Genomic DNA, 57671 nt, shown 5'->3' on the forward strand with positions numbered 1-57671 from the left:
TATAGTTGGAAGGGTTAAAACTTCCGCCTGTAGCCGCAGAAGGCACGACTGAACCTATATAAGTTCCCACTGCAGCATTGGCTGCTGCACCGGTACCATAAGCAATGCTTACCGAGCCAATGGTCTCGCTATTTTGTAACCCTGGACTGGTGAACGCCGCCGACCCAGTGCCGCCTGCAATTGCAGTGCCATATGTTTTACTCGTATTATTTGCAGTTATTGTTAATGGGGCAGGTGTTACAGTACTAGTTGGAATAGGTACGTTAACACTGAAAAACCAAGGGAAAGGAACATCCCAAGTATACGTAGTTATGTTAATATTTCCTGAATGTGTACCGGCTGAAGCTGTGGCCGAAAGTCTTACATAAATAGTAGTGGTGGGCACAGTTGGTACAAATAGCCAGCCACCTAATGTTACAGGATTTGGATTGGAAAAAAAGTTAACATTGTCAGTACTGACCTCGAAACCTGGTGGAGCAAGAATCTTTATTACATCTAACAAATCATTGCCTGATACAGTAAAAGACGAACTTGCTGAAGGAGTGCCATAAACGGTAGTTAAAGCAGAAATACTTCCGGTAATGGTAATGGGCGAAGCCATTGAGTTGTTATTGCTTTTCGCAGTTGCACTACCGGAAAATGATTTAGCAAACACAACTGAAGGTGCCAGAAAAATGATGACAAATAATACCGCACGTAAATATTTTACCATACAGGCCTCCCTATTTTATCATACTATACTTCATGTTTGGACAATAGCTTTCCCTGAGTGAATATTTTCATATATCCACCCTAATAATTTTAACAAAATGAAGGCAAACCTGAAATGCGGCGATATGCGATTTTCAGCAGTAGATGCCTAGTAGATTGCCATCAACATCACCTTGTACGTGCTTACTTAAGTTTTGGTTTCCTTAAAATGATTGTTTGTGTTATAATTTTATAGCTTAAAGCTTTCTGGTAAATAACGTAAATAATAGTTAATATTATTAACCGTTAAGGAGGTGTTAATCCGCAATAGGGCCAATGGCCAATATCAAATTTATATATTGACTATAGAAATCAGGTTTAACGCGTTTACTAATCCTAGTCCTTAGTTAATCATTAGTTAATCAAAAGACACATAATATGTGCAAGAATCTTTAGAGTATCAGGAAAAAGCCATACGCGACTATTGTATCCGCAATCAAGTTGAACTATTTGCTGTTTTATGGATAACGGGAAAAGTAGCATGAAAAACTAAGTTAATCGAAAGATGCAACATCAGAAAAGATAGGTATCACAACTGTAAAAGAGATGGTTTCTAAAACTGTGAACACACTTTCAAAATTAGATATGTTATATCAAAATAGTATGGTTAAAGCCAAGCAGTATTTATTAAATGCGATTTACGGGGATAAACTGTGCTATGATGATCAAGGACTTCGAACCGGCCTTATTAAGAGGTTGCGAATATAATCCCATTGATTAATAGTGAATTATGGTGGAAAAAAAATGGGAGAAATCGCAAGCCATTGCAATTCTCCCATTCAGTACTCAGAGCGGGAATCGAACCCGCACTCCTTTAACGGGAACAGGATTTTAAGTCCTGCGTGTCTACCAGTTCCACCATCTGAGCAGCGGGTTAAAAGCTTCTGCTAAATGTAAATCATTTGAGCAGATGTTTAGACCTTTTAACAATAAATCCCTTCTTGTGAAAGGGATTTGAGCGAAAGACGAGATTCGAACTCGCGACCCCGACCTTGGCAAGGTCGTGCTCTACCAACTGAGCTACTTTCGCGTTACCAAGTGAATTAGTTTCGCATTGGTTATTTCCGTTTGCTATAACATTACTGCTTTTCGCTTGCGGAGTGCAAATATAGACAGAATTGAACATTCTGCAAGAAAATTATGCTTTTTTTTTTGAAGCTTTCTATAAGTCGCTGTTTTTCAAAACGTCAGCTATAAGATCATTTTCATATCCGCGGCTTATAGCGTATTGATGTAGTTTGTATTTGCGTTTGTATGCGTCTTTTTCAAGTAAGATATTACTTTTTTTTGCTAAAACTTGTTCAAGTGTTTTTAAATAAACATCGCCATCAATAAGCAACATAGCCTTTTTTATTAGCACATCAGGCACTTTTTTAAACTTTAACCCTTGCTTTATTTTTATTTTACCCCAGGCTTTTTGCCTGAATTTGCCTAGTGCATAAGCTTTTGCAAAGCGTTCCTCGTTTAAAAAACCGGCAGTAATTAATTGCGAGATTATATTTTCTACCGCTTCTGTCCATAATCCCCATTCATATATTTTATCCCTTACCTCTTGTTGTGAGCGTTCCTGGTAAGCGCAATAATGTTCTGCTTTTGCAAGGGCAACTTTTTCGTCAGTGATTTTTTGTTTTTTAGGGATATCCATTAAAACCAAAGTTGTTAAAAATTCTTCTATTGACAGAAATATAAGCAAATTAGTGCCATTATGCTAAGCAACCAATATCTCATAAAAGAAGTTAAGCAAATTATCAGTGCCGAGGGTGATATCATAACCGAAGATATCATCAGCGTATTGTTAACAGATAGCCGCCGCATTAATTCTGCTGCCGAAGGTTTGTTTTTTGCTTTAAGCGGCAGACGTAACGGCCACGAATTTATTGCTGAGGCTTATGCTGCGGGTGTAAGAAACTTTGTAGTGAAACAAGGCCCGGAAATTAAACTCCCTGATGCTAACTTTTTAATTGTAATAGATGTACTTGTTGCTTTACAAACACTTGCTAGCCACCATCGCGAAAAATTTAATTTGGATGTGATTGGTATAACAGGCAGCAATGGCAAAACCATTGTTAAAGAATGGCTATACCAGTTAATGACGACCGATAAAAGCATCGTACGTAATCCTAAAAGTTATAACTCGCAAATTGGTGTGCCACTCTCTGTTTGGCAGATTAGTGACAGGAATAACCTGGGTATATTTGAGGCCGGCATATCCCTGCCGGGCGAAATGAATAGGCTGGAAGCTATTATAAAACCAACCATAGGCGTATTAACCCATTTGGGCCCCGCGCATGATGAAGGGTTTGAAAGTGAGCAGGAAAAAGTATTAGAAAAACTAAAACTGTTTAAAAACTGCCGACTGCTAATTCATAACTACGATCAGTTGGTTGATTATAAAGAGAATATATCGGCCTTAAACCGTTTTACCTGGAGCAGGAACTTTGAGCAGGCAGATCTATATGTTTTTAGCGAAACGGTCATCAAAAAAAATTACTACCTGCGTGCCAAATTTAAAGACGAGGAAATAGAATGCCTGATACCTTTTCTTGACCAGGCATCGGTAGAAAATGCGATAGTTTGCTGGGCTACAATGTTGGCTTTAGATTATTCGCCCGATGAAACCGATAAACGTTTAGAGCATCTAAACCCGGTTAGCATGCGTTTAGAGCTTAAAACAGGCATTAATGATTGTTCTGTTATTGACGATTCTTACAACTCGGATATTCAATCGTTAGAGATCGCTCTTAATTTTCTGAACCAGCAAAATCAGCAGCAAAAAAAGACGTTGGTGTTGTCGGATATATTTCAGTCGGGTTTACAGGAAAATGTTTTATATAAACAAGTAGCCGAATTGATAAAATCAAAAAAGGTAGACAAATTTATAGGGGTAGGCGAGGCGCTGTTAAGTCATCAGCAATATTTTGAAGTGCCCGAGCAGTTTTTTTATACAGATACAACCGAGCTGCTTAACCATTTACTAAACCTGAATTTTAAAGGTGAAACTATCCTGATTAAAGGTTCGCGTAGTTTTGAATTTGAGCGGGTTAGCAGGGCCCTGGTGCAAAAAACACACGAAACGGTGATGGAGATAAACCTCAACGCCATGCTGAACAACCTGAACTATTATAAATCAAAACTACGTCCTGGAGTAAAGCTGATGGCCATGGTTAAAGCCTTTAGCTATGGTAGCGGCACGTTCGAGCTGGCCAATATGCTGCAGTATAATAAGGTTGATTATTTGGCTGTAGCTTATACGGATGAGGGTGTTTCTTTACGGCAGGCAGGTATAAATATGCCGATAATGGTATTAAATGCAGAGCAATCTGCATTTGATAAGCTAATGGAGTATAAACTGGAGCCGGTGATCTATAGCTTCGGACTGTTTGACGACTTTATTAAATATGTGCAACAAAATGATATTTTAAATTACCCGGTACACTTAAAAATAGATACCGGCATGCACCGATTAGGATTTGAGCCTTTTGATATTGATCTGCTTTGCGATCTGCTGGATGACGATAAGTATGTGCGAGTTTTATCCATGTTCTCGCACTTAGCGGCTAGCGAGGCCCCGGAGCATGATGATTTTACTACTATTCAGATCAAAAGATTTGAGGAAGCTACTGAAAAGATAGAGCAATGTTTGGGCTATAGCGTTATTAAGCATTTATCAAATACATCAGGCATAACCCGGTGGCCGTCCGCGCAATTTGATATGGTAAGGTTGGGTATTGGTTTATACGGAATAGATGCCGCTGTACCTGCTACAGATAGTGCCTTACAACCCATTACCAGTTTAAAAACAAGTATATCGCAGGTTAAAAAAATTGTAGCCGGGGATACGGTAGGCTATGGCAGGAATGGTGTAATGACCAAAGATGGACAGATTGCTACCGTTCGTATTGGCTATGCTGACGGATATTTACGTGCATTTGGTAACGGTGTAGGTAGTATGCTGGTTAACGGCGTTGTAGTGCCTACAATAGGCAATGTATCTATGGATATGTGCATGATAGATGTAACCGGGGTTGAGGTTAAAGAAGGGGATGAGGTGATTGTATTTAACGAGCAGCATCGGATAGAAGAATTGGCAACCCAAATAGGCACTATACCTTATGAAATATTAACTAATATTTCTCAACGTGTAAAACGGGTTTATTTTTACGAGTAAATTTTATTATCGGTTTATTAGTAACAATAGAATTACTTCAGGATTGGACTATATATTTGGATACTCACGTTATGTATTATTATTTAAATTAATCTGGATGAAAAATATAATTTCCATAAGCTGTAGTTTGTTTTTGTTTTTAATCTGTAGTAGTTTAATTGTTCCGGCAAGAAAGACCACCAATGTATATGTTTCTGATTTTGAAAACGTATTAGGTACGTCACTTGAGCTAAAGGTTTTTGCATCATCGCAACAACAAGCTGATGTTGCCGAAAAAGCAGCAATGGCCAAGATCGTTCAAATGAATAAAATATTAAGCGGTTATGATACATCAAGCGAGTTTAGTAAATGGTTAAAAAGTGAAAAAAAAGTCATCAAAATATCTCCGGAACTATTTGAAGTGCTTAGCCTTTTTGATAAATGGCGTGTACAAAGTAACGGCGCGCTGGACGCATCGGCTGAAGTGGTGGGTAAATTATGGAAAGATGCTGCTAAACAAAACCGCAATCCAACCGAACAGGAAATAGCTGATGCGGTAGCCATAGTTAAAAAGACGCACTGGGTATTAAACAAAACCAATTCAACAGCATTGCGCTTAGATGATGCGCCATTGATGCTTAATTCATTTGCAAAAAGTTATGTTATAAACAAAGCCTGTGATGTTGCGCTAGCCCAGGCAGGCATAGCTGCCGTAGTAATGAATATAGGCGGCGATATAGTTGTAAAGGGTGCACATACTGAACAAATACAGGTTAGCGATCCTAAAGCTGATGCCGAGAACGATGCCCCTATATCTAAGTTAATAATTAACAATAAGGCTGTAGCTACCAGTGGCAACTATCGTCGTGGCGAATTGGTAAATGGCCAATGGCGCTCGCACATTGTTGATCCGCGTAGCGGGATGCCCGCTGATAAAATTATAAGTGCAACGGTTGTGGCAGATAATGCTACCGATGCCGGTGCCCTGGCTACCGCATTTAATGTGCTTACACCTGATGAAAGTAAAGAGCTGGCAACAAGAGTTCCGCATGCGGAGTTTTTGCTGATAACCAGCGATGGTAAAAGAGTAGAAAGCCGAGGGTGGAAGGCTTTGGAAATACCTGTAGTGATGCAACCTGAAAAGGTTAAAACTGCTGTAGTTGATAATTCATGGGATCCAAACTATGAGTTAGTTATAAAATTGGAATTGCGTGAGATAGAAGAGTTTAGAGTACATAGCCCTTATGTAGCCGTGTGGGTTATTGATAAGGATAAAAAACCTGTACGTAACATTGCGCTATGGTATCGTAAACCTAAATATTTGCATGATATGGATACCTGGTATGATACCTACTATTCGAAGTTGGCAAACGGTGATGCAAACATCAGTTCGACAACCAGCGCCACCAGGCCCGCGGGAAGATATACTTTGAAGTGGGATGGTAAAAATGATAAAGGCGAATTGGTAAAATTGGGTAATTATACCCTAATGATTGAAGTTGCTCGCGAACACGGCACCCACCAACTAATGAGCCAGGATATTAACTTTAGCAAACAGGTTAAACCGATGACCCTGCGCGGTAATACAGAGGTGACTGCTGTAGGGCTAGACCTTGTAAAAAAAAGTAATTAAGATGGTGACAAAAAACTCATCGTTCCCTAATAAAGCGAATAAACAGCCTAAACAGTTATGGAAGAAACGAACGGCTTCGATTTCGCGCTGGTTACACATATACTTATCAATGGTGAGTTTTGTAATAGTGCTGTTTTTTGCGGTTACGGGGTTCACTCTCAATCATGCCGAATGGTTAGGAGGCAAGGAAAGTAAAAAGAAAATAACTGGGCAATTGCCATTAAAATGGGTGAAAGTAAAAGACACCGCAGCTATAGCAAAATTAGAGATTGTACAATTATTAAAAAGCAAACACAATATTAAAGGCGAGATAAGCGATTTTATAATTGACGATGATCAATGTTCGTTGTCTTTTAAAGGCCCCGGCTATAGCGCTGATGCCTTTGTTGATCGTGGTACGGGAGATTATAAAATAACCGAAACCAGACTAGGTTTAGTAGCCGTAATTAATGACTTGCATAAGGGACGCGATACAGGTAAAAAATGGTCGTATGTTATTGATATAGCGGCTATATTTATGAGTTTGTTGTCATTGACGGGTTTGATTATGATCTGTTTTATGAAAAAGAAACGGGTAAATGGCTTTATAACTTTCGGCGCTGGTGCCTTAATATGTTACCTTATCTACTTTTTCCTGGTACCTTAATTTGCGTTAGTATAAAAAATTAGTTAAATTATATCGGTTGCCGCTTTACTGGCATATATTTGTACCAGAGATATAATTCAAATGAAAAATATAGTCAGGGCTTTATTAAATTACTTTTTTAAAGGCTTAATTGTGGTAGTGCCAATTGGCGCAGCTGCTTTTTTAATATTTTGGGCAGTTTCTAGTGTTGATAGCGCGTTAAATTTAAGTGATGTTTTCTGGACAGATAGCCATGGCAAACCCATGCATATACCCGGCCTGGGGATACTGAATGTTTTGCTGATCATTATGATTGCCGGTATACTGGTAACAAATGTAATTACCGACCCGATAAAACGCTGGTTTAAACGTTGGGTAAACAGGTTGCCGTTTTTTAACTTTCTCTATTCATCAATAAAAGATCTTACAGAAGCTTTTGTTGGCGATGAGAAGAAGTTTAACGAAGCGGTAATTGTTGAGGTTAATGAATTTGGTTTGAAAAAAATAGGTTTCCTGGTACAAAAGGATCTATCCAAACTTAATTTGCCTGGCGAGGTGGCTGTTTATTTTCCATATTCCTACTCATTTGCCGGGCAGGTTATTATTATAGCCGCCGATAAAGTAAAACCTATTGACAGAAATGCAGCCGATATGATGAAGTTTGTAATATCAGGCGGTGTTAGTGGCCTTGACTGATTTTACTTTTTTTAACCGGATTTCTAAAACTCTTTATAGCCAGGAAGGTACTTATAATCATCAGTATTGCTGCCAGTAAAAATGGCGCGCCCGGAAAGTATATGCCCGTTTGTTTATTAGTGTAATGAGAAAACAGGAAGGAAAATATAGCCGGACCTATAATTACACTTAGGCTATTAAGTATCGTTATAGCGCCTTGTAGTTCGCCTTGTTCATTTTTGGCTACTTTTTTGGTAGCAAAGCCCTGTAATGCCGGGCCAGAGATACCCCCAAGGCAATAAGGCACCATAAATAAGTATACCATCCACCCCTGGCTAACAAATGCAATAAGTATTAGCCCAATAGCATAAAATATTATGCCTGCGATTATATTTTTTTGCTGACCAAACTTAGGAATGGTGTAACGTATTAAACCAGCCTGTATGGTAAATAACAACACACCAATAAAGAGTGCCAGCAAACTTACGCTATGCATCGACCAGTTGAATTTTTCATACAGAAAGAATGATAGCATATATTCAACAGCTTTTTGAGCCGTGTAAACTAATAATATGGCACCTATAAGCCCGGCTAACCCACTGTGTTTGGTAAATACCCGTATTAAAGACCCCAGCGGATTGGCCCTTTTCCATTCAAATTTACGGCGATGCTCAGGTCTAAGCGACTCAGGTAATACAAACAAACCGTACATGCCATTTAAAAAGGCAAAGCCTGCCGCAGCCATAAACGGGAATTTAATATCAATTTCGCCTAAATAACCGCCTAATCCAACACCCAGGATTAAGCCGATGCCAGATGCGGCCCCAATCAAACCAAAATTAGCATCGCGTTTATGGCCGGTACTTATGTCTGCAATGTAAGCAGTTGCGGTAGCTGTACTTGCGCCTGTAACACCAGCTATAAAGCGGCCAACAAACAACCATGCTATTGATGGTGCGAAAGCCATAAACATATAATCAATACTGAAACCAAATAATGATATTAATAATACCGGCCTGCGGCCAAACCTATCACTCAAGCTACCCATAATGGATGCAAAAACCAATTGCATGGAAGCATATATTAGTGTAAGCCAGCCATTATATTTGGATGCTGTGCTAATGTCAAAATGCCCCATTGTTTGCAACAGTTTAGGCATCACCGGTAAAATTATACCCAAGCCAAGTACATCAATAAATATGGTGATAAAAATAAACCCTAACGCGGCCGACCGCTTTGATTTGGTAACTGTTTTAGTGATTTTAGAAATAGGGGAAAGCTTATCAGCCATATATTAAATGTAAACCTTGCAGTGAGTATAACCCAGAAAATTAGTTTGTGTTTCTTTTAAAACTTCTTACGGCTAAAATGGCGCTTAACAACATTAAAACCGCTCCAATTGCAAATGGTGCACCCGGAAACTGAAAAAACGAATTAGGTGTAGTGAAATAATAAAAGGATTCTGTCATTAACAAGGGGCCAAATATAGAGCTCAGGCTCATTAACCCTGTTAAACCACCCTGAAGGTTGCCTTGTTCGTTAGCAGGTACGCTGGTACTCATGTATCCCTGTAACGCAGGCCCTGCAATTCCACCCAAACAATAAGGCACCAAAAAAGCAAACATCATCCAGCCTTTGCTGGCAAACGCAAAAAGAATAAGGCCAATTGCATATAATAATAACCCTACCCATATACTGCGTTCTTGTCCTAATTTCGGCAGTATTATTCGGATCAAACCTCCTTGGACTATAGCAATCATCAGCCCAACAAATCCAAGCGAGTAACCTACCCAAGCCTCGTTCCAGTGAAACTTAGACATTGTATAAAATGTCCATACGGTTTGCACCGCTTGAGCTGCAAAATATATAAGGAATAAAGAAAATGCCAGGCCGACAACAGATTTGTATTTTTTAAGTTGAAATACAGAAGTAAAGGGATTAATTTTTTTAAAATCAAGCGGCCTGCGATTTTCCGGTGATAAAGATTCGGGTAGAATAAAATAACCATAAGCTGCATTAATCAGCGCTAAAGCCGCCGCCGCGATAAATGGGTAATGCACATCGTATTTGCCTAATACCCCACCTATTACGGGCCCAATAATAAACCCTAAACCAAAGGCAACCCCCACCATTCCGAAATTAGCCGCGCGTTTCTCTGGTGTACTAATATCTGCTATATAAGCTGTTGCTGTTGTAAAACTAGCGCCGGTAATTCCGGCAACAATACGCCCGACAAATAACCAACCTATAGTTGGCGCAAATGCCGAGAATGCATAATCAATACTAAATCCTAGTAACGAGCAAAGCAATACCGGCCTGCGGCCAAATTTATCACTTAAATTACCTATTAAAGGAGCAAATGCAAATTGCATGGTAGCATAAGCTGCGGTTAGCCAACCTGCATAACTTGATGCCTGGCTGATATCGCCTTTAATTAAATGTTCAATTAGCTTGGGTATAACTGGTATTATAATCCCTAGTCCAATTATATCAATTAATAACGTCGCAAATATAAAACCTAATGCAGCTTGCTTTTTTGATTTAGCAGGTTGTTTCATCTAGAAATTCGGTTTCAATACGTATTTATCATAGAAACGGAAGATATGCTCAGTAGCTTCTTCGGCAGTATCAACCAGGCGATATAGATTCAGATCGTCCGGGTGGATGTTATGTTCCTGGTTAAGCATTTTATCAACTACCCAGTTAAACAGGCCGCCCCAATATTCAACACCCACAAACACAATTGGGAAACGGGCAATTTTACCGGTTTGTATCAGGGTTATCGCCTCGAACGATTCATCTAAAGTTCCAAAGCCACCCGGTAGTACAATAAAGCCCTGCGAATATTTCATAAACATTACCTTGCGAATAAAGAAATAGTCAAACTCCAGTACTTTATCTCTGTCGATATATCTATTGTGAAATTGCTCAAAGGGTAATTCAATATTTAAGCCTACCGATTTACCACCGGCCTCGTAAGCGCCTTTGTTAGCTGCCTCCATAATACCCGGCCCACCACCTGATATTACGCCATAGCCGCGCTCTGTAAGCAGGCGCGCTGTATCTTCGGCCAGTTTATAGTAAGGATTATCATTTTTTGTACGTGCTGATCCAAATATAGATACACATGGGCCAATTTTGGCCAGTTTCTCAAAGCCATCGACAAACTCGGCCATTATTTTAAATATCTGCCAGGAATCGGTTACTTTAATTTCTTGCCAGTTTTTGTTTTCAAACGCTTGTCTTATTTTTTCTTCTCCGGTCATATCAAAATTATTATCAGTTCAATTACTCACCCGGTCATCGCTTCGCTCGACCACCCTCTCTTCCGCAAGCGGTAAAGAGGGTTTATTTTCTTTTATTTTTAGCCCTCTTTCCGCCGAAGGCGAAGAGAGGGTCGCCCAGCGAAGCGTTGGCGGGGTGAGTAACAGCGCCAAATGCTTCGCCAGGTATATGTTAATGAACTACTGCCGCTTTTGTTTTAGCTGATGAGCTAAGCAGCAAGCCTGCAAAGGTAATAATTCCGTTGAGCAGGATGAGTTCGTTATCAAAAGTATAACCAAATAACTTAGCCGAGTTTGCACTAAGGTAATAACATATAGCCGGCGATATAAGGCAAATAAAGGGTACCAACTTATCTTTAACCTGCCTGCCGCTCATAAATAACCCAAACGAGTACAACCCCAGCAGCGGCCCGTAAGTGTACGAAGCTACTTTAAAAATGGCACTCACCACCGCGTCATTATTAATAGAGTTAAATATTATAATGGTTAAGAACAGGAACCCGGAAAAAGCCACATGCACATAATGCCGTGTGTTAATCATTTTTTTGCTGTTGATATCCTTGCCTTTGTTGAAGTTTAAAAAGTCTACACAAAATGAGGTGGTCAAGGCTGTTAATGCAGAATCTGTTGTGGCAAATGTTGCCGCAGTTAGCCCCAGCATAAACACTATGGCGGGCACTACACCCAAATATTTTAAGGCGATGGTAGGGTAGAGGTAATCGGTTTTGGGTACTGTGATGCCATAACGTGTGGCATACATGTACAGCAAAGCGCCCACACTTAAAAAGAAAATATTGATAACCACAAATACAGCCGTAAAGCTGAACATGTTTTTTTGCGCTTCGCGGATGTTTTTAAGGCTAAGGTTTTTTTGCATCAGGTCCTGATCAAGCCCTGTCATACCTATAGTAATAAACATACCACCAATAAACTGCTTGCTGAAGTGGAAGTGACTGGTAAGGAAATCATTAAAGAAAAACACTTTGGAGTAGCTGCTGGTTTTAATGGCATCCACCGCCTCGAAAATATTAAAGTTCATGGCGCGGCAAATAAAGAATATCGACAGAAAAACCGATGAAACCAGGAATAAAGTTTGCAAACTGTCTGTTATAATAATAGTCTTTAACCCACCCTTAAAGGTATAAGCCCATATTAATAGCAGGCATATCAACACCGTAACCGCGAAAGGCACGCCGTAACTATCAAAAATAAACTTCTGTAATACAATAACCACCAGGTACAACCTAAACGATGAGCCAATTACCCGGCTTATTAAAAATATGCCGGCTGCTGTTTTATAACTCCAGGTACCTAACGCGTGCTCAATATAGCTGTAAATCGAGGTCAGCTTCATTCGGTAATACAATGGCAACAATACGGTGGCTATAATGATAAACCCCGCCGCATTACCCAACACAAATTGAAAATAGGCAAACTCATCGCCACTTGGCGCGCCAACTTTGCCGGGTACTGATATAAAAGTTACACCACTTAACGCTGTGCCTATCATCCCAAAGGCAACTAAATACCATTTGGAGTTTCTATTGGCTACAAAGAAGGTGTCGTTATCGGATGATTTACGGGAGGTCAGCCACGATATTACCAGTAATACTAAAAAATAACCAACTATAAATGAGAGTAATATTCCAGGAGACATATGCGTTTGTTTAGACAACTGTCATTTCGAACGAGGTACGAGGATAAATCTTGTACACTTTATATGTAGTACAAGATTTCTCACTATCGTTCGAATGACAGTCTTAATATTCCTGCACACAAGTTATGTATAGTACTTCATTAAACAAAAAAACTTTCTGACTTCTAATAAATCTTTCGGACTTACGGTCTTTCCGACTTGCGGACTATTAACTATCTTCGCTTAATGAATTTCTCTTCTAAATTATTAGAAAACGCTGTTGCCGAGTTTGCAAAGTTACCGGGAGTAGGGCAAAAAACTGCTTTGCGATTGGTATTGCATCTGCTTAATCAGGATAAAGAAGATGTTCAGAAGTTTAGCGCTACTATAACTAAACTGCGTAACGAAATTCAGTTCTGCAAAACTTGCCATAATATTTCAGACCAACCTGTTTGCGAGATATGTGCATCACACAAGCGCGACCATAGCCTGATTTGCGTTGTTGAAGATACCCGCGATGTAATGGCTATTGAAAACACCAGTCAATACAACGGTGTGTACCATGTTTTAGGTGGATTGATATCGCCAATGGATGGCATTGGCCCATCAGACTTGCAGGTTGATACACTGGTTGAACGCTTAAATGGTGAAGAAGTAAAAGAAGTTATTTTCGCGTTAAGCGCCACAATGGAAGGAGATACCACAATTTTCTATCTGCATAAAAGATTAAAACAATTTAATATAAGTATCTCAACAATAGCTCGTGGCATAGCCTTTGGAGGAGAATTGGAGTACGTAGATGAGATTACACTAGGTCGGTCCATCACTACACGTGTTCCGTATGAAAATTCTTTATCCAGGTAAGTATGAAACTATCGGTAATAATTGTTAATCACAACCATTGTGATCTGCTAAAAATTGCACTAAATTCTTTAATTAAAGCTACAAAAAGCTTTGATTATGAGTTAATTATAGTCGACAATGCATCAACCGATAATTCAGTTGAAATGCTGGCCGCGGAATATCCTGATCTGCGTTTACTTACGAACGCAGTTGACGAAGGTGTTGCAAAAGGCAGCAACCAGGGGATAGAAGTGTCCAGAGGCGAGTATGTTTTACTAGTCAATGCGGATACTATTTGCGGCAAAGAGACTTTGGACAAAGTAATTGATTTTATGGATGTCCACGTAGATGCCAGCGGACTAGGGGTAAGAATGTTAGGCCCGCAAGGTAGTTTCTTACCAGAGTCAAATCGCGGCTTAACAAAACCATGGATGGCTTTTTTTAAGCTGATAGGCTTTGGTAAAAATCTGCCTAAAACACGTCTGTCAAATCGTAACCATAAGGTGTGGGTAGAAGAGTTTCAAACATCAGAGATAGATATACTTGCAGATGGTTTTATGTTGATACGCCGTTCTGTTTTAAACGAAGTTGGTTTGTTGGATGAGCGCTTTGTACAATACGGCCATAATATTGATCTCTCTTATAGGATGAGGCTGCATGGGTTTAAAAATTACTACTTCCCCAAAACCTATATTATCAACTTTAAAAGCCAAAATCAGCCAAAATTTAGCTGGCATTATATAAAGAGTTTTTATGGCGCTATGCTTATATTCGCTGCCAAGTACCTGTTTAAATTGCCTGAAATAAAAATAGAAGGCATGCAACTGTACCCGGCAAAATATGAAGTTGAACAATAAGATAATAATTATAACTGGTGCGTCATCGGGCATCGGCAAATCATTAGCAGAAGAATTTGCACGACGCGGCGCTAGCCTGGTTTTAGCTGCTCGTCAATATGTTACCCTATGCGAAATAGCACAATCCCTGCAAGATCAATATCAAATTAAAGCCGTAGCTGTACAATGCGATGTAGCTATAGAAAGCGATTGTGAGCATTTAATACAGCAGGCCCTGACAACTTTCGGTAAAATCGACATACTAGTAAACAACGCAGGTATATCTATGCGTGCGCTGTTTAAAGACGCTGATGTACAAGTCTTAAAAACACTGATGGATGTTAATTTTTGGGGGACGGTTTATTGTACCAAATATGCATTGCCCGAGATATTAAAAACACAAGGATCTGTAGTAGGGGTGTCGTCCATTGCCGGCTACAAAGGTTTACCGGGACGGACAGGCTATTCGGCATCAAAATTTGCGATGAATGGTTTCCTGGATGCTTTACGGGTGGAGAATTTAAAAACCGGTGTACATGTAATGACCGCCTGCCCGGGATTTACCGCGTCAAATATTCGCAATACAGCCTTAAATAAAGACGGTAATCAACAAGGCGAAAGCACACTGCACGAAGAAAAAATGATGACATCAGACGAAGTAGCCAAAATTATAGCTGATGGCGTCGAAAACCGTTCACGCACTTTAATTTTGACAGGACAAGGAAAGCTCACCGTGTTTTTAAGCAAGCTAATACCGGGTGTGCTGGATAAGTTGGTTTATAACGTTTTTGCAAAAGAGAAGGACGCATTGTTGAAATAGATTTCATGGATCATTGTTAATGATACTATTAACAATGGACTATCAACCATCAACTAATTCATAATCATCAATCTTATCCAAATTTAAAACAATGCGCCCTTCTTCGTCACGGTCAAAAGTCGGTTTAAACTTGGCTCCCCAAACAATCTCATCATACATGTAGGAAGTGCGCGAATGTACCGTTTGCGAAAATGTATCATCAAAAGCTTTTAACAATACAGCAAAACTAGCTTCGCCGTTTGCCATTTCTTCGGGCGTTATGTCTTTTAACGGACTGTCATTATCAAGCGAATGCACAACGGTCCAGCTAAGCGTTAATATGCTTACCCGTTTTCTTTCTAGTTCTAATGATAAAAACCGGCGAATTTTTTTGCCGTCAACGTCTTCGTTATACGAGAATATGACCTCCATCTGTAGGTCTATCAACGTATTTCTACGCAGATTGGTAAGCCTGAACATCAATCCTTTACCATTGTCACGATAAGGGGCAACCAGCAAATGCTCACTATATTTTATTTTTGCTGATGGCCTTGAAAAGCGTCCGTACAATAAACCGGTTGCTAATGCGAAGGCCAATAATCCCATCATGGACTCGAATGCCGCTACACTATTAGCTGCCATACCATGCGGACTTATATGACCATAACCTACCGTTGATATTGTTTGGGCCGAAAAGAAAAACGCATCCATAAAGCGATAAAAAAAGGTATTTCCAACCGCGCCATTTAAGGTTCCTGGACCTAAAGACACATATATAAACGCGAAAATTATATTAGCCGTTAAATATCCGGACAATACCAATAGCCAAAATTTAGCCCAACTCATGGTAATTAGGGTGTGGTAATTATTGGAAGTGTTAAAAATAGATAATCCTTTACGCTTTACATTTATAGACCCATCGCGGTTTACCAGGCGTTGGCTCCTTATTACTGCTTGCGTGCCGAAACCGAGGTCATCTTCTGGGTTGAATTTTCTTTTAGGTAGTATGGCCATGTTAGTGAGTTGTTGCTTGAGTTTATGGTTGAAAAAGTTTAATTTGATACTGAAATTGACTATTCATATAATCAACTCAATCAACTAATGTAACTTAACCACGTAAAAATATCATTCTGCTTGCTTTTAGGAAAAACTATTTCCATATTTGTCTCATAATGATAATTAAAAGTTTAAATAATAATTGGTGGTGGCTTAACGATTAAAATCGTAAGGCAAACTCCTGTTATTATAAAAATATATTTAAAGGGTTGCCGTAAGGTAACCCTTTTTTGTTAACAACGTTTAATGGCCTTTTTAATTTAAACATCCCTTTTAAGGGTATATATGAAACAAATACTTAACCATCTTTTTGAAAATAAAACACTTACCCGCGAGCAGGCAAAAGATATTTTAACGCTGATATCGCAGGGTATGTATAATAACTCGCAAATGGCTGCTTTTATGACAGCCTATTGTATGCGCACCATAACAGTTACCGAATTAGAAGGGTTTAGGGATGCAATGCAAGAGCTATGTTTAGCCGTTGATTTAGGCACAAATGATCTGATAGACCTATGCGGTACCGGTGGTGATGGTAAGGATACATTTAATATTTCAACGCTGGCATCGCTTGTTGTTGCCGGTGCTGGTTATAAAGTTGCTAAACATGGTAACTATGGTGTGTCATCAAGTTGCGGGTCATCAAACGTGATGGAATACTTGGGCTATAAGTTCACCAATAATATTGACGAGTTGAAACAAACTATTGATAGGGCAAATATTTGCTTTCTGCATGCGCCGTTATTTCACCCGGCAATGAAAATAGTTGCTCCAATACGCAAGGAACTGGGGATTAAAACATTTTTTAATATGCTGGGGCCAATGATCAATCCTTCAAAGCCTAAAAATCAATTAGTTGGAGTTTATAACTTAGAGTTGGCACGTATGTACGCTTATCTTTACCAGCGGTCTGACAAAAAATATACTATTTTAAATGCACTTGAGGGGTATGACGAAATTTCATTAACCTGCGATTTTAAAACTTTTACACCCGATGGAGAGAAGATAAATACATTAAAAGATTTGGGTTTTGAACGTTTAGACCCATCGGCAATAGTAGGGGGTAGTACGGTGAGCGAATCGGCAGCTATATTTATGCAGGTGCTTACCGGCGATGCTACATCTGCACAAAATAATGTGGTTTTGGCTAACGCGGCTTTGGCAATTAAAACCATCAATCCGCAAAATAGCTTTGCCGATTGTTTTTATGAAGCTGAGAAATCTTTACTCAGCAAAAAAGCATTAACAAGTTTTAAAACTTTGATCGGCAATTAAAATGAAGATAAAGGTTTGCGGGTTAAAATATCCCGACAATATAAAAGCTGTAGCAGATCTGGCTCCCGATTATGTGGGCTTTATTTACTATGGCCGTTCGCCACGCTTTGTGGACGATATTGCTGCCGATACTTTAGCAAATGTACCTGCGTCTATTTATAAAACCGCGGTTTTTGTTGATGAAGACCGGCAGACAATAAGCAAGCTTATTACCCAATATGGCTTTGATGCTATACAATTGCATGGTAATGAAAGTGCCGATTTTGCAAACTCATTTAAAGGTAAAGTGCAGGTTATTAAAGCCTTTGGTTTAAACGAGGATTTCGACTTTAGCCGGTTAAATGCTTACACCAACAAAGTAGATTATTTTCTGTTCGATACCAAGACAGACATATACGGCGGCTCGGGAAAAACATTTAACTGGGATGTTTTAGAAAAATATAAGCTAAACGTGCCATTTTTTTTAAGCGGAGGTTTAAGTTTGGATAATTTAGAGCAGGTTGCTAAAATTACACACCCACAATTTTATGGAGTGGATCTGAATAGTAGGTTCGAGACCACACCGGGATTAAAAGATATAGAAAAATTAAAGCAGGCTTTTAGCTTGATAAAACAACATACTACGCATGAAATACGGAGTTAACGAGCAAGGATATTATGGCGATTTTGGCGGCGCATACGTGCCCGAAATGTTATATCCTAATGTTGAAGAATTAAGGCAGCAATATTTAAAGATAATTGAAGAACCTGATTTTAAAGCCGAGTTTGATCAGCTTTTAAAAGATTATGTAGGCAGGCCGTCTCCACTGTATTATGCCAAAAGATATTCGGAAAAATATGGCGCTAATATATTCTTAAAGCGCGAGGATCTTAACCATACCGGCTCACACAAAATTAATAATGCCATAGGACAGATCCTATTAGCTCAGCGCCTGGGCAAAAAACGTATTATTGCCGAAACGGGTGCCGGTCAGCATGGTGTTGCTACTGCTACAGTCTGCGCTTTAAAAGGCATTGAATGTGTAGTTTACATGGGCGAGATTGATATGGCGCGCCAGGCACCAAATGTGTCGCGTATGAAGATGTTGGGTGCAAAGGTAGTACCGGCTACATCTGGGAGTAAAACATTAAAGGACGCTACCAATGAGGCACTGCGCGACTGGATAGCTAACCCGGTTGATACGCATTACATTATTGGCTCTGTTGTTGGCCCATATCCTTACCCGGATATGGTAGCGCGTTTTCAATCAATCATATCATTCGAAGCTAAGAAACAACTATTTGAACATACCGGTAAACAATTACCCGAATATGTTATGGCTTGTGTTGGCGGTGGCAGTAATGCTATGGGGATGTTTTATCATTTTTTAGATGATGAAAGTGTGCGGTTAATTGCTGTTGAAGCAGCCGGTAAGGGGGTTGGCAGTGGCCACTCGGCAGCTACAACCTTTTTGGGTAAAGAAGGCGTACTGCATGGCAGCCGTACCATATTGATGCAAACTGATGACGGGCAGGTTGTTGAGCCTTATTCTATCTCAGCCGGATTGGATTATCCTGGCATAGGCCCTCAACACGCGCACCTGTACAAAATAAACCGTGCGCAATACACCAGTGTTACCGATGATGAAGCATTACAAGCTGGCTTGCTATGCTGTCAGTTGGAAGGTATAATCCCAGCCATAGAATCTGCACATGCGCTGGCGCAGTTAGAGAAAATGAAATTTAAGAAAGATGACAACGTGATTATCTGCCTGTCGGGTCGCGGTGATAAGGACCTGGATACTTATATAAAATATTTTAATTACTAATAATGAATCGTCTTAACCATCTTTTCGCTACTAAAAAAGATAATTTATTATCCATTTATTATACAGCTGGCTATCCTGAAATTAACACTACAGTTGATATTGCCGAGGCATTAGAAAAAGCCGGCGCCGATTTTTTGGAAATAGGTTTCCCATATTCAGACCCGGTGGCTGATGGGCCAACTATCCAACATAGCTCGCAGCAGGCGTTGGATAATGGAATGACGCTTAATGTTTTGTTTGATCAGCTAAAAGATCTGCGTAAACGAGTTACTATCCCTATACTTTTAATGGGTTATGTTAACCCTATAGTACAATATGGTGTTGAGCTTTTTTGTAAAAAAGCTGCCGAAGTAGGAGTAGACGGCGTTATTGTACCAGACCTGCCTATGTACGAGTACGAAACCATGTACGCCAAATACTTTATAGACAGTAGTCTGAGCAACATTTTTTTAGTTACACCCCAAACCTCGCCCGATCGTATCCGTAAAATTGATGCATTGAGTAATAGTTTTATTTACCTTTTATCATCATCATCCATTACCGGCGGCAGCTTAAATGTATCAGATAGTATTGAGGCTTATTATGCCCGCGTTAAAGCTATGCAGTTAAATAATCCTACAATTATTGGTTTTGGTATATCAGATAACGCCACCTTTAAAAAAGCGTGCCAGTATGCTAATGGCGCGATAGTAGGTAGCAAATTTGTAAAGCTTTTAGGAAAAGATAATTATTTGGATAAGATACCCGCGTTTGTAAAATCTATAAAAGGATAGGTTGTAAAACGCAATGGCCCATCCGCGTGCTGCGTCCAGACAGCTATCGGGCGCCTACGCGACAGCCGCATAATCTGTCTTATAAATACAATTCTAATTCACCTTTACCTTCACGGATAACCTCAAAGTCGCCTGATGTGCAATCTACTACCGTCGAAGCTATGTTATCCCCATAACCGCCGTCAATTACTATATCAACCAATCCTTCGTATTTTTCATGTATCAATTCCGGATCGGTAGAGTATTCTATAATATCATCTTCGTCTTTTATAGAAGTTGATAGGATAGGGTTGCCCAATTCTTTAACTATACAACGGGCAATGTCATTATCGGGCACACGTATACCAACGGTTTTTTTGTTGGAGCTTAGCAACTTGGGTACATTATGGCTGGCATTAAAAATAAAGGTAAATGGCCCCGGTAAAGCTTTCTTTAAAACACGGAAAGTAGTATTATCAATCGGCTTGATATAATCTGATATATGGCTCAAGTCATAACATATAAAGGAGAAGTTTGCTTTTTCGGGTTTAATGTTCCTGATCTTACAAATGGCCTCTATAGCTTTATGATTAGTTATATCGCAGCCCAAACCATACACCGTATCAGTAGGATAGATGATGATACCGCCTTTGCGCAATACCTCAACCACCTGTTCAATGGATTTTGGGTTAGGGTTTTCGGGATATATCTTGATTAGCATGCGTTATAATTTCGGATTTCGGATGGTCGATTTCGGATTTATTTTTTGCAATATACGACAAAAGCGACCTCTCCATGAGATCGCTTTTGTTATATAGCATTTAATATGCCAATAATATTTCAACATCCGTAATTGAACATCCGAAATTCGATATATCAATTACGCTTGTTTGGTAAACTGAACGTTAATGATCAGTTTAATGTCTTCACCAACTACGATTGAACCTGCTTCGGTTACACCATCCCAGGTTAAGCCAAACTCTTTACGGTTGATTTTACCGGTAACTTCAAAACCTGCTTTAGTATTACCGTAAAAATCTGTCGCGGTACCGCCATGTTCAACTTCTAAAGTAACCGGTTTGGTTATATCTTTAATGGTCAGATCTCCTTTAAGCTCTTCACCATCAAATGATGTTGAGTTGAAAGTAATGGTTGGATACTGATCGGCATCAAAAAAATCTGCTGATTTTAAGTGACCATCGCGTTGCTCCTGATTAGTGTCAATGCTATTAACATCTAAAGAGAAGGTAATATTAGCATTGGCGAAATTGTCACCTTCGGTTTCTAACGAACCTTCAAAGCTTTTAAAAGAACCGGTTACAGTTGATATTACTAAGTGTTTTGCTTTAAATTGTACTTCTGAGTGCATTGGGTCTAATACCCATTTTTGTGTTGCCATGATTGTTTTTGTTTTAGTGATACAAATATAAGCACAATAGATGTTTAAACATATAATTGAATTGTCATTTTGTATATGCACTATTATAACCTGTAACCCGGGGTATTGTTCTGGTGAATATTTAATTCAAGTGATTCATAAAAGTGATTCACTTGAAATTTAAAAATATTATGGAAATCGGATAAATGATTTACCTACAATTGTTTAATTGGATTTACCTCAAGTTTTTGTACTGATTCAGGGTGATTCACTCGGTTTATGTAAATAACTTAATTTTAATCGGTTACGAGCAAAAAGTGATTCAGGTGATTCAAAGTGATTCACTATTTTATGAATCACCTGGTTAGGTAATCATACAACAAAAAAGGGGCTAAACGCCCCTTTAATAATTATATAATATACTGATCTTCTTATGCTAAAACTTGCTTAACAATCTCTGCTGCTTCTTTTAATAAGATAGCCGAGTATACTTTCAAGCCTGAATTATCAATCAGTTCTTTTGCTTCTTTAGCGTTAGTGCCTTGTAAACGTACAATGATAGGGACAGGGATATTGCCTATCTCTTTATAAGCATCAATAACACCCTGTGCCACGCGGTCGCAGCGTACTATACCACCAAAAATATTGATCAGGATAGCCTTAACGTTCGGGTCGCTCAAGATAATATTGAAACCGGCTTTAACAGTTTGGGCGTTCGCGGTACCACCAACATCAAGGAAGTTAGCGGGCTCGCCACCGGCAATCTTAATGATATCCATGGTAGCCATTGCTAAGCCGGCACCGTTAACCATACAGCCAACGTTTCCGTCAAGCTTTACATAGTTAAGGTTTGATTTGCCTGCTTCAACTTCGGTAGGGTCTTCTTCGTTAGTATCGCGCATAGCAGCATAATCTGCATGGCGGTATAAGGCGTTATCGTCTAAATTTACTTTCGCGTCAACAGCAAGTATTTTATTGTCAGATGTTTTTAATACCGGATTGATCTCGAACATGGCAGAGTCGGTAGCATCATAAGCTTTATACAACGATGCGATGAACTTGGTCATATCCTTAAAAGCTTCGCCTGATAAACCTAAGTTAAAAGCAATTTTACGGGTTTGGAAACCTTGTAAACCAACTTTAGGGTCAACCTCTTCTTTAAATATTAAATGGGGGGTATGCTCTGCAACTTCCTCTATATCCATACCGCCTTCGGTAGAGTACATGATGATGTTACGCCCCTTAGCACGATCCAATAAAACACTTATATAAAACTCTTTGGTTTCGCTTTCGCCCGGATAGTAAACATCCTGGGCAACTAATATTTTACGTACCAGTTTACCTTCAGGGCCGGTTTGCGGAGTGATTAATTGCATACCTAATATGTCGGTAGCCCTTTGTTTAACCTCGTCTAAATTCTTAGCCAGCTTAACACCGCCGCCTTTACCGCGGCCACCCGCGTGTATTTGCGCCTTAATTACTACCCAACTCGAATCGTAATCTTCTTTTAATTTTTTAGCAGCTTCAACGGCTTGTTCGGCACTATCGGCAACAATGCCTTCCTGTACTCTTACACCAAAACTTTTTAGTATTGCTTTTCCCTGGTATTCGTGAATATTCATATATAGTTTATCGAAGAATTTGCGGTAAATCTAATGATTTTGTTTTGAAATAAGAGATTACTGACGGGAGATTACAGATTAGTTTTACTTTGTTATGATTAGGTAGATACGTATAACATTACACATCACAAAAAACAACAACTAATCACTAATCTCTAATCTCTAATTACTATTTTTACCCCCATGCTTAAAGCAACAGCTATTAATAAATCGTACGGGCAACTTCAAATACTAAAAGGGGTTGATTTTGAAGTGCAAAAAGGAGAGATCGTGACTATAGTTGGAGCATCAGGCGCCGGCAAAAGTACACTTCTTAATATATTGGGTACTTTAGATAAGCCAGACTCGGGCCAGTTATTTATTAATGACGTTGAGCTAAATATGTTAAGTAATAAAAATCTAAGCAACTTCCGCAACCGCGAGATAGGATTTATATTTCAATTTCATCATTTATTGGCCGAATTTGACGCTCTTGAAAATGTATGCATACCGGCTTACATAGCAGGCACATCACGCCCCGATGCTGAGAAACGGGCGACAGAACTTTTAGAATTATTAGGATTGGGCCACAGGTTAGACCATAAACCCAATACATTATCAGGTGGCGAACAGCAAAGGGTAGCGGTTGCACGGGCATTAATAAACAATCCCGCACTAATATTTGCCGATGAGCCATCGGGTAATCTTGACTCGACCAACGCGCGCGAACTGCATGAATTGTTTGTTAAACTGCGTAATGATTTTAACCAAACCTTTGTAATTGTTACCCATAACGAAGACCTGGCTAATATATCAGATCGTAAGGTTTTAATGGTTGACGGCTTAATTGTACAGTAAGGTGAATATCCTTATTACTTCTGCTAACTCGGCAAAGGCCTATCGCTTTAAAAGTAAGTTAAACGCTGTCGACAACATTATTTTAGGCGATTATAATGAATTGCCCGCTTTTATGCTGGCGCAGGGTAAAATGATAAAACTGCCCAACCCGCAATCTATCTCTTACACTCATGAAATGCTGGCCTTATGCCTGGACAACTCCATAGATATTATTTACGTATTGGATAATAAAGAAGCAGTGCTTTTAACGGAATCAAAACAATTATTTACAGAATACAATATAGATATACAGGTACAAGCTGATGAAGTATAGCGATATAGATCAAAGTAAAACCGCTTTTGTATTTGAGTTGGATAATGTTATCTATCCTGAAAAAGATTACCTGTTCCAGGTTTATTACCTTTTTGCAAGTTTTCTGGAGTATTATGAACTGCTGGATGCAAAAGTAATTACCGATTTAATGGTTGACACTTACAACACTCAAGGCAAAGAGCATGTGTTTGATGAGATAAAGAAAAAGTTTGCTGTTGATGAGAAGTACCGAATAAACTTTCAGCATTTATTACTCACTGCTAAACTACCGTTAAAATTATTAGTTTATCAAGCTGTACTTGATCTTTTGCAGGATATTGTGGTTGACCGTAAGAAAATATTTATTGTAACTAATGATAATCCGGCGCTACAGCTAAATAAAATTAAACAAACAGAGTGGCATGGTCTTGAAAATTATTTAACTTGCTACTTTGCCGAAGAAACCTTGTCAATGCCCGAACCAGATGTATTTCATTTATTAATGAAAGAACATGATCTAAAAAGAAAAGATATAATAATGATAGGAAATTCTGAAGCAAGTGCGCTTTGTGCAGAAGCTTGTGGAATTGACTATTACACAATGGATAAATTTTTGTAAACATAGGTTACAACATTGTTAACACATGTTTCGTTAACTGATATAATTAATTATTAACATGAAAAAAGCATTTTACCTAATAGTTTTACTTACAGCAGTCTTTATAGCATCATGTAGTAAAAAGGATAAAAAAAATACGGATGGTGATGGAATTACCGGCCCATCAAAAACAGGTTCGGCGCTTGATTTAATGCGCGACTCTGTATTTCTATATGCAAAAGAAGCCTATTATTGGTATGATGGCTTGCCATCTTATTCCAGTTTTAACCCTCGATCATATACAGGTAGTAGTGATTTAGATGCATTGACAAAAGAGGTTGATGCACTATCTCAATACAAAATAAATCCGACAACAGGTAAACCTTATGAATATTATTCGGCAGTTCCCGGCGAGGCTAAATATTCATTTATTGACGAAGGGCAAGTATCAACCCAATTAAATGGTACAAACACTAATTTTGGTTTTGCCCCTTTATTTAATGATGTTAATGATCTGCGTATAAAATATGTTTACCCCGGTTCTCCGGCTGATTTGGCAGGTGTAAAACGTGGCTATAAGATCATTACTATCAATGGCAACTCTAACCTGTCTTATGATGGAGGTTCGGGTACAAACACAAAATTTGTTATAAACGCTTATGCAAACAGCAGTACTATAACAATGACGCTTCAAAAACAGGATCTTAGTACTATAAATGTATCGCTCGTTGCAGGCAGCTATACCATCAACCCTGTTTTGGTTTATAAAACTATTGATGCAGGCAATGGTAAAATAGTAGGTTATGTTGTGTTTAACTCATTTACGTCTGACGCAAATGCAGATGCTAAACTGGATGCCGTTTTTAACTATTTCCAAACTCAGGGCATTACCGATCTGGTAGTTGATTTGCGCTATAATGGTGGCGGTTATGTATCAACAGCCGAATATCTGGATAATTTGATTGTTCCGGCCACGAAAAGTGGTACACCAATGTATAGCTATTATTTTAACGATATTTTAGTCAACAACAAAGAAACCCTGCTTGCCAACCAGGTAAGGCGCGATGCTTCTAATAACAGTCTTTATAACTACAGTCAGTTTAACTACACAGTTGCTGGTAATACTACAAAGTTTGCAAAAAAAGGATCATTAAATATTAGTCGTGTGTTTTTTATAGTAACCGGTTCAACGGCTTCGGCTAGTGAGTTAACTATTAATAATTTACGACCTCATTTAAATGTACAGCTAATTGGTACCACCAGTTATGGTAAGCCGGTTGGTTTTTTTGATATTGATATTAACAAATACCAAATGTATATCCCCGAGTTTGAAACAAAAAACTCGGCAGGGCAGGGTGGCTATTATACAGGTATGACACCGGGCTCAACAGATTATCCTGGCATAAAAGATTATGATGATCCGACTAAGGATTTTGGCGACCCAACTGAAACCTTATTAGCGCATGCGCTAACCTATGTTAAAACAGGTATTTATAGTATTCCTGCACAACGGGTGCAAGGGTTATCCAATAGCCTAAAAACGTTTTCAGTCGAGGAATCAAATGCGGCTGCTATAGTTTTAAATGACAATAAATTTAGTGGTATGATATTTAATAAGAAATTGAATAAAAGATAGGTTAGATATGCAAAATGTGCAAATATTAGGACTGATTAGTTTTCTTAATTTGCACATTTACATCTAATCTGCTAATTCTCTGATATCCACCGGGACAACTCGTGATATTCCCTGCTCAACCATTGTTACACCGTAAATTACATCGGTGCTGGCAATGGTTCTTTTGTTATGTGATACAATAATAAATTGCGACTCCTGCGAGAATTTGCGGATGATGTTATTGAACTTGTCAATATTGGTATCATCCAGCGGCGCGTCAACCTCATCAAAAATACAGAATGGCGCAGGTTTTAATAAATAAAGCGAGAATAGGATAGCGGTAGCCGTCAATGTTTTTTCGCCACCCGAAAGTTGATTGATGGATAGGGGACGCTTGCCCTTTGGTTTTGCTATGATGTCAATATCCGATTCCAGCGGATGCTGCGGATCGGTCAATATCAAATCGCATGAATCTTCTTCGTTAAACAACGAACGGAATACTTTGATAAAGTTTTCGCGAACCAAAGTAAACGCCAGCATGAATTTTTCTTTCGCTGTATCGTCTATCTCCTGTATCGTTGCCATTAATGACGCTTTAGCTTCGCCCAGGTCCTTCTTTTGGGTTTGAATAAACTCATACCGCTCATTCATTTCGTTATAAGCCTCGACCGCCATTGGGTTAATAGCACCAAAATCATCCAGTTGACTCTTTAGCTTATCAGTTCTCTCGCGTAGTTGTTGTTCGTTTTCATCACCGGCTGTTTCATTTTCAGGCAATTCGTTAATATCAATATTAAACTCGACAGACAGGCGCTCTTTTAAGGCGTTAAGTTCAATACGTAGGTTGTTACGCTGGTCTTTTAACTCGTTTTCTATTACTTCGGCCTGGTCTTTTTTGCGGCGAAGGGTGGTTATAACATCTTCGCTTTCTGTAATTTTACCGCGTAGCTTATAATATTCCTGCTCTGCTTCCTGGGTCGCTTTTTCAAGCTCGTCTTTTTGGCTGTACATCTCTAACAAACTATCGTCTGATGTATCAGATTGATGCAGGTTTTCCTGGATAGCTAGTTTTACTTTTTCAAGCTCTTCACTGTTTTGTTTAATGCGGCTTTCAAGGCTATCCTGTTGGGTAAACCTATAATCCAAATCTTTAGCTAATCCCGAAACTTTATTTTGCTGTTGATGAAACTTAATATTTTCCTGGTTATAGGCATTTGATTGCATCGACACCATTTCATTTAACTCATTAAAAGCGCCTTGTCTATCAGCAAGCAGATCCTTCTGTATTTGCTGACTGGCTTTTAACTCAACCAATAAGGGTTGCAGAGTAACTATTTCTTCTTTAATGCCGCTTATTTTTTTGGCGATATCATCCTTACGATTGAGGCTATTCTCGATAAAAGTTTCGTATTGTTCCTGCCGTGTTTTAACGGTGATCAGTTCTGTATTTAAGCGGTTTAGCTCGGCTTGTTTTTGATTTAACTCTGCCGATCTACCTGCGGCTTTTAATGCTACAGATTTTGACTGCAAATCGTTCGATCGTGTTTTAAGTTCAAACAGATCTACATCCAGTTTTTTAATTTCTTTGGCTAAATTCTCCAGGTTTTTTGCCCGGCCGATCCGTTTACCCTCAAATAAACCTACCGAACCACCGGCCATAGTGTATTTGGTTTTATTGAATTTGCCACTTTGGGCTATTAAAACCAAACCATCTGTTAAGTTAGAGTTGTTTAATTCAGCCTCATCATTAACCAGGTAAACGTTCCTTAATAAGTGATTTACCAGTGATTGGTATTTTTTATCAACCTCGACCACGTTTAAAGCCGGGATGCGAGCCCCCTCTAAATCTCCCCCGGCAGGGGAGACTTCAAATAAATCTTGTGTAGTATAATTGTTAAGAATAAAAAACTGCGCCCTGCCACGCGCCGAATTACTTAGCAGGTTAATGGCTTTAACTGCATCATCGTACGTGTCAACCACATAGTGGTTCATTAACGGTTCCAGGTAGTTCTCAATCGCTACGCGATATTGTTCGCGACAAAATAAAACATCGCTAAAGAGGGGAGCATTTTTAGCCCACTCGTTATTGTTTTTAAGGAAACGGATAGATTCCGGGAACCCTTCCAGATTATCAACCAAACTTTTGGTTAGGTTGTATTCGTTCTGTTTAGCATCAAGCTTACGGCTTTCGGTTATTATGGTTTCTTTTACCTTGCCAGCCTCGGCATCTATAGTGGTAATTTGTTCCTGCAATTCAGTTTCCTGTTGTAGTTCAAATTTATAATCCTTTTCTAAAGTTTCTGTCCGTCCTTGAAGTTCGGCAACAACTTCGTTAAAGTGGGACAGCTCTACCTTTTTATTGGTAGCATCTTCCATATTGCGCTGGCTTTCCTGCTCCAACGCTTGTTCCTGTATTTGCAGAATGTCTATATCTTTTTCGACTTTATAAGCCTGGTTCTGTAAATTATTATTGGCAGTAACCAAGTCATTTAACTCATTGCGCGCGCTTGATTGTTGCAGACGCAATTCGTCAACCATTAATTTTAAGTCGGCAACTTTTGCTGTTATGGTTTGCAGGTTTTCATCTTCCTTGGCTTTTTCTTCGTTAAGGCGCTTAACGTTGTAAAGCACGTGGTTAAGCTGATTGCGGTCGCGTTCCAATTCTTCGCTTAACCTGTCTTGCTTATCGTTTTGAAATTTTAACTGCTCGTTCTTTATTTTTTTCTCGCTCTCGTAAGCGCGTATTTTCCCAACAAAATCGTTGGTAGCTTTTTGTTGTATGGAAAGGTTTTTCTCTTTAGTAAGGCTGTCTAGCTTTTCTTGTTGTAAAGCAGCTTCCAAACTATCTATTTGGGTTATTACGCCCGACTTTTCTTCACGTTGTTTAAGTTCCTGCTGTTCAATAGTGTTTAGCGAGGTGCCAAACACAGCAATTTTAAACGATGCCAGCTTAATACTAAGTGCCTTGTATTCTTCTTTTATCCGGTAATAGCGCTCTGTTTTTTTAGCCTGATTTTCGAGCATTTTCAGGTTCTTCTGTATCTCGAACAAAAGGTCCTCCACACGTTCAAGATCAGCTTCCGTATCTTTTAGCTTATTAAAGGTTTGCTTTTTGCGGAGTTTATATTTTGATATGCCCGATGCTTCTTCAAATAAATTACGGCGCGAGCCTTCTTTGTTAGATATGATCTCTTCGATCATCCGTAGCTCAATTATAGCGTACGAGTCTGAACCGATACCAGTATCCAGAAAAAGGTCTGTAATGTCCTTTAAACGGCATTGTACATCATTTAAACGATACTCGCTATCGCCACTGCGATAAAGTTTACGGGTAAGAGTAACCTGCGAATAATCGGTAGGAAGGATGTTCTTGGTGTTGTCGAAAGTCAAAGACACCTCAGCCAAATTAGCGGGCTTGCGGCTTTTGGAACCGTTAAATATAACGTTGTCCATTTTCTCTGACCGAAGCATCCGTGTGCTTTGTTCGCCCAGTACCCAGCGTATAGCATCAACTACATTTGATTTCCCGCACCCATTGGGGCCCACAATAGCAGTAACACCCTCATTAAAATTAATGGTGATCTTATCGCCAAAGCTTTTAAACCCCTTGATTTCTAATTGTGTAAGCTGCATTTAACCTGTATGGCCCCTATATAAATTCGAGGGTTCAAAATAATCATAAAAATGTGATTTTACTATATTTTTTAAGGTAAAGGTGAAAGGCAAAGGGTAAAAGGTAAAATGGCCAAAGCACTTTGCTAAAAATGCTATATTTTTGAAAAACAAAAAGCAGCCTTTTTGCCTTTTCCCTTTGTCCTTTAACCTCGATAAAAATGAAAATAGCCGTATTTGGAGCAAGTGGCCGCATTGGTAGCCGTATAGTTCAGGAAGCCTTAAACCGTGGCCATGATGTTACCGCTATTGTACGTCATCCGGAAGATTATACAGTGATACATGATCACTTGAAAGTAGCCAAAGGTGACCTATTTAACGCACAGGATGTAGAAACCGGTGCTTTTGACCAGGATGCCGTTGTATGTGCCTATAGCAACACTCGTGGTACGCCGGCATCAACTATTGTCGAGCTGGCTATTCCGCTAATGATGGGCTTAAAACAAGCTCATACCAAACGATTATTGATAGTAGGAGGGGCAGGGAGTTTAGAAGTAGCGCCCGGTATGCAATTGGTTGACACACCAAATTTTCCGATTGAGTATAAATCTGTCTCATCGGCGCACCGTGATGCATTGAAGATATACCAGAATGAAAAAGAATTAGACTGGACCTATATAAGTCCTGCTGCGGTGATTGAACCCGGTGAACGTACAGGTAAATTCCGCATCGGCAGTAATCAATTGCTAAAAGATGAAAAAGGCAACAGCTTTATATCCATGGAAGATTTTGCTGTCGCTGTTGTTGATGAGATTGAAAACCCGATGCATATTAGGGAGCAGATGACGGTGGCGTATTAACCCTTTCAACCCCCTAAAGGGGGAGCTTTTTGATTTGCATGGCTTTGATGCTTAATTTTTCAACTCCCTTCAGGGGGCCGGGGGGCATATTTCCCCCTTTAAATAAGTAACAGCTTTACCCGTCATTAACACCCTGTCGCCTTGCAATTCGCACCATAACTCACCTTTACGTGCCGATATCTGGTAAGCATGCAAATGGTTTTTTTGGAATACTTTTGCCCAATAGGGTATAAGGTTGCAGTGAGCTGATCCGGTTACCGGGTCTTCGTTAATACCTGCACCAGGTGCAAAAAATCTGGATACAAAATCCACATCTTTGCCGGGTGCGGTAACTATTACGCCAACGGTATCCATTTTTGATAGGGCAAAAAAGTCTGGAGTAAGATCACGCACTTCAATTTCAGAATCGTACACTACAAAAAAGTCTCTTGAGCGTAAAATAGCCGTAGGTTGTGTGCCACCTAATGCTTCAACCAAACCGTTGGGTTCTTCAATAGGTATTGGTGGCCTTGATGGGAAATCCATGGTGTATTTATCACCATCCCTTTTTACTGTAAGCACACCGGCTTTCATGGTTTCAAAATGTATAGTATCGCCGGTATAACCTAACTCTGTAAAAAGTATATGTGCCGATGCAAGTGTTGCATGGCCGCAAAGATCAATTTCGTATTCGGGAGTAAACCAACGCAATAAATAGCCCTTGCCTGTTTTTACAAAAAAGGCGGTTTCGGCCAGGTTATTCTCAACTGCTATTTTTTGCATTAGCTCATCAGGCAGCCACTCGGTAAGCGGGCAAATAGCGGCCGGGTTGCCGCCAAAAAGCTGATCAGTAAAAGCATCAGCTTGATAAATAGGAATTGTCATAGTGTATCTATTTTATACTGCTAAGGTAGTTGTAAGTAACTAAATCGTCAACGTTATTTATATATTTTGTACAACCATCAGTTAAAAGTATCAGCTTATCGCTGATATCCAACACATCATTATATTGATGATCTGTTATTATAATGCCTTTGGTTTTAGCAATAGTTTGTATGATGCTTTTAAAATAGTCGGCCTGTATTGGAGTGACGTGTGTAAATGGTTCGTCCAGCAAAATAAAATCAGCTTTACTGTAAAGGATCATTAACATTTCCAGTTGTCTTAGTTCTCCGCCTGATAGCTGCTCGGCGCATTTATTTTTATGATCTCTGTAAATAGATAGATTAGAAAAATCATGCCAGTGTTGCTGGTCGATAAGAACATTTGCCAATTTACTTATTTTGATGCCACTTGGCAGGTAATTATGTTGCGGCAAATAGGCTATCTGGTTGTTACGATAACCATATTGAATAACTATGTTATTAATGCTTATGTGTTTGTAAGCGGCGCTAAGTGTACCGAAAACTATCTTTAATAATGATGACTTGCCGCTGCCGTTACGACCAAGCAGACCAATTACTTCACCTTGCTTACATTCAATATAAACGTCCTGCAATATCTTGCGCTCATTAAACGCCAGTTGTACGCTATCAATTTTTAAAATAAGCGGCTGCATGTTGTAATGGCGAGGGTAAAACTACTATTAGTATATAGACCAGAATATCAAATGCAAATGCCCCAATAAAAAAAGTTAAGATGCGATAACCGGCATTGCGGAAATAAAAATAGGTTTGTTTCGATGAGTAATAATGCAAACCAATGGCCGCGATAAAACCGATTATTTTAGCAACCAGGAAGATGCCTGCATTAAGCTCGAGGGTTATCAAATAAAAAATGTATACAGTTAAAAGCGTGAATGCTATGTTATATAGCAATAGCAGTTGATAAAACTGAAGTGTAAGAATAGCTATACGTTTCAAGTAATAATTGTGACAGTTAATCAAACAGATTAAACGACATATTATTGTTGCAGCGATATTAATTATCGCGTTTAAGCAGAAAGGGGAGAAATAAAAAGCCCCCGGTGGTTTACCGGAGGCTTTAAAAGGATTAACCTAAATATGATTTCAGAATTTTACTTCTGCTGGTATGTCTTAGTCGTTGCAAGGCTTTGTCTTTGATCTGCCTAACGCGTTCGCGGGTAAGATTAAATTTCTCGCCGATTTCCTCTAAGGATAGGGGATGATTAGTACCCAGGCCAAAAAACAATACAATAATTTCGCGCTCGCGCTCTGTTAATGTAGAAAGTGAACGTTTGATCTCTTCTGATAATGACTCATTGATCAGGATTGAATCTGTATTTGGTTCAGAGTTTTCTAATACATCTAACAATGTATTTTCTTCGCCCTGTACAAATGGCGCATCCATAGATACATGGCGGCCCGAGTTACTTAACGTGTCAGATATTTTATCAACTGTAGTCTCCAGCATATCGGCCAACTCTTCGGGTGAAGGTTCGCGCTCAAACTCTTGCTCTAATTTTGAAAATGCTTTGCTGATCTTACTTAAAGAGCCTACCTGGTTTAAAGGTAAACGTACTATACGAGATTGCTCTGCTATGGCTTGTAATATTGATTGACGGATCCACCATACGGCGTATGATATGAATTTGAAACCTTTGGTTTCGTCAAAACGTTTTGCGGCTTTAATTAAACCCAGGTTACCTTCGTTTATTAAATCGCCAAGTGTTAAACCTTGATTTTGGTATTGTTTAGCCACGGATACAACAAAACGAAGATTGGTTTTGGTTAAACGCTCTAAAGCGGCCTGGTCACCTTCTCTGATTTTTTGGGCTAATATTACTTCTTCTTCGGCTGTAATTAGGTCAACTTTACCAATTTCGTGAAGATATTTATCAAGTGATTGCGACTCACGGTTGGTAATGGATTGTGTTATTTTGAGTTGTCTCATTTATTTTATAAATCCCTATTCTTAGTTTTAGAATTGAACGTGCAAAGTTACAAAAAGTTTGCCTATATTTAAGTACAAAAAAAAGATTACATATTATTCATAATCAGTAATTAATTGCATGGTTTTTGTGGCGTACTTTATATGTCACTTAGTTTAAAAGTTTGGTTTAAACGTACGCCTTTTTCAGTTAATTGCAAAGTGCAACATTCATTAATTGGGTCGTGTTCTAAAAATAAAATATAGTCTTTAGAAACAGCCTCGTTCAAAAATATTTTTTTTTCTGTTAAGGTTTGTAATGGAAACATATCATACGCCATAACATAGGGTAATGGCAGGTGCCCTACAGATGGCAAAAGATCTGCCATGTACAATATTTGCTTTCCTTTATAATTTATTAACGGTAACATCATTGATTCCGTATGCCCGTATACAAACCTTACGCTTATCTCATTAGTGAATTTTACATTGTCATGAGCATCAATAAACTTTAACTGCCCGCTTTCTTGTATCGGCAATATATTCTCTTTTAAAAATGATGCTTTCTCCCTCTCGTTTGGGTTTACGGCCCAATTCCAATGTTTTGTATTACTCCAATAAGTTGCATTTTTAAAAACTGGAACCAATTTTTCTCCATCGCGCATTACAGCACCGCCAACATGATCAAAATGTAAGTGCGTTAAAAATACATCTGTTATATCATCTCTGTTTAAACCAAACGAGGCTAATGAGCTATCCATAGTAGCATCGCCATGCAAATAATAATGACTAAAAAACTTTTCGTCCTGCTTGTTGCCTATGCCGGTGTCAATCAATATTAAGCGTTTGCCATCTTCAATTAATAAGCAACGCATGGCCCAGGTGCAAAGATTGTTTGCATCAGCCGGATTGGTTTTGTTCCAGATGGCTTTTGGTACAACGCCAAACATAGCGCCGCCATCAAGCTTGAAAAATCCGGTGTTAATAGTGAAGAGGTTCATAGTTGATGGTTCATTGTTAATCGAGAGAGTTTCTAAGAGCGGTTATCATTTTGACCAAAATTTCATGCTCATCATAAAGTGGTTTAAACGTAACGTCAGAAATATAATCTCTTCGTCTCGCCATGATTAAACAACTAACAACTTCTATAGCGGAACGCAAAGAGTAATTTAAAAAGTTTTTAAAAACGGGTGTAGTTTGACCCGTTGAACCTTCAGCGATATTTAATACAACAGAATCCGAAGCTCTTTTAATCTGAGAGGTTAATATGAAAAGTTCATCCTTAGGAAAGGATTTAACCAGAACATTAATTTTATCATTGAGGTCCATAGCTCTTTGCCAAACAAGTAAGTCTTCAAACCTAAAAGCCATAAAACAAAAAGCTATGAACCATTAACCATTAACTATTAACCATCAACTATAAGTGTATACATTCGCCATATGCATCAGCCGCAGCTTCCATTAAAGCCTCGCTCATGGTAGGGTGTGGGTGTACAGATTTTATGATCTCATGGCCGGTAGCTTCCAGTTTACGCGCGGTAACCACTTCGGCAATCATTTCGGTAACGTTAAAGCCTAACATGTGCGCTCCTAAAAACTCGCCATATTTAGCATCAAATATTACTTTAACAAAACCATCTTTAGCACCTGCAGCACTTGCTTTGCCTGATGCAGAGAACGGGAACTTACCTACTTTGATTTCGTAGCCGGCTTCTTTAGCAGCTTTTTCTGTATAACCTACAGAAGCAATTTCTGGGCTGCAATAAGTACAACCCGGTATGTTGTTATAATCTAACGGCTCTGGTTTTAAGCCGGCAATTTTTTCAACACAAATAATGCCTTCGGCTGATGCAACGTGGGCAAGTGCCTGGCCTTTAACAATATCGCCAATAGCATAAACACCTTCAATGTTGGTGCGATAAAAATCGTCAACCAAAACTTTGCCTTTATCGGTTTTAACACCATTTTCTTCAAGGCCAATACCTTCAATATTAGTTGATATACCAACAGCGGATAATACAATTTCAGCTTCTAATACTTCAGTGCCTGTAGCTGTTTTAACTGTTACCTTACAACCCTCGCCGCTGGTATCAACCGATTCAACATTTGAGCCGGTCATGATATTGATGCCTTGTTTTTTAAGGATACGCCCCAGTTGTTTTGAAATTTCTTCGTCCTCTAACGGAACGATATTATCCAAATACTCAACAACGGTAACCTTTGTACCAAATGAGATGTAGAAATAAGCAAACTCAATACCTATGGCGCCTGATCCTACAACAATCATTGATGCCGGTTTTTTAGGCAATATCATAGCTTGGCGATATCCGATAACCTTTTTAAAGTCTTGCTTAATGTTAGGCAACTCGCGTGAGCGTCCGCCGGTAGCCAAGATAATATGTTTTGCAGTAAATTCTTTTGCACCATCATTGTTTTTTACTTCAACAATGCCCTTGCTTTTTAATTTACCCGTACCCATCAACACGTCTATTTTGTTTTTCTTCATTAAAAACTGCACGCCCTTGCTCATGCCATCTGCAACGCCCCGGCTCCTTTTAATAACGCCTTCAAAATCAACCTCACCAGTATTTACTTTTATACCATAATCAGCAGCATGGTTAATATATTCAAACACCTGCGCGCTTTTTAATAATGCTTTGGTAGGTATGCAGCCCCAGTTAAGGCAAATACCACCCAGGTTTTCTTTTTCGACTATAGCAGTTTTTAAACCCAATTGGGAGGCACGTATAGCAGCTACATAGCCACCCGGGCCAGACCCTATAACAATTACATCGTAATTCATATCCGTATGATCTGTTCTTTATTTTTATGAAAGCCAAAGCTAAGTAAAAGGGCTGAAAGGAGAAAATAAGGATAATATAATTACATCATTATAATATCATATAATGTCTATATATTCTAGGAATACCATGGATTAACTCAAAGGAAAAAAATTATAAAATGATGTCAATTTTGCATTTATTGACGCGTATAATTTTGCATTTATCTTTATATATTGTAAAGTGTTGATAAAAACATAATAAATATCTATAATTGTTAACACTAACTTAACAATAAAGAGTAGGGTATAATTTATATTTGCCCTTGCATTTTTTAATTAACGTACATTAAAAACAAATTCACGTATGAGGAAGTATTTACTATTATTATTTATCAGCTTTTTAACAACCGGTGCTGTGCTTGCACAAGATGGTTCGGTGATAAGAGGCAAGTTGCTTGATGCACAAACCAAAGAATCACTTATTGGTGCTTCTGTATTAGTAAAAGGTACCACCAATGCTACAACAGCGGCTCTTGATGGCTCTTTTAAAATTACTGCCCCAGGTGGTAGTATATTAGTATTTTCATACATTGGTTATGTATCAAAGGAAGTAACAGTAACAGGGAAAAATCTTGGAGATATTTTTCTTGACCCAGCCTCATCTTCTGTGAAAGAGGTTACTATAACCGGTGATGTAGCCATTGACAGGCGTACACCTATAGCTGTTACTACAATTAATGCCAGAACTATTGAAGAAAAAATAGGAACACAGGATCTCCCTGCGTTATTGGCAGTTGTGCCGGGTGTTATGACTTCAAACACATCAGGTTACGGAGATTCAAGGGTAAGCATCCGTGGTTTCTCAAGTACCTCAAAAAACGGTAACGTTGCGATGACTATAAACGGTATACCTGTTAATGACATGGAGAATGGTAACACTTATTGGTCTGATTTTACAGGACTTTCTGATGTAACCACTTCTTTCCAGGTACAACGTGGCTTAGGTGCTGCAAAAATTATTGTTCCATCTTTTGGTGGTACTATTAATATTACTACCCGTAATACTGACGCAGTAAAAGGTGGTTATGTTTTTAGTGGTATCGGAAGTGATGGATATTCTAAATTTGGTGCATTAATATCTACCGGTTTAACACCGAGTGGATGGGCTGCAACTTTCCAGGGAAGCAAAACAGAAGGTAATTATCATGTTGACAATACAGAGTTTTTAAACTATAACTACTTTTTTAACCTTTCAAAAGTATTATCGGCAACGCAAACAATATCTTTTAGCTTAATGGGAGCATCACAAAAGCATAATACCAGGTTTAACGCGCCTATCTATGTTATTGAGCACGCTCCACAAGGTATTAGATATAACCCTGACGCAGGTGTTTTAAATGGACAACCTTATGATCCGTATCAAAACTATTTCAGCAAGCCGTTAGCATCGTTAAACCATAGCTGGGTAATTAATGATAAGTCATCTTTATCTACAGTACTATATGCAACATATGGTACCGGGGGAGGAGTTTCATTGGCAACTAACAACGCAAGCACTCCTCATATTAACGGAAATACTAATGGACTATATGATTACTCTCCGTTTGATTTAACCGCTATTGCTAAAACTAATGCCGCTACTGTTGATGGTGCTGCTACCAATTATATAAAAACATCAGAAAACGATCATCATTGGTACGGTGTAAGAAGCACTTTTAATACCCAGCTTACCAATGATATTAACTTATCGGCAGGTATTGATTTGAAAGATTACGAAGGCACACACTTTACAAAAGTTAATAACTTGTTGGGTGCAGGATATGTATTGGATAATAATAATAAAAACGCGCCAAACAATCACGCTGTTACAGGTGATAAGATATCATTTTATAACGTAGATGATATTCTTTCTGGAGGAGCGTTTTTACAATCAGAATATGTTAAGAATGATCTTTCGGCCTTTATCACCTTGTCAGGAACTGAGAGCAGGGACCAAAGAAATGACTACTTTACTTATTTAGATAGTGATCCTAAGCAACATAGCCCATGGGTAAGCTTTTTTACCTATCAGGCAAAAGGCGGTGCTAACTATAACATTAATGAAAACATGAATATTTTTGCGAATATTGGTTATATTACTAAACCGCCATATTTTGACAACGTATTCATAAACTTTAAAAACGATATCAATAAAAGCACAGTTCCAGAGAAATTATTTAGCTATGAATTAGGTTATGGCTACAAAACGTCTAACTTTAGCGCTAACTTGAATTTCTACAGATCTTCATACATGAACCGTGCGTTTACTCAAGCTACCCCGCCTGATGGAACTACTGGTATTATCTATAGCATAAATATTTCGGGTGTTAATGAATTACACCAAGGTGGTGAACTTGAATTGAAATTTAAACCTGTAAGACAAGTAACCATTAATGGATCACTTTCAGTTGGTGATTGGCATTATTCTTCAAACAGCGGGCCAGTGCAGGTTTTAAATGATCAGAACCAACCAGTTGTTGGAGGTAGTTATCCGGCTGTATTAATTAAGGGATTGAAAGTAGGAGATGCCCCGCAAACTCAAGCACATATAGGTGCTGATATTGATGTTTTAAGTGACTTTAGAGTAGGTGCCGATTATTTTTATAATGGTAACTATACGTCTAATTTCTTTTTTAATACAATACAAACAGCGGGCTTAACTCCTTGGAAAATACCTACTTATAACCTGCTAAATGTTAACGCTGTTTTGAAATTTAAAATAGCTGGCCTTGATGGCTCATTAGTTGGTAATGTTACCAATCTTTTAAATACTAAATATATATCTGATGCTAATGATGGTAGTGTCTCAGCAGCACCAAAAGGCCTGCCTCAGAATGCTAACGTTTATTTTGGATATGGCAGAACGTTTGGAACTTCTCTAAAAATTAAATTTTAAAAAAAAATATAATATGAAAAGAATTTATTATTTACTATCATTTATAGTGGCGGTGGTAAGTTTTACCGCTTGTAATCCACTGGATAAAACGTATAAAGATATTGATGCATTGCCTACGCCTGCTAATAATACTTTAAAAGGCCCTGCACCATTAGCTTTAAATATTACTTTAACTGCCGCAGATTATGGATTTTTAACTGATTATGCAAAAACAGCGTTAAGCTTTAAAACTCTTGATGATGCAAAAGCAGATGTTCCAATAGTTTTGGGTAAGAAATATCCTACAGCTGTTGACAAATCATCAGTAGTAGTAACTTATGGAATAACCCCAACTAGTATTACATTGGCTGATTCATTAAATGCTACTACAGCGATAACATTACAAACTACGCCTACAAATGATTATGTATTCCCGGCCTATAATGGTGCTGCGGGTAATACATTCTCAGATCTTAGCGCTACTGCAGTAATAAACTGGTTGAAATATAAATATCAAGTACCTCTTCCTGAAAATTCGATAAGAGTATTAACTTATCTGTATTTTGAATCTGGTAAAACTGCCGGATCAGGTACGCTTACAACTGATGCGTTTTTATATGCTAACGGTGCCTGGACAAAAATATATCGTGTATCAACAGCACAATACACAACTACAGGTAATGGTTTAAATAGTTGGTTTGTAGCTAATGATGCAGCTAATATCCCATCTTATTTAAATGCTTATTTAAAAGCAGATGTCGCTGTTATGGCAACAGCTAAATATGGTGATATTAAATATGTAAACTACAGATATTTAACTACTTATCAAAAAGTAATGATATTGACCTTTGATGGTAATAACTGGGTAACTACACCTATATTATCATCTCCGCTTACGTTTACAAAAACTAATGGTATATGGATTGCCGATAACACAGTAAATTATACGTTACTTAGTGCCGACTATAAATATATGGGTAACAATACCACAGCTGGTTCAGTTGCTGGCAGGGCCAATATTGTTTCATTCCCTGATTTTAACGTAAGTGCTACTACAGATGCAACCTACTGGAGCGATACAGATATCCAGGGTGCGATAATTACTTTCTTACAGCATACTTATACTACCGCTGTTGCCGATCAGAAATTTGTAATTACTTATCTTCAATATTTTAAAGGTGTAACTTCAAATGTTACCAAAACATTTAAATATGATGGTACTGCATTCGTGTATGTTCCATAAATAATATATACCATTAAAAATAAACAAAGAAAGCCGCCCAAATTGAGCGGCTTTCTTTGTTTAAATAATGTTTGTGTTTTCCTTACCCGTTGTAAAAATCTATTAAAGCATCAAAGTAGCTGTTATTCCATCCGTCAACAAAATCATCATAGCTCTCATCGGGGATATTAGTATGCCTTAACTCTACAGATGTACCCGCCTTATCAGCGTGTAGTTTAATGGTGACAATTGATTCTTCGGGCTGTCCGTCAAAATACCATTGCTGCACTATTTTTTTGCCAGGTTCAAACTCAATATTCTTGCCGACAATACTACCGTCCCACATAGAAAATTCTGAACCAGCTTCTGTCGACATTGTTGCCGAATCACCAGTCCATAATTCAATGGTAAGCGGATTGGTTAATGCTAAATAAACTTCATCGGGCGTGGCCGGTATTATATAATATTTTTTAAAATCTTTCACCTGCGCAATTTAGCTATTTACAGGGCCAATTGGTAATACAGTTTTGCTATAAACTTCATTAAGTACCTGGGCAATGCCGGTATAAATTGCAGAGGCGCCACAAATTATGCCTTCGTATCCTGCTAAGTGAGTAATACTTTTGTTTTCGGTTGCATCTCCAATAGCTAATAAAGCAAATAATATGGTTAACGAGCCAAAAACAAATTGTAACGCGCGGTTTAATTTTAAAGTGCCAAAAAATAGCAGGAAAGTAAACAATCCCCATATTACCAGGTAAGCCACCATAGCATTACCGGCAGGTGCAGCTACCCAGCCTAATTTAGGCAATACAATTAATCCTACTAATGATAGCCAAAAGAAACCGTATGATGTAAACGCGGTTAAGCCAAAGGTGTTGTTCTTTTTAGCTTCAATTATACCGGCAATTACTTGTGCCAGCCCGCCATAAAAAATGCCCATAGCCAATATCATGGAATTCATTTCGAAAAAACCGGCATTGTGAATATTTAATAAAACGGTAGTCATACCAAAGGCGCATAGCCCCAATGGAGCAGGATTGGCAATGCCATCCTTAACAGGTGCAATTGTTGTCATAAAGTGTTTAGTTTATAATTGATTTATAAATGCAATTTAAATGATTTATAATCATTTACAAATATTAAAACCGATTTATAACTTTAACGTTTACCCTACGCTATGCAAAAACTAGTATTGATACGCCATGGCGAAAGTGTGTGGAACCAGGAAAACCGCTTTACAGGCTGGACAGATGTCGATCTTTCTGCAGAAGGGTATGAGCAGGCTAAACGGGCCGGGCAACTGCTAAAAGAACATGCATATAACTTTGATATTGGCTTTACATCGGTACTAAAAAGATCTATTAAAACATTACACATTGTACTGGAAGAGTTGGATCATTTATGGATACCCATCCAAAAAACATGGCGATTAAATGAGCGATTTTACGGGGCTTTACAAGGACTAAACAAAGAAGAAACTATTGCCAAATACGGCGCGGAACAAGTGCAAAAATGGCGCAGGTACCCAAATGAGGACCCGCCGCCTGTTACTAAGGAAGATGAGCGTTATCCCGGTCATGATATCAGATACAAAGACCTAACCGAACAAGAGCTACCATTAACAGAAAATTTAAGCCAAACGATAGACAGGGTACTGCCATTCTGGAATGAAAGTATTGTACCGGCCCTACAGAGGAATGAAAAAGTAATTATTTGCGCACATGGTAATAGCTTACGCGCCCTTATTAAATATATTGATAATCTTACAGATGAAGACGTTACCAAACTGGAGATACCAACCGCCGCACCTTTGGTATATGAATTGGATGCTGGTTTGAACCAAATAAAGCATTATTATCTTTAATAATAGTAACTTATTTGTTACATTTTAAAAGTGTTATAGGGTTTGTAATCTGCATCCTGCAAACTACATTCGCTTTTATAATAACATCTAAAAGCCAATGAAAAAGCTAACCGTATTAATATTTATATTTTCTTTTTTTACCACTGTTGCTACGTTTGCTCAAAGTGCTGATGAAAAAACCATAATAAGCCAGGTTGAAGTATTGCGTAAAGCAATGATTGCCGGCGATAGGGCGGCCCTTAATGATGTTACTGCGGATCAATTAAGTTACGGACATTCGGTTGATTTTACACAAACCAAAGCACAGTTTATTGACGCGCTGGTAACAGGGAAATCTGTTTTTACTAAAATTGATATAAAAGACCAAAAAATATCTGTTGATGGTAATACCGCTATAGTAAGACACAAGTTTATAGCAGATACCAACGAAAACGGAAAGACAAATACCATATTCCTGGGTGTTTTACAGGTATGGAAAAAGATAAATGGTAAATGGTTGCTGTATGCAAGGCAGGGTTATAAATTACCTAATCAGCCCAAATAAAATTAGTTGTCGTTTTTATAGAGATCGCCTGCTTTTTCTGCAGATAGTTTAATTCCTTTGATCATTGCCGAACTAAAGCCGTTATGTTCCATTTCATTCAAACCGGCAATGGTACAACCCTTTGGCGATGTTACCTTATCAATTTCCTGCTCGGGGTGTGATGATAATTGCAAGAGCAGATTAGCTGCACCTTTAGCCGTTTGAGCTGCCATTTTAAGCGCGTCCTGTGCATGGAAGCCAATTTCTGTACCACCTTGTGATGCCGCGCGTACCGAGCGTAAGAAAAATGCTATCCCGCACGCACAAAGCGCGGTAGCGGCTGTCATTAACTCCTCATTAATTTGTATGGTTACACCAACAGTATCAAATAATGATTTAACCAGGTTAACATTTTTGACGGTGCCGTTATCTGTAGCGATACAGGTCATTGAGTCGCCAATGGCGATGGCTGTATTAGGCATGGCCCTTATAACCTGCACATTAAGTTCTAATTGCTGGCGAATATCCTCGCAACTAACACCTGATATAACCGAAACCAAAAACTGTTTTTCTGATTTTATCGCAGGTTTAATCTCATTTAGTAACTTGTTAAGCTGCTGGGGTAATACAGCCAGTATAACTATATCGGCTTTTTTTGCTGCCTTTGTGTTGTTATTGGTAGTTTGATAACCAATAGCCACATATTCTTCAAGCGCGTCTATATTACGGCGCGTTAAAGTTATTTGCTGTGGTTTGCATATACCTGACTTTACCAGGCCCTTAGCTAATGATAAACCAATGTTACCGCTGCCTAAAATGGCAATATGTTGTTGCGTATTCATATCGTTCTACTTAATCTTGTTCCAAATGGCTTGCTTTTTTTAAGTTCGCCTAAATCACCAGAGTGGCCTATTACTACCGCTTTAACACCACAGGCTATTGCTGTAAAGGCGTTTTCCAGTTTAGGCAGCATGCCGCTGTGAATTATCTGTTTCTTTTTTAACTCTTCGTATCTAATCGGGTCAATATCTCTTAATATGGAATCATCATCGTTAACATCCATTAACACACCTTTCTTTTCAAAACAGTATATCAATGTAGTTTCAAACAGATCAGACAAAGCCACTGCTAAAGCGGATGCAATTGTATCTGCATTGGTATTTAATAACTGGCCCTCTCCATCGTGTGTTAACGCGCAAAAAACAGGAGTAAAGCCCGCGTCCATTAACTTGCCGATGCCTTTAGCATCTATTGATTTTTCATCAATATCACCCACAAAACCATAGTCTATTGTTTTAACAGGGCGTTTGTTGGTACGTATAAAATTACCATCAGCCCCGGTTAACCCAATAGCATTAGTACCAAAACGCTGTAGTTGCGCTACAATATTTTTATTGATCAAACCACCATAAACCATGGTTACTACTCGTAGTGTTTCAATGTCGGTAATACGGCGGCCATCAACCAGCTTAGCCTCAATGCCTAATGTTTCTGATAATTGAGTGGCTACCTTACCGCCACCATGCACCAATATCTTATATCCGTCAAGCGCAGTGAAATCCTTTAAAAAATTATACAGATTTTCTGAATTATCGATAACATTTCCACCAATTTTAATGATATGTAAGGATTTCATGGTTAGTATTCGATAATTTGTTGCAAAAATAACTAATTATTGGTCAAAATGATGTGTTTATTTGTAATATTTAGCCGTAAAAAGCAATTAATTGATAATAAACTTAGATAATCGCTTAGCTCCAGTCGTATTACAACTAATATGTTTGCTATTTTATCTACCAACTCAATTAATAATTAAAACATCTCTTCTATTTTTTGATACTGTGTACAGCCTTTTATAAAACACACAATTTGGCATTATTAATGTTGATGGGTTATAGCAATATGCCTTGCATGTTTGTTAATGAAAAATGCGGTTTAAATACTAAGTTTATGGCATATTAATAATAAATGGATCAACAAAAAAGTAGTAGGCCACGCATAGTAATTGTCGGCGGAGGATTTGCAGGACTCCAATTAGCAAAAAAACTTAAAGACGCGCCGGTTGATGTACTGATGCTGGATAAACATAACTATCATACTTTCCAGCCATTGCTGTACCAGGTAGCAATGGGTGCTATCCCGGCAGATTCTATCGCTTTCCCTATCCGCAGGATATTTACTTACCAGAATAATTTTAGCTTTAATCTGGCCCATGTAGAAACTATTAATGCTGAAGCCAATACTGTTAGCACAAGCATTGGCGAAATTAACTACGATTACCTGGTTATTGCAACCGGATCAAACACCAATTTTTTTGGCAATAAAGATCTGGAAAGCTGTGTTATGCCAATGAAGAATGTTCCCGAAGCGCTGAATCTGCGCGGATTTACCTTACAGCATCTGGAAAAAGCTATGGTTACTACAGATAAAGACGAGAAGGATGCCTTAATGACCTTTGTAGTAGTTGGTGGCGGCCCAACAGGTGTTGAACTTGCAGGCGCATTAGGTGAAATGCGGCATTTGATATTAGAAAAAGATTATCATGGCTTGAGTAAGCATGATATGAAAGTTTACCTAATAGAAGGGAAAGATAGGTTATTGGCAGCGATGTCAGACGGAGCATCGAAAAAAGCTAAACAATTTTTGGCAGCTAATGATGTAATGATCTACAATAGTGTGCATGTTGAAAGCTATGATGGCTTAACCCTGAAGATTGACGATGGCATGATACTAAAAACCCGCAACGTATTTTGGGCGGCAGGGGTAATGGGCGAGGTACCGGCAGGAATTACTAATGCTACTTTAGTAAGAGGGGCGCGTATTGAAACGGATGATATAAGCCGGATTAAGGGCTATCAAAATATTTTTGCCATAGGCGATGTATCGGCAATTATCAGTGATGAATATCCTAACGGCCATCCAGGTGTTGCGCCAGCGGCAATACAACAAGGCGCATGGCTGGCAAAAAACCTGGTGCATATTGTTAACAATCAACCAACAGAACCATTTAAATATCATGATAAAGGCACATTAGCAACCATTGGCCGCAACAAAGCAGTAGCCGATTTAGGGAAACTACATTTCCAGGGATTTTTTGCCTGGTTGTTATGGGGCTTTGTGCATATACTTTCGTTGGCTGGTTTCTCTAATAAAACATCGGTTATATTAACCTGGATGATCAACTATTTTACAAAGAACAGTGATAACCGTTTAATAATCCGCAGTTTTAACCGCGATACCCGAACGGTTGAACCCGAAAAATAAATTAATAAAGCTATATTATACCCCCATGGACTTGTTTGTTATAATTGCTTTATTGGTTATTGTAAGTGCTTTTTACTCTTACATTAATGTACGTTTTATTAAACTGCCCGGTACAATTGGCATTGTAACCATTGCTATAGTAATATCGGTAATAACTATAATTGTTGATTCTCTAAATCCAAGCATAGCACGATACCTTACCATTTTGGCAAAAAACATTAATTTTTCGCGGACGGTTCTAAATATCATGTTGGGTTTCCTACTGTTTTCGGGGTCATTTTCCTTAAATACCAAGCGTTTAAAAAAAGAAATGCGCCCTGTATTTATGTTAAGCACTATCGGAGTTATATTATCTACCGTCATATTTGGCGGGTTGTTTTATGGGGTAACCATTTTGTTCCATATCCATATCCCACTGGTCTATTGTTTCTTATTTGGCGCATTGATATCGCCTACAGACCCGGTTGCTGTGGGTGCCATTATCAAAAACTCCAGACTGCCTGTAAACCTGGAAACCATAATTTCGGGCGAATCTTTGTTTAATGATGGTATTGGGCTGGTATTATTTGTTACAATACTGGAATTTACCGAGTCGGGCGGTGATAACCTGGATTTTGCAAAGACGGCCCTTTTATTTGTACGGGAGGTTTTTGGAGGGATTATTTTAGGTGTTGTATTTGGTTTTATTGCTTTCAGGTTAATGAAAACAATAACCGATTTTCAGACCATTGTACTGGTTTCGTTAGCGTTGGTGATGAGTATATCTGTAGTAGCTACGTTTCTGCATTTTTCTATCCCTCTGGCTGTAGTTAGCGCGGGTCTGTTTGCAGGTAATCAAACTATAAACATTGATAGTACCGAGCATTCACACCAGGCATTAGAGAAATTTTGGCAGTTGATAGATGAAATGTTGAACACTATTTTGTTTGTGATGATAGGCCTGCAAATGACCAACCTGCCATACCTAAATAATTATTGGCTTATAGGAGGGGTGAGTATAGTTGTGATATTAATAGCCCGATGGCTTAGCATTATGATACCACTCGCGTTTTTCAAAAAGATAGTTAGCAACAATATAAAAAACATTAATATTTTAACCTGGGCCGGTTTGCGCGGAGGTATTTCTATTGCATTAGCATTGTCATTACCCTATAGCCCATACCGACATATTATATTGGCAGGCGCTTATTTTATAGTGATATTCTCTGTTGTGGTTCAGGGACTAACCTTAAACAAGGTTATTGATGCATCTATACCAAAAGAAGAAGAAAAATAGTCTACTTTAACTTACTCATATAAGCAGCAATTTCTTTTTCGTTAGAATCAGGTTTATTGCTTAACTCATTGATGATGTTGTCTCTTTCCTTTTCGGTTTTATTTTGACTTAGTTTTTTCTTTCCCTGTAGTTCATCAACAACAATTTCAAAGCCGGTGATTCCTTTCATCATATTCAATTTAAAATCCTGTGGTAGAGCGGCCCACTGTTTTAAATAATCAGCCTCGTAAAATTGGATAGTATGTTCCAGTAATTCTGCTTTTTGTTCAGGGTTTTCAATTAAAGTGGTGGTTCCGTAAGCATGTATCGCAATATAGTTCCAGGTAGGTACGCTCTGCTCGGTTTCGTAATGTTTTGGCGAGATATAAGCATGCGGCTCAATAAATATAACTAACGGTTTACCATTTAATATCTCCGCTGCCTGCGGATTTACTTTGGCAAAATGCGATGTCAGTATAATTTTATCATCCCGCTGCGAAACTACAAAAGGCAAATGCGTAGCAGATGGAACTCCATCGCTAACTGTAACTATGGTAGCAAAACTATACCGCTGCATAAAGCTGATAGCTTCCTGCTGGTCGGTAATTAGAAATTGCTTTGGAATGTACATTTAGTTAAGAGTCAAAATTAAGGCAACCTATAAAGCTTCCAGCATCTGCTTTAAAACAGCTTGCGCGGCCCATACGCGATTGCTGGCTTCATGCACTACAATGGAGCTCGGCCCGTCTAAAACTTCGGCAGAGAGCTCTAAATTACGGCGTACGGGCAGGCAATGCATTACCTTAGCATCATTAGTGATCTTTAGCTTATCATTAGTTAACATCCAATCTTCATTGCCAGGGAAAATCTGTCCATAAGGCTCGTAAGCCGACCAGTTTTTTACATAGATAAAATCAGCGCCAGCTAAAGCTTCGTCCTGGTTGGCGGTGATGGTTGCGCCTTGTGTAAAATCTGTACAAAGCTCGTACCCGGCAGGGTGGGTGATGGTAAAATCGACATCAGCCTTACACATCCATTCGGCAAACGAGTTTGGTACGGCTTGGGGTAAAGGCTTTATATGCGGCGCCCAGGTTAATACCACCTTTGGGCGCGCTTTTGTTTTTAACTCTTCAATCGTGACAAGATCAGCCAAGCTTTGCAACGGGTGGCGGGTAGCTGATTCAAGGCTCACCAACGGTACACCGCAAAACTCAACAAACTTGTTAAATACAACTTCCGTATAATCTTCCTCACGATCTTTTAACCCCGGGAAAGAACGAACACCAATAATATCAACATATTGACCCATAACTGCTGCCGCTTCGCGGATATGTTCAACAGTAGTGCCGTTCATTACAACATTATCACGCAACTCTAACGCCCATCCTTCTTTATCTATGTTAAGCACCATTACGTTCATACCCAAGTTAAGAGCAGCTTTTTGGGTACTCATGCGGGTGCGCAGGCTAGGATTCAAGAAAACCAAACCTAAAGTTTTGTTCTTACCCAGGTGCTGATGCGCATACGGATCTTTCTTTAATGCTAAAGCTTCGGCAACAAGTGCTTTTATATCGGTTACGTCGTTTACGGAAGAGAATAGTTTCATAATATTATATTCTTTGTCATCTCGACCAAAGGGAGAGATCTATACACGATAGGTGGTAAATATGCTTGTGTATAGATTTTTTCGCTACGCTCAAGAGAATAGTTTTCGCTACGCTCAAGAGAATAGTTTTCGCTACGCTCAAGAGAATAGTTTTCGCTACGCTCGAAATGACATTTATTATTTATTGAGTACAGTTGTAAAAGCCTCTAAAAACCTATCGGCATGCGCTTTAGTTAAATTTAAAGCAGGTAATAGCCTGATAACATTTGGTTTAGCTTCGCCAGTAAAGATATGATGTTTAAATAACAAGTCCTTTTTAGCGGTGGCATATTCGGCAGGCAGGTCAATGCCGATCATTAATCCCCGGCCACGTACCTCAGTAACCTGCTTGAATTTTTTAAGCTCATCAATTAAATAGCCTCCAACTTCGGCAGCGTTTTGCATCAGGTTATCCTGCTCCATAACCTCTAATACAGCTAAAGCAGCCGCGCAAGCCAAATGATTACCGCCAAATGTAGTGCCCAGCATACCATAAGCAGGTTGGATTTTTGGCGATATGCTAATGGCCCCGATAGGGAAACCATTGCCAATACCTTTCGCCATAGTATAAATATCGGCGTTAACTCCTGCAAAATCATGCGAGTAAAACTTACCCGTACGGCCATAGCCACATTGTACAGTATCAGCTATAAAAACGGCATTATATTTGTCGCAAAGCGATCTGATCTTTTGCAGGAAACTCTCAGGCGCTACCTGTATGCCGCCAACGCCTTGTATGCCTTCTATTATTATTGAGGATACTTCGTTATCCGCGAAAGCTTGCTCTAACGCGGCTTCATCTTTCCAGGGCAATCTAATTACATTGTCCGTTTCATTGATAGGGGCAACGATCTTTGGGTTATCAGTAACTGCAACCGCTAATGAGGTACGGCCATGAAAAGCGCCGGTAAAGCAAATAACTTTCTTTTTACCATTATAGAAAGATGCCAGTTTTAAAGCATTCTCGTTTGCCTCGGCTCCCGAACTAACTAAAAATAGCTGATAATCTTCTTTGCCTGATACATGGCCCAGCTTCTCGGCCAATTCTTGCTGTAGCGGTATTTCGATAGAGTTAGAATAGAAGCCGATTTTATGTAGTTGATCTTCCAACCGTCTTACATAATGGGGGTGAGTATGGCCGATAGAAATAACGGCATGGCCACCATATAAGTCAAGGTACTCTTGCCCTTTATCATCATAAACCAAACTGCCAACGCCTTTTACAATGTTGATTGGATTGATTGGATATACATTGAATAATTTCATTTTTATTTAGATAAGATATTAAAATTAAGATACTTAATTAACCCGGATCGAAGGTGGCTGGTGGCTTAAAAACCTGTCGCCTTCAATCGTAGACCTGCGCGCTCGTCAAGGCCAAACATCAAGTTCATGTTCTGAACCGCCTGGCCAGAGGCACCTTTAAGTAAATTATCTAACATGCTTATAATGAATAATTTATTACCATATTTCTTAACCTGTAAAAACACTTTATTGGTATTTACTATTTGTTTAAGGTCTATATTCCGGATGGTTACATGTGTGAACGGGTGGCCGGCGTAAAAGTCCTTAAATAATTTTAATGCTTCTTCTTCTGATAGGTCGCTATCCATATAAATTGATGCGAATATCCCTCTGGTAAAATCGCCTCTGTATGGAATAAAATTTAAAGTTTGATTAAAAGCAGGCTGTAGCTGTTTTAACGATTCGCCTATCTCATTTAAATGCTGGTGATTAAAAACTTTATAAACCGATAGGTTATCATTACGCCAGGTAAAATGCGAAGTAGCTGCCAAGCTCTGCCCGGCACCCGTAGAGCCGGTTGTGGCAGAAACATGTACTTCGCTATTTAATAATCCTTTGGATGCCAATGGCAATAAACCCAACTGTAAACAGGTAGCAAAACAACCTGGATTAGCAATATTTTGTGCCGATTTGATAGCATCCCTGTTTAACTCAGGTAAACCGTATACAAAGTTTTTACTTTTTACTTTTGAATTTTCACTTAATCTAAAGTCCTGGCTCAAGTCAATGATTTTTACACTATCGGGTATCGCGTTAGCATCTAAAAATTTCTTCGCATCGCCATGTCCCACACATAAAAATAGTACGTCTATATCGGTTGATAGCTCGCCAGTGAATTTTAGATCAGTATCACCAAAAAGATCGGTATGTACATCATAAATATAGTTACCCGCGTTACTGGTACTAATTACAAAGGCAATATCAACATTGGGGTGGTTAACCAATATCCGCAGCATTTCGCCGCCTGTATAGCCTGCACCGCCAATAATTCCGGCTTTTATTTTATTTGATTTCAATTCTGTCATTTTTTGTAGATGGATAAGAATATAAAATAAACTCCAGGTCTGTATTTTGATCATTAGCTATAAAATGCTTTTGATTTGGGTTGATCTGGATTGCCTGCTGCTCTCTTAACTCGGTGACACTACCGTCAATAGTAAACTTTGCCCGTCCTTTTAAAATAAAAAAGAATTGGGTAGCTAGCTCATGATAATGCAGCTTTTCGGCTGTATCAGGGGGCATTAATTCTTGTTTAACAGATAGTGCATCGGTATCAACAAAAGTCCACCCGTGGCAATCATCACCCCAGGTATAATGTTCTAAACATTCGCCTTTTGAAAATACCGTATTCATTATCCTTCGCTGTTTACTTTATGGTAGATCATTACCTGGTTGCCAAATATTTTGGAGAATCCTTTAACATCATCGCCGCTCCATGAATTGTTCATTTCGCCATAGGTGCCAAATTTGTTCGACATCAAGTCATGATCCGACTCAATACCAATTACCTGGAAACGATATGGGTGCAATTGCACAAATACTTTACCGCTCACGTTTTTCTGTGTATCGGTTAAAAAAGCCTCCATGTTACGCATAATAGGGTCATGAAACTGGCCCTCATGCAGCCAATTACCGTAGAACATAGAAAGCTGATCTTTCCATGTTAACTGCCATTTGGTTAAGGTATGTTTTTCTAACGTATGGTGCGCTTTTATAATGATCATTGGAGCAGCTGCCTCAAAACCTACACGGCCCTTAATACCGATTATGGTATCACCAACATGTATGTCACGGCCAATGCCATAAGGCTGAGCAATAGCTTGTAAAGCCTGGATAACCTGGGTTGGATGATCGTACTTTTTGCCGTTAAGGGCAACCAATTCGCCTTTTTCAAAAGTAAGCTCAATATCTTTTGCTTCGGTTTCAGTAACCTGTGTAGGCCATGCTTCTTCAGGTAGGCCCAGGTTTGAAGTTAAGGTTTCTTTGCCCCCAACTGATGTACCCCAGATACCTTTGTTGATAGAGTATTTGGCTTTTTCGAAGTTCATTTCAACGCCGTGCTTTTTCAAATACTCAATCTCAGCTTCGCGACTTAATTTCAGGTCACGGATAGGAGTGATGATCTTCACCTCTGGTACCAGGATATTAAATATCATATCAAACCTTACCTGGTCATTACCGGCACCGGTACTGCCATGGGCAACAAACTCGGCACCAATTTCTTTAGCGTAGTTAGCAATGGCAGTAGCCTGGCTAACACGCTCGGCACTTACCGATAGCGGATAGGTATTATTTTTTAATACGTTACCATATATCAAATAGCGTACGCAGGTATTATAAAAGTTTTCGGTCTCGTCAACTACATGGTGTGAGGTTACACCCATTTCGTAAGCGCGTTTTTCAACCTGGTTCAATTCTTCAGCACTAAAGCCACCGGTATTTACAATAACCGAGTGTACCTCATAACCAAGATCTCTTGTTAAATATATACAGCAAAATGATGTATCCAAACCGCCACTGTATGCTAGTACTACTTTTTTCTTTTCCATTGTATTCTTCTGATGTAGAGACGCAATATTTTGCGTCTTATAAATGTTATTCAGAGACGCAAAGTATTACGTCTCTACGGTGTTAAAATATTTTAGCAGTATCTTGTCCAAAATTTTTAATGGCACTCTCAATACGCTCAAATAAAGTTGCTTTGTGTGTTATCTTTTTAAGCTTATCATCATCTTCATGCTCTTTTTTCTTCTCGGCGTCTTTAGCTTTCTCTACCGGGTCAAAAAGCATGGCGGTACACATGCAATTTTTGCGTTCCTTCATGGTCAATATGTCGTAATTAACACAACTACGACAGCCTTTCCAAAATTCTTCATCCTGGGTAAGTTCAGAATAGGTAACGGGTTCATAACCTAACTCCGAGTTGATCTTCATTACCGCCAATCCGGTAGTTAAACCAAATAGCTTAGCCTCAGGATATTTAGTTCTTGAAAGCTCGAATATTTTATGTTTAATAGCTTTAGCCAAACCTGCTTTACGGTATTGGGGCGCTACTATTAAACCCGAGTTGGCCACAAAATCGCCATGGCTCCAGGTTTCAATGTAGCAAAAGCCTGCCCAGGTACCATCTTTATGTAAAGCGATGACAGCTTTACCCTCCAACATTTTGTTGGCAACATACTCAGGTGTGCGCTGGGCTATGCCCGTACCCCGTGCCTTTGCCGACTCGGCCATCTCATCGCAAATGACGGGCGCAAAGTCTACATGCTGGGCGGTAGCAACCTGAATATCAAAATCTTGTATAGTCATTGTAAATAGAAAAAATTACTGTTAAAGTTTGGCTTTTGGCCTAAAGTAATTAATAATGTTTGTTGAAGAAGTTTAAAAAACTTCGGTTGACGGGCAATAGAGTATGCTGGCAATTAAACCCGTGGGATAAATAGCCTTCGTCGTGATGGGGTAAATAAAACAGTTGAAACCAAAGCAGCGGCAACCGGAGCAATAATTGCTCTGACAGTGGGCTTATTTAAGGTTTGCAGTATCATTTTAGTATAATGTTGCTTTATTTAAAATTTGATGCAAAAGTTTGCATTAAATTTAACTTATGCAAGAGAAAAATGATTTAATGACATATTGGTGTTTTGTCATTACGTCATTAGCCATTAAGTCATTAGTATTAGGATGGTTCAAACTCACAACTTATTCACTATATCATCTACTATCATATCCGCATGTATTCGGCTGTTTTCTATGAACCAAAGGTGCGTATCCAGCCCGCCGCATACTACGCCTGCAAGGTATAGGCCGGGTAGGTTGGTTTCCATGGTGTCGGGGTTGTATTGTGGAATGAATTTATCGTCAGATAATATCAAACCCCATTTTTTAAGCTGATCAAAATTGGGTTTGTAGCCCGTCATCGCCATAACAAAATCGTTAGGAATGGTTATAGTACCTTCAGGTGTCGCAATATCAACTTCGATTTGGCGGATGGCTTGCAAGTTTGAATTAAAATAGGCTTTTATGCTGCCTTCTTTAATTCGGTTAATAACATCTGGTCTGACCCAGTATTTAACCCGGTGACTTATTTCGTCACCACGAACTACCAAAGTAACATCGGCACCTTTACGATAAGTTTCCAGCGCCACATCAATAGCCGAATTGCTTGAACCTACCACCACTATTTTTTGCATAGCAAAGAAGTGAGGGTCCTTATAATAATGTTGTACTTTGGGCAGATCTTCGCCGGGGATGTCAAGGTTAACGGCTACATCATAAAATCCGGTTGATATAATGATGCGCTTGGCTTGATAACTAGCTTTGCTGGTAGTAACGTTATAAGCGTTGTTTTGCTGTGCGATAGCGGTAACTTCTTCAAATAAATTAATGGGCAGGTTATTTGATGTTGCTACACGGCGATAATACTCTAAAGCTTCGGCGCGGGTAGGTTTGTTGCTGATGGTTACAAATGGTATACCACCGATCTCCAATTTTTCTGATGTAGAAAAGAAGGTCATGGTAGCAGGGTAGTTGTATAGCGAGTTTACCAGGCAACCTTTTTCTATAATAATAAAGCTTAAACCTGCTTTTTTCGCTTTAAGTCCGCAGGCTATTCCGATTGGGCCACCGCCGATGATAAGGATATCGAGCATTCTTGTAATGGCAAAAAATTAGAAAATAAAAAAGGGTAAGCTACTCTTATCGCGCCGCTCAACTCTCTACCCTTGCTGTGTTCCCACCCTGGGGGAGTTCAAGAGGAGCTGGCCGTAAAAGACTTACCCCGCTGCAAATATAGCAATTGGTTTGTTTTTGGGTTAATAAATTGTTAAAAAATGACTAAGATTCTTAGGATTAAAGGATTATAAGATTTGTTTTTGATGAATAATCAAGCTGATTAACGTTCTGTTGATATTGTAAACCTAAAACAAACTAATCTGCTGGTTATTCATCGGCTTTAACAGTGATGGCTTTGGTGGGGCCAGGCTATATTGGGTTTTGCTTTCGAAGGGTAACTCGGTAAACGGTTCCCATTTGGCGAAGCTGGCAAAGGTTTCGCGTTGTAATACGGTTAGAGCGCTTACGGTAAAAGTTTCTTTCCACTCCATAGCTTTAAAGTGCGGCCATAGTTTATCAAAGTCTACAACAGGTATGTTGCGGCAAATGGTGATGTGGGGTACCATAAACTCTTTTACATGCAGGTGTTGTTTCAGCTTTTTAAACCAATGGGTTGTTTCGGGTGTGCTGAGGATGCGGGCGTAAATGGTTTTAAACTCTTCGCCGTGGTTAAAGTAGTCAAAGCCATCAATACTAAGCGTTACAGGCGGTATCAAACATAGCCTTTTTCTAAAAGCCAATATCCCCGGTTCGGTTAAAAAGGTTTTTTGCTGATGAAGCATTTTAATGGAGATATGTGCTGTTGAATGCATGCTCTCGTAATTGCCAATAATATTAGCAGCATAACATTTGTGTGTACTTACCACGGCTTTCACCTTATCCGAAGGGGAGAGCAACATTAAAAAATCTGTATATCCTTTCATCGCCTTAAAATTTAATGGGAAACAATAATACTAATATTTTTAGTATTTATGCAAATTTATTTTATATTTGTGCTATGGAAGCAAAGCGCTGCATTGTACATATTGATCTTGATTCCTTCTTCGTTTCGGTAGAACGTAAGTTTAACCCGGAGCTTATCGGCAAGCCGGTATTGATTGGCGGCTCGGCAGATAGGGGGGTGGTAGCATCATGCAGTTATGAGGCACGTAAATTTGGTATCCATTCTGCCATGCCAATGAAACAGGCTATGAAACTTTGCCCGCATGCTATTATTATCCGCGGCAGCCATGGGCGCTATAGCGAGGCTTCAAAGCAGGTTACCCAGATCATCCATGACAGTATGCCCCTATATCAAAAAACATCGGTAGACGAGTTTTATATTGATATGACGGGCATGGAGCGTTTCCATGATTGCTATCAACTGGCTACTGATCTGCGGGCACGTATTACCAGGGAAACCGGTTTGCCAATTTCCTTCGGGATGGCATCTGGTAAAACTGTGGCTAAAATGGCTACCAACGCGGCTAAACCTAACGGACAACTCTTAATTGAGCCGGGCAAGGAAAAAGAGTTTATGGCACCATTATCCATCCGTAAAATACCTATGCTGGGCGAGAAGACCTGTCAGAAGCTTTACCAGTTCGGCATTGAAAAAATTGGCGACTTGCAACGGGTAGACCTTAAATTTTTAGAAACGGTTTTTGGTAAACATGGCCGCTACATTTGGGAGCGTGCCAATGGTATTGATGAAAGCGAAATTGTCCCGCATAGCGACCGCAAATCCATATCGACAGAAAATACCTTTCATACAAACGTAACTGATATTAAAACTCTGGAAACCTCGCTGGTATCTATGACCGAAGAGTTAGCCTACAAACTGCGTAAAGAAAATAAGGTAGCCTCATGCCTGGCTATTAAAATACGCTACGCCAATTTCGAAACCCATACCGTACAAGAAAAAATTGCCCTCACCGCTGCCGAGCATATCCTTATCCCCGGTATAAAAAATCTGCTTAAAAAAGCGTGGAACCAGCACCGCCCCATCCGTCTAATAGGCGTTAAACTGAGCAACCTTTGCCAGGGCAGCTATCAGATCAATCTTTTTGAGGATAACGAAGAGCGCATTAAACTATACCAGGCCATGGATAAGATCAACTTTAAATTTGGCGAAAAAACCGTATGCCGCGCGGCAGGCATGGCTATTGGAACGAGGGATTTTAATCCGTTCCTCAAGGATTAATGATCATCGCGATAGCTTCTTACAAAATTATTATTGTAGATAGCGCCTACAATATCATTCACTATTAATTTTTGTGGCGTTTTATCGTTATCCAGGTCGCTGCCTACCTCAAACAGGCTTTCGGCATACTCAACCGCTTGTTGTTCATCGTCAAACAATAACACTACCTCATTATTTATCTCGGCATCCACACCATTTGGCGGCGACGGAACAGAGAATTTCTCGAAGCTATTAAAAGTAAGTTCTGATTGCCCTGTTGATGGGATGGCGATACGCAGCATAATTGGAGTGTTAAATATGATTTATCTAGTTTTATATCAACAGGAATTAGATAAACCTGTTTTAGGTATTTATGTTTTA

54 protein-coding genes, 2 tRNA genes and 1 other RNA gene are annotated in these 57671 nt (G+C 39.0%); 23 read left to right on the top strand and 34 right to left on the bottom strand.

The features are described 5' to 3' along the window. From JWQ34_RS05520 to JWQ34_RS05535, 4 genes are all read right to left on the bottom strand, one after another. A partial coding sequence (locus tag JWQ34_RS05520) for an MBG domain-containing protein (protein ID WP_299355138.1) occupies positions 1 to 712 on the bottom strand: 712 nt, incomplete at its 3' end. An 821-nt stretch (positions 713 to 1533) separates the two neighbouring features. After that, positions 1534 to 1618 (bottom strand) — tRNA-Leu (locus JWQ34_RS05525). Positions 1619 to 1707: 89 nt separating this feature from the next. Continuing rightward, positions 1708 to 1780: transfer RNA gene (locus JWQ34_RS05530), tRNA-Gly, on the bottom strand. Positions 1781 to 1912: 132 nt separating this feature from the next. Next, positions 1913 to 2395 carry a RecX family transcriptional regulator gene (locus JWQ34_RS05535; protein WP_299355141.1) on the bottom strand — a complete coding sequence of 161 codons (483 nt, stop codon included), beginning with the start codon at positions 2393 to 2395 and terminating at the stop codon, positions 1913 to 1915. 60 nt (positions 2396 to 2455) lie between these two features. Here JWQ34_RS05535 and JWQ34_RS05540 point away from each other — a divergent pair, with 60 nt between their 5' ends. The 4 genes from JWQ34_RS05540 to JWQ34_RS05555 all read left to right on the top strand — a co-directional run bounded on the left by JWQ34_RS05540 (position 2456) and on the right by JWQ34_RS05555 (position 7851). Next, positions 2456 to 4918: a bifunctional UDP-N-acetylmuramoyl-tripeptide:D-alanyl-D-alanine ligase/alanine racemase gene (locus JWQ34_RS05540; RefSeq protein ID WP_299355143.1), complete on the top strand. Its 2463-nt coding sequence runs from the start codon at positions 2456 to 2458 to the stop codon at positions 4916 to 4918. A 97-nt stretch (positions 4919 to 5015) separates the two neighbouring features. After that, complete coding sequence (locus JWQ34_RS05545) at positions 5016 to 6530, top strand: DUF2271 domain-containing protein (RefSeq protein WP_299355146.1); 1515 nt, start codon at positions 5016 to 5018, stop codon at positions 6528 to 6530. A gap of 1 nt (position 6531) precedes the next feature. Further along, positions 6532 to 7176, top strand: a complete 645-nt coding sequence (locus JWQ34_RS05550) for a PepSY-associated TM helix domain-containing protein (RefSeq protein WP_299355149.1) — start codon at positions 6532 to 6534, stop codon at positions 7174 to 7176. An 81-nt stretch (positions 7177 to 7257) separates the two neighbouring features. Beyond that, positions 7258 to 7851 (top strand): DUF502 domain-containing protein, encoded by a 594-nt coding sequence (locus JWQ34_RS05555; RefSeq protein WP_299355152.1) that lies wholly within the window; start codon positions 7258 to 7260, stop codon positions 7849 to 7851. On the opposite strand, the gene JWQ34_RS05560 is transcribed toward JWQ34_RS05555, so the two are convergent. The 4 genes from JWQ34_RS05560 to JWQ34_RS05575 form a co-directional block, all read right to left on the bottom strand. After that, a complete protein-coding gene (locus JWQ34_RS05560) occupies positions 7835 to 9121 on the bottom strand; it encodes a TCR/Tet family MFS transporter (RefSeq protein ID WP_299355155.1) in 1287 nt (428 codons plus the stop codon). The genes JWQ34_RS05555 and JWQ34_RS05560 overlap by 17 nt on opposite strands. Positions 9122 to 9161: 40 nt before the next feature. Further along, positions 9162 to 10388, bottom strand: coding sequence for a TCR/Tet family MFS transporter (locus tag JWQ34_RS05565; RefSeq protein WP_299355158.1), 1227 nt, complete (start codon positions 10386 to 10388; stop codon positions 9162 to 9164). Beyond that, a complete protein-coding gene (locus JWQ34_RS05570) occupies positions 10389 to 11096 on the bottom strand; it encodes a TIGR00730 family Rossman fold protein (protein ID WP_299355161.1) in 708 nt (235 codons plus the stop codon). A gap of 190 nt (positions 11097 to 11286) precedes the next feature. Beyond that, positions 11287 to 12771: a sodium:solute symporter gene (locus tag JWQ34_RS05575; RefSeq protein WP_299355164.1), complete on the bottom strand. Its 1485-nt coding sequence runs from the start codon at positions 12769 to 12771 to the stop codon at positions 11287 to 11289. A 225-nt stretch (positions 12772 to 12996) separates the two neighbouring features. Between JWQ34_RS05575 and recR the strand changes: the two genes are divergently transcribed. The 3 genes from recR to JWQ34_RS05590 are packed head-to-tail and all read left to right on the top strand — an operon-like array spanning position 12997 to position 15249. Continuing rightward, entirely contained in the window at positions 12997 to 13614 is a 618-nt protein-coding gene (gene recR, locus JWQ34_RS05580) for a recombination mediator RecR (protein ID WP_299355167.1), read from the top strand. 2 nt (positions 13615 to 13616) lie between these two features. Continuing rightward, positions 13617 to 14450, top strand: a complete 834-nt coding sequence (locus tag JWQ34_RS05585) for a glycosyltransferase family 2 protein (RefSeq protein WP_299355169.1) — start codon at positions 13617 to 13619, stop codon at positions 14448 to 14450. Continuing rightward, positions 14434 to 15249 carry an SDR family oxidoreductase gene (locus JWQ34_RS05590; RefSeq protein WP_299355172.1) on the top strand — a complete coding sequence of 272 codons (816 nt, stop codon included), beginning with the start codon at positions 14434 to 14436 and terminating at the stop codon, positions 15247 to 15249. The genes JWQ34_RS05585 and JWQ34_RS05590 overlap by 17 nt, the downstream gene beginning before the upstream one ends. Before the next feature lie 42 nt (positions 15250 to 15291). Here JWQ34_RS05590 and JWQ34_RS05595 read toward each other — a convergent pair whose 3' ends face one another. Beyond that, entirely contained in the window at positions 15292 to 16242 is a 951-nt protein-coding gene (locus JWQ34_RS05595; protein WP_299355175.1) for an ion channel, read from the bottom strand. Between the two features lie 327 nt (positions 16243 to 16569). Here JWQ34_RS05595 and trpD point away from each other — a divergent pair, with 327 nt between their 5' ends. The 4 genes from trpD to trpA are packed head-to-tail and all read left to right on the top strand — an operon-like array spanning position 16570 to position 20140. Then, entirely contained in the window at positions 16570 to 17559 is a 990-nt protein-coding gene (gene trpD / locus JWQ34_RS05600) for an anthranilate phosphoribosyltransferase (protein ID WP_299355178.1), read from the top strand. 1 nt (position 17560) lies between these two features. Then, positions 17561 to 18202, top strand: coding sequence for a phosphoribosylanthranilate isomerase (locus JWQ34_RS05605; RefSeq protein ID WP_299355181.1), 642 nt, complete (start codon positions 17561 to 17563; stop codon positions 18200 to 18202). After that, the gene (gene trpB / locus JWQ34_RS05610; RefSeq protein WP_299355184.1) at positions 18186 to 19367 is read left to right on the top strand and encodes a tryptophan synthase subunit beta; all 1182 of its coding nucleotides are present in this window, start codon (positions 18186 to 18188) and stop codon (positions 19365 to 19367) included. The genes JWQ34_RS05605 and trpB overlap by 17 nt, the downstream gene beginning before the upstream one ends. 2 nt (positions 19368 to 19369) lie before the next feature. After that, positions 19370 to 20140, top strand: a complete 771-nt coding sequence (trpA, locus tag JWQ34_RS05615) for a tryptophan synthase subunit alpha (protein WP_299355187.1) — start codon at positions 19370 to 19372, stop codon at positions 20138 to 20140. A gap of 79 nt (positions 20141 to 20219) precedes the next feature. Here the strand turns inward: trpA and JWQ34_RS05620 are convergent, their stop codons facing one another. The 3 genes from JWQ34_RS05620 to sucC form a co-directional block, all read right to left on the bottom strand. Next, on the bottom strand, positions 20220 to 20840 hold the full coding sequence (locus JWQ34_RS05620; RefSeq protein ID WP_299355190.1) for an L-threonylcarbamoyladenylate synthase: 621 nt from the start codon (positions 20838 to 20840) through the stop codon (positions 20220 to 20222). A gap of 159 nt (positions 20841 to 20999) precedes the next feature. Continuing rightward, entirely contained in the window at positions 21000 to 21518 is a 519-nt protein-coding gene (locus tag JWQ34_RS05625; RefSeq protein ID WP_299355193.1) for a YceI family protein, read from the bottom strand. Positions 21519 to 21928: 410 nt separating this feature from the next. Then, positions 21929 to 23119 carry an ADP-forming succinate--CoA ligase subunit beta gene (gene sucC, locus JWQ34_RS05630; RefSeq protein WP_299355196.1) on the bottom strand — a complete coding sequence of 397 codons (1191 nt, stop codon included), beginning with the start codon at positions 23117 to 23119 and terminating at the stop codon, positions 21929 to 21931. 183 nt (positions 23120 to 23302) lie between these two features. On the opposite strand from sucC, the gene JWQ34_RS05635 reads away from it, so the two are divergent. From JWQ34_RS05635 to JWQ34_RS05650, 4 genes are read left to right on the top strand one after another with little or no spacing between them, the layout of a single operon-like run. Then, the gene (locus JWQ34_RS05635; RefSeq protein WP_299355199.1) at positions 23303 to 23956 is read left to right on the top strand and encodes an ABC transporter ATP-binding protein; all 654 of its coding nucleotides are present in this window, start codon (positions 23303 to 23305) and stop codon (positions 23954 to 23956) included. A gap of 1 nt (position 23957) precedes the next feature. Beyond that, positions 23958 to 24269 (top strand): hypothetical protein, encoded by a 312-nt coding sequence (locus JWQ34_RS05640; RefSeq protein WP_299355202.1) that lies wholly within the window; start codon positions 23958 to 23960, stop codon positions 24267 to 24269. Continuing rightward, positions 24259 to 24867 (top strand): HAD family hydrolase, encoded by a 609-nt coding sequence (locus tag JWQ34_RS05645; protein WP_299355205.1) that lies wholly within the window; start codon positions 24259 to 24261, stop codon positions 24865 to 24867. Before JWQ34_RS05640 ends, JWQ34_RS05645 begins: the two co-directional genes overlap by 11 nt. 58 nt (positions 24868 to 24925) lie before the next feature. Beyond that, positions 24926 to 26482, top strand: coding sequence for a S41 family peptidase (locus JWQ34_RS05650; RefSeq protein ID WP_299355208.1), 1557 nt, complete (start codon positions 24926 to 24928; stop codon positions 26480 to 26482). Positions 26483 to 26545: 63 nt separating this feature from the next. Here JWQ34_RS05650 and smc read toward each other — a convergent pair whose 3' ends face one another. Beyond that, complete coding sequence (gene smc / locus JWQ34_RS05655; protein WP_299355211.1) at positions 26546 to 30094, bottom strand: chromosome segregation protein SMC; 3549 nt, start codon at positions 30092 to 30094, stop codon at positions 26546 to 26548. A gap of 200 nt (positions 30095 to 30294) precedes the next feature. Between smc and JWQ34_RS05660 the strand changes: the two genes are divergently transcribed. Then, entirely contained in the window at positions 30295 to 30933 is a 639-nt protein-coding gene (locus JWQ34_RS05660; protein WP_299355213.1) for an NAD(P)-dependent oxidoreductase, read from the top strand. Between the two features lie 69 nt (positions 30934 to 31002). Here JWQ34_RS05660 and JWQ34_RS05665 read toward each other — a convergent pair whose 3' ends face one another. From JWQ34_RS05665 to lpdA, 6 genes are all read right to left on the bottom strand, one after another. Continuing rightward, positions 31003 to 31797 carry a PhzF family phenazine biosynthesis protein gene (locus JWQ34_RS05665; protein ID WP_299355216.1) on the bottom strand — a complete coding sequence of 265 codons (795 nt, stop codon included), beginning with the start codon at positions 31795 to 31797 and terminating at the stop codon, positions 31003 to 31005. Between the two features lie 7 nt (positions 31798 to 31804). Further along, positions 31805 to 32470 (bottom strand): ATP-binding cassette domain-containing protein, encoded by a 666-nt coding sequence (locus JWQ34_RS05670; RefSeq protein ID WP_299355219.1) that lies wholly within the window; start codon positions 32468 to 32470, stop codon positions 31805 to 31807. Positions 32471 to 32904: 434 nt separating this feature from the next. Continuing rightward, a complete protein-coding gene (locus tag JWQ34_RS05675) occupies positions 32905 to 33765 on the bottom strand; it encodes an RNA polymerase sigma factor RpoD/SigA (protein ID WP_299355222.1) in 861 nt (286 codons plus the stop codon). A gap of 137 nt (positions 33766 to 33902) precedes the next feature. After that, entirely contained in the window at positions 33903 to 34742 is an 840-nt protein-coding gene (locus JWQ34_RS05680; RefSeq protein WP_299355225.1) for an MBL fold metallo-hydrolase, read from the bottom strand. A 16-nt stretch (positions 34743 to 34758) separates the two neighbouring features. Further along, positions 34759 to 35112, bottom strand: a complete 354-nt coding sequence (locus tag JWQ34_RS05685; RefSeq protein ID WP_299355229.1) for a four helix bundle protein — start codon at positions 35110 to 35112, stop codon at positions 34759 to 34761. Positions 35113 to 35158: 46 nt separating this feature from the next. Further along, positions 35159 to 36544, bottom strand: coding sequence for a dihydrolipoyl dehydrogenase (gene lpdA, locus JWQ34_RS05690; RefSeq protein ID WP_299355232.1), 1386 nt, complete (start codon positions 36542 to 36544; stop codon positions 35159 to 35161). A 343-nt stretch (positions 36545 to 36887) separates the two neighbouring features. Between lpdA and JWQ34_RS05695 the strand changes: the two genes are divergently transcribed. Continuing rightward, positions 36888 to 39458 carry a TonB-dependent receptor gene (locus JWQ34_RS05695; RefSeq protein ID WP_299355236.1) on the top strand — a complete coding sequence of 857 codons (2571 nt, stop codon included), beginning with the start codon at positions 36888 to 36890 and terminating at the stop codon, positions 39456 to 39458. A 13-nt stretch (positions 39459 to 39471) separates the two neighbouring features. Next, entirely contained in the window at positions 39472 to 40680 is a 1209-nt protein-coding gene (locus JWQ34_RS05700) for a hypothetical protein (RefSeq protein WP_299355239.1), read from the top strand. Positions 40681 to 40762: 82 nt separating this feature from the next. Here JWQ34_RS05700 and JWQ34_RS05705 read toward each other — a convergent pair whose 3' ends face one another. Together JWQ34_RS05705 and JWQ34_RS05710 are read right to left on the bottom strand one after the other, a co-directional pair. Further along, positions 40763 to 41143, bottom strand: coding sequence for an SRPBCC family protein (locus JWQ34_RS05705; protein WP_299355242.1), 381 nt, complete (start codon positions 41141 to 41143; stop codon positions 40763 to 40765). Positions 41144 to 41152: 9 nt separating this feature from the next. Then, complete coding sequence (locus JWQ34_RS05710) at positions 41153 to 41737, bottom strand: acetate uptake transporter (RefSeq protein ID WP_299355245.1); 585 nt, start codon at positions 41735 to 41737, stop codon at positions 41153 to 41155. A 102-nt stretch (positions 41738 to 41839) separates the two neighbouring features. On the opposite strand from JWQ34_RS05710, the gene gpmA reads away from it, so the two are divergent. After that, complete coding sequence (gene gpmA, locus JWQ34_RS05715; protein WP_299355248.1) at positions 41840 to 42526, top strand: 2,3-diphosphoglycerate-dependent phosphoglycerate mutase; 687 nt, start codon at positions 41840 to 41842, stop codon at positions 42524 to 42526. Between the two features lie 97 nt (positions 42527 to 42623). Continuing rightward, positions 42624 to 43070, top strand: coding sequence for a nuclear transport factor 2 family protein (locus JWQ34_RS05720; RefSeq protein WP_299355251.1), 447 nt, complete (start codon positions 42624 to 42626; stop codon positions 43068 to 43070). A 2-nt stretch (positions 43071 to 43072) separates the two neighbouring features. On the opposite strand, the gene proC is transcribed toward JWQ34_RS05720, so the two are convergent. Together proC and argB are read right to left on the bottom strand one after the other, a co-directional pair. Next, positions 43073 to 43891 (bottom strand): pyrroline-5-carboxylate reductase, encoded by an 819-nt coding sequence (proC, locus tag JWQ34_RS05725; RefSeq protein WP_299355254.1) that lies wholly within the window; start codon positions 43889 to 43891, stop codon positions 43073 to 43075. Next, positions 43888 to 44685: an acetylglutamate kinase gene (gene argB, locus JWQ34_RS05730; RefSeq protein ID WP_299355256.1), complete on the bottom strand. Its 798-nt coding sequence runs from the start codon at positions 44683 to 44685 to the stop codon at positions 43888 to 43890. Before argB ends, proC begins: the two co-directional genes overlap by 4 nt. 332 nt (positions 44686 to 45017) lie before the next feature. On the opposite strand from argB, the gene JWQ34_RS05735 reads away from it, so the two are divergent. Both JWQ34_RS05735 and JWQ34_RS05740 read left to right on the top strand, forming a co-directional pair. Then, a complete protein-coding gene (locus JWQ34_RS05735) occupies positions 45018 to 46313 on the top strand; it encodes an NAD(P)/FAD-dependent oxidoreductase (RefSeq protein ID WP_299355259.1) in 1296 nt (431 codons plus the stop codon). Between the two features lie 25 nt (positions 46314 to 46338). Next, positions 46339 to 47589 carry a sodium:proton antiporter gene (locus JWQ34_RS05740; RefSeq protein ID WP_299355264.1) on the top strand — a complete coding sequence of 417 codons (1251 nt, stop codon included), beginning with the start codon at positions 46339 to 46341 and terminating at the stop codon, positions 47587 to 47589. A gap of 1 nt (position 47590) precedes the next feature. Here JWQ34_RS05740 and JWQ34_RS05745 read toward each other — a convergent pair whose 3' ends face one another. From JWQ34_RS05745 to JWQ34_RS05790, 10 genes are all read right to left on the bottom strand, one after another. After that, positions 47591 to 48199, bottom strand: a complete 609-nt coding sequence (locus tag JWQ34_RS05745; RefSeq protein ID WP_299355267.1) for an FMN-binding negative transcriptional regulator — start codon at positions 48197 to 48199, stop codon at positions 47591 to 47593. 27 nt (positions 48200 to 48226) lie between these two features. After that, on the bottom strand, positions 48227 to 49174 hold the full coding sequence (locus tag JWQ34_RS05750) for an acetylornithine carbamoyltransferase (protein ID WP_299355270.1): 948 nt from the start codon (positions 49172 to 49174) through the stop codon (positions 48227 to 48229). A gap of 177 nt (positions 49175 to 49351) precedes the next feature. Beyond that, a complete protein-coding gene (locus tag JWQ34_RS05755) occupies positions 49352 to 50479 on the bottom strand; it encodes an aminotransferase class III-fold pyridoxal phosphate-dependent enzyme (RefSeq protein ID WP_299355273.1) in 1128 nt (375 codons plus the stop codon). A gap of 65 nt (positions 50480 to 50544) precedes the next feature. Then, complete coding sequence (gene argC, locus JWQ34_RS05760; RefSeq protein ID WP_299355276.1) at positions 50545 to 51543, bottom strand: N-acetyl-gamma-glutamyl-phosphate reductase; 999 nt, start codon at positions 51541 to 51543, stop codon at positions 50545 to 50547. Continuing rightward, a complete protein-coding gene (locus JWQ34_RS05765) occupies positions 51521 to 51871 on the bottom strand; it encodes a cupin domain-containing protein (RefSeq protein WP_299355279.1) in 351 nt (116 codons plus the stop codon). Before JWQ34_RS05765 ends, argC begins: the two co-directional genes overlap by 23 nt. Further along, positions 51871 to 53067, bottom strand: coding sequence for an argininosuccinate synthase (argG, locus tag JWQ34_RS05770; RefSeq protein ID WP_299355282.1), 1197 nt, complete (start codon positions 53065 to 53067; stop codon positions 51871 to 51873). The genes JWQ34_RS05765 and argG overlap by 1 nt, the downstream gene beginning before the upstream one ends. A gap of 82 nt (positions 53068 to 53149) precedes the next feature. After that, the gene (locus JWQ34_RS05775; protein WP_299355285.1) at positions 53150 to 53827 is read right to left on the bottom strand and encodes a GNAT family N-acetyltransferase; all 678 of its coding nucleotides are present in this window, start codon (positions 53825 to 53827) and stop codon (positions 53150 to 53152) included. Positions 53828 to 54210: 383 nt separating this feature from the next. Then, a complete protein-coding gene (locus JWQ34_RS05780; RefSeq protein WP_299355288.1) occupies positions 54211 to 55167 on the bottom strand; it encodes a YpdA family putative bacillithiol disulfide reductase in 957 nt (318 codons plus the stop codon). 30 nt (positions 55168 to 55197) lie between these two features. Further along, an RNA gene (ffs, locus tag JWQ34_RS05785) (signal recognition particle sRNA small type) lies at positions 55198 to 55296 on the bottom strand. 138 nt (positions 55297 to 55434) lie between these two features. Continuing rightward, a complete protein-coding gene (locus JWQ34_RS05790) occupies positions 55435 to 56052 on the bottom strand; it encodes a 2'-5' RNA ligase family protein (protein WP_299355291.1) in 618 nt (205 codons plus the stop codon). 74 nt (positions 56053 to 56126) lie between these two features. Here JWQ34_RS05790 and dinB point away from each other — a divergent pair, with 74 nt between their 5' ends. After that, on the top strand, positions 56127 to 57311 hold the full coding sequence (dinB, locus tag JWQ34_RS05795; RefSeq protein ID WP_299355294.1) for a DNA polymerase IV: 1185 nt from the start codon (positions 56127 to 56129) through the stop codon (positions 57309 to 57311). Here the strand turns inward: dinB and JWQ34_RS05800 are convergent. Next, positions 57308 to 57592 carry a hypothetical protein gene (locus JWQ34_RS05800; RefSeq protein WP_299355297.1) on the bottom strand — a complete coding sequence of 95 codons (285 nt, stop codon included), beginning with the start codon at positions 57590 to 57592 and terminating at the stop codon, positions 57308 to 57310. The genes dinB and JWQ34_RS05800 overlap by 4 nt on opposite strands. Positions 57593 to 57671: the final 79 nt, after the last annotated feature.

The organism is Mucilaginibacter sp., from assembly GCF_028288185.1.
Lineage (GTDB): Bacteria > Bacteroidota > Bacteroidia > Sphingobacteriales > Sphingobacteriaceae > Mucilaginibacter.

Excerpts from the sequence above, each read along its gene's own strand:
- JWQ34_RS05535 (WP_299355141.1), bottom strand. The coding sequence starts at position 2,395 with ATGGATATCCCTAAAAAACAAAAAATCACTGACGAAAAAGTTGCCCTT.
- JWQ34_RS05540 (WP_299355143.1), top strand. The coding sequence starts at position 2,456 with ATGCTAAGCAACCAATATCTCATAAAAGAAGTTAAGCAAATTATCAGT.
- JWQ34_RS05545 (WP_299355146.1), top strand. The coding sequence starts at position 5,016 with ATGAAAAATATAATTTCCATAAGCTGTAGTTTGTTTTTGTTTTTAATC.
- JWQ34_RS05550 (WP_299355149.1), top strand. The coding sequence starts at position 6,532 with ATGGTGACAAAAAACTCATCGTTCCCTAATAAAGCGAATAAACAGCCT.
- JWQ34_RS05555 (WP_299355152.1), top strand. The coding sequence starts at position 7,258 with ATGAAAAATATAGTCAGGGCTTTATTAAATTACTTTTTTAAAGGCTTA.
- JWQ34_RS05560 (WP_299355155.1), bottom strand. The coding sequence starts at position 9,121 with ATGGCTGATAAGCTTTCCCCTATTTCTAAAATCACTAAAACAGTTACC.
- JWQ34_RS05565 (WP_299355158.1), bottom strand. The coding sequence starts at position 10,388 with ATGAAACAACCTGCTAAATCAAAAAAGCAAGCTGCATTAGGTTTTATA.
- JWQ34_RS05570 (WP_299355161.1), bottom strand. The coding sequence starts at position 11,096 with ATGACCGGAGAAGAAAAAATAAGACAAGCGTTTGAAAACAAAAACTGG.
- JWQ34_RS05575 (WP_299355164.1), bottom strand. The coding sequence starts at position 12,771 with ATGTCTCCTGGAATATTACTCTCATTTATAGTTGGTTATTTTTTAGTA.
- recR (WP_299355167.1), top strand. The coding sequence starts at position 12,997 with ATGAATTTCTCTTCTAAATTATTAGAAAACGCTGTTGCCGAGTTTGCA.
- JWQ34_RS05585 (WP_299355169.1), top strand. The coding sequence starts at position 13,617 with ATGAAACTATCGGTAATAATTGTTAATCACAACCATTGTGATCTGCTA.
- JWQ34_RS05590 (WP_299355172.1), top strand. The coding sequence starts at position 14,434 with ATGAAGTTGAACAATAAGATAATAATTATAACTGGTGCGTCATCGGGC.
- JWQ34_RS05595 (WP_299355175.1), bottom strand. The coding sequence starts at position 16,242 with ATGGCCATACTACCTAAAAGAAAATTCAACCCAGAAGATGACCTCGGT.
- trpD (WP_299355178.1), top strand. The coding sequence starts at position 16,570 with ATGAAACAAATACTTAACCATCTTTTTGAAAATAAAACACTTACCCGC.
- JWQ34_RS05605 (WP_299355181.1), top strand. The coding sequence starts at position 17,561 with ATGAAGATAAAGGTTTGCGGGTTAAAATATCCCGACAATATAAAAGCT.
- trpB (WP_299355184.1), top strand. The coding sequence starts at position 18,186 with ATGAAATACGGAGTTAACGAGCAAGGATATTATGGCGATTTTGGCGGC.
- trpA (WP_299355187.1), top strand. The coding sequence starts at position 19,370 with ATGAATCGTCTTAACCATCTTTTCGCTACTAAAAAAGATAATTTATTA.
- JWQ34_RS05620 (WP_299355190.1), bottom strand. The coding sequence starts at position 20,840 with ATGCTAATCAAGATATATCCCGAAAACCCTAACCCAAAATCCATTGAA.
- JWQ34_RS05625 (WP_299355193.1), bottom strand. The coding sequence starts at position 21,518 with ATGGCAACACAAAAATGGGTATTAGACCCAATGCACTCAGAAGTACAA.
- sucC (WP_299355196.1), bottom strand. The coding sequence starts at position 23,119 with ATGAATATTCACGAATACCAGGGAAAAGCAATACTAAAAAGTTTTGGT.
- JWQ34_RS05635 (WP_299355199.1), top strand. The coding sequence starts at position 23,303 with ATGCTTAAAGCAACAGCTATTAATAAATCGTACGGGCAACTTCAAATA.
- JWQ34_RS05645 (WP_299355205.1), top strand. The coding sequence starts at position 24,259 with ATGAAGTATAGCGATATAGATCAAAGTAAAACCGCTTTTGTATTTGAG.
- JWQ34_RS05650 (WP_299355208.1), top strand. The coding sequence starts at position 24,926 with ATGAAAAAAGCATTTTACCTAATAGTTTTACTTACAGCAGTCTTTATA.
- smc (WP_299355211.1), bottom strand. The coding sequence starts at position 30,094 with ATGCAGCTTACACAATTAGAAATCAAGGGGTTTAAAAGCTTTGGCGAT.
- JWQ34_RS05660 (WP_299355213.1), top strand. The coding sequence starts at position 30,295 with ATGAAAATAGCCGTATTTGGAGCAAGTGGCCGCATTGGTAGCCGTATA.
- JWQ34_RS05665 (WP_299355216.1), bottom strand. The coding sequence starts at position 31,797 with ATGACAATTCCTATTTATCAAGCTGATGCTTTTACTGATCAGCTTTTT.
- JWQ34_RS05670 (WP_299355219.1), bottom strand. The coding sequence starts at position 32,470 with ATGCAGCCGCTTATTTTAAAAATTGATAGCGTACAACTGGCGTTTAAT.
- JWQ34_RS05675 (WP_299355222.1), bottom strand. The coding sequence starts at position 33,765 with ATGAGACAACTCAAAATAACACAATCCATTACCAACCGTGAGTCGCAA.
- JWQ34_RS05680 (WP_299355225.1), bottom strand. The coding sequence starts at position 34,742 with ATGAACCTCTTCACTATTAACACCGGATTTTTCAAGCTTGATGGCGGC.
- JWQ34_RS05685 (WP_299355229.1), bottom strand. The coding sequence starts at position 35,112 with ATGGCTTTTAGGTTTGAAGACTTACTTGTTTGGCAAAGAGCTATGGAC.
- lpdA (WP_299355232.1), bottom strand. The coding sequence starts at position 36,544 with ATGAATTACGATGTAATTGTTATAGGGTCTGGCCCGGGTGGCTATGTA.
- JWQ34_RS05695 (WP_299355236.1), top strand. The coding sequence starts at position 36,888 with ATGAGGAAGTATTTACTATTATTATTTATCAGCTTTTTAACAACCGGT.
- JWQ34_RS05700 (WP_299355239.1), top strand. The coding sequence starts at position 39,472 with ATGAAAAGAATTTATTATTTACTATCATTTATAGTGGCGGTGGTAAGT.
- JWQ34_RS05710 (WP_299355245.1), bottom strand. The coding sequence starts at position 41,737 with ATGACAACAATTGCACCTGTTAAGGATGGCATTGCCAATCCTGCTCCA.
- gpmA (WP_299355248.1), top strand. The coding sequence starts at position 41,840 with ATGCAAAAACTAGTATTGATACGCCATGGCGAAAGTGTGTGGAACCAG.
- JWQ34_RS05720 (WP_299355251.1), top strand. The coding sequence starts at position 42,624 with ATGAAAAAGCTAACCGTATTAATATTTATATTTTCTTTTTTTACCACT.
- proC (WP_299355254.1), bottom strand. The coding sequence starts at position 43,891 with ATGAATACGCAACAACATATTGCCATTTTAGGCAGCGGTAACATTGGT.
- argB (WP_299355256.1), bottom strand. The coding sequence starts at position 44,685 with ATGAAATCCTTACATATCATTAAAATTGGTGGAAATGTTATCGATAAT.
- JWQ34_RS05735 (WP_299355259.1), top strand. The coding sequence starts at position 45,018 with ATGGATCAACAAAAAAGTAGTAGGCCACGCATAGTAATTGTCGGCGGA.
- JWQ34_RS05740 (WP_299355264.1), top strand. The coding sequence starts at position 46,339 with ATGGACTTGTTTGTTATAATTGCTTTATTGGTTATTGTAAGTGCTTTT.
- JWQ34_RS05745 (WP_299355267.1), bottom strand. The coding sequence starts at position 48,199 with ATGTACATTCCAAAGCAATTTCTAATTACCGACCAGCAGGAAGCTATC.
- JWQ34_RS05750 (WP_299355270.1), bottom strand. The coding sequence starts at position 49,174 with ATGAAACTATTCTCTTCCGTAAACGACGTAACCGATATAAAAGCACTT.
- JWQ34_RS05755 (WP_299355273.1), bottom strand. The coding sequence starts at position 50,479 with ATGAAATTATTCAATGTATATCCAATCAATCCAATCAACATTGTAAAA.
- argC (WP_299355276.1), bottom strand. The coding sequence starts at position 51,543 with ATGACAGAATTGAAATCAAATAAAATAAAAGCCGGAATTATTGGCGGT.
- JWQ34_RS05765 (WP_299355279.1), bottom strand. The coding sequence starts at position 51,871 with ATGAATACGGTATTTTCAAAAGGCGAATGTTTAGAACATTATACCTGG.
- argG (WP_299355282.1), bottom strand. The coding sequence starts at position 53,067 with ATGGAAAAGAAAAAAGTAGTACTAGCATACAGTGGCGGTTTGGATACA.
- JWQ34_RS05775 (WP_299355285.1), bottom strand. The coding sequence starts at position 53,827 with ATGACTATACAAGATTTTGATATTCAGGTTGCTACCGCCCAGCATGTA.
- JWQ34_RS05780 (WP_299355288.1), bottom strand. The coding sequence starts at position 55,167 with ATGCTCGATATCCTTATCATCGGCGGTGGCCCAATCGGAATAGCCTGC.
- JWQ34_RS05790 (WP_299355291.1), bottom strand. The coding sequence starts at position 56,052 with ATGAAAGGATATACAGATTTTTTAATGTTGCTCTCCCCTTCGGATAAG.
- dinB (WP_299355294.1), top strand. The coding sequence starts at position 56,127 with ATGGAAGCAAAGCGCTGCATTGTACATATTGATCTTGATTCCTTCTTC.
- JWQ34_RS05800 (WP_299355297.1), bottom strand. The coding sequence starts at position 57,592 with ATGCTGCGTATCGCCATCCCATCAACAGGGCAATCAGAACTTACTTTT.